The organism is Archangium sp., assembly GCF_036277355.1.
Classification (GTDB): Bacteria; Myxococcota; Myxococcia; order Myxococcales; family Myxococcaceae; genus Archangium.
Window position 1 is genome coordinate 1 of record NZ_DASUNC010000105.1, and the last position, 57487, is coordinate 57487.

47 protein-coding genes and 1 pseudogene (1 of these 48 cut by a window edge) are annotated in these 57487 nt (G+C 69.9%); 19 read left to right on the top strand and 29 right to left on the bottom strand.

Features of this window, described 5'->3' with window-relative positions:
• Positions 1 to 151 precede the first annotated feature (151 nt).
• The gene (locus VFZ09_RS27325; RefSeq protein ID WP_329730616.1) at positions 152 to 337 is read left to right on the top strand and encodes an ATP-binding protein; all 186 of its coding nucleotides are present in this window, start codon (positions 152 to 154) and stop codon (positions 335 to 337) included.
• Positions 338 to 793: 456 nt separating this feature from the next.
• On the opposite strand, the gene VFZ09_RS27330 is transcribed toward VFZ09_RS27325, so the two are convergent.
• Positions 794 to 1288, bottom strand: a complete 495-nt coding sequence (locus tag VFZ09_RS27330; RefSeq protein WP_329730617.1) for a nuclear transport factor 2 family protein — start codon at positions 1286 to 1288, stop codon at positions 794 to 796.
• A complete protein-coding gene (locus tag VFZ09_RS27335) occupies positions 1285 to 2247 on the bottom strand; it encodes an alpha/beta hydrolase (RefSeq protein WP_329730618.1) in 963 nt (320 codons plus the stop codon). The genes VFZ09_RS27330 and VFZ09_RS27335 overlap by 4 nt, the downstream gene beginning before the upstream one ends.
• 124 nt (positions 2248 to 2371) lie before the next feature.
• On the opposite strand from VFZ09_RS27335, the gene VFZ09_RS27340 reads away from it, so the two are divergent.
• Positions 2372 to 3352: a LysR family transcriptional regulator gene (locus tag VFZ09_RS27340; protein WP_329730619.1), complete on the top strand. Its 981-nt coding sequence runs from the start codon at positions 2372 to 2374 to the stop codon at positions 3350 to 3352.
• Between the two features lie 821 nt (positions 3353 to 4173).
• Positions 4174 to 5787 (top strand): VCBS repeat-containing protein, encoded by a 1614-nt coding sequence (locus tag VFZ09_RS27345; protein WP_329730620.1) that lies wholly within the window; start codon positions 4174 to 4176, stop codon positions 5785 to 5787.
• Between the two features lie 123 nt (positions 5788 to 5910).
• On the opposite strand, the pseudogene VFZ09_RS27350 reads toward VFZ09_RS27345, so the two are convergent.
• A pseudogene (locus VFZ09_RS27350) lies at positions 5911 to 6222 on the bottom strand (ribosome-binding factor A); the annotation flags it as partial.
• Between the two features lie 328 nt (positions 6223 to 6550).
• On the opposite strand from VFZ09_RS27350, the gene msrB reads away from it, so the two are divergent.
• Positions 6551 to 6973, top strand: a complete 423-nt coding sequence (gene msrB / locus VFZ09_RS27355; protein ID WP_047856455.1) for a peptide-methionine (R)-S-oxide reductase MsrB — start codon at positions 6551 to 6553, stop codon at positions 6971 to 6973.
• 12 nt (positions 6974 to 6985) lie between these two features.
• Here the strand turns inward: msrB and VFZ09_RS27360 are convergent, their stop codons facing one another.
• The 4 genes from VFZ09_RS27360 to VFZ09_RS27375 all read right to left on the bottom strand — a co-directional run bounded on the left by VFZ09_RS27360 (position 6986) and on the right by VFZ09_RS27375 (position 12122).
• Complete coding sequence (locus tag VFZ09_RS27360) at positions 6986 to 8023, bottom strand: polyprenyl synthetase family protein (RefSeq protein WP_329730621.1); 1038 nt, start codon at positions 8021 to 8023, stop codon at positions 6986 to 6988.
• An 11-nt stretch (positions 8024 to 8034) separates the two neighbouring features.
• Positions 8035 to 8814 carry a hypothetical protein gene (locus tag VFZ09_RS27365; protein WP_329730622.1) on the bottom strand — a complete coding sequence of 260 codons (780 nt, stop codon included), beginning with the start codon at positions 8812 to 8814 and terminating at the stop codon, positions 8035 to 8037.
• Positions 8811 to 10976 (bottom strand): FAD-dependent oxidoreductase, encoded by a 2166-nt coding sequence (locus VFZ09_RS27370; protein WP_329730623.1) that lies wholly within the window; start codon positions 10974 to 10976, stop codon positions 8811 to 8813. The genes VFZ09_RS27365 and VFZ09_RS27370 overlap by 4 nt, the downstream gene beginning before the upstream one ends.
• 93 nt (positions 10977 to 11069) lie before the next feature.
• Positions 11070 to 12122 carry a saccharopine dehydrogenase family protein gene (locus VFZ09_RS27375; protein WP_329730624.1) on the bottom strand — a complete coding sequence of 351 codons (1053 nt, stop codon included), beginning with the start codon at positions 12120 to 12122 and terminating at the stop codon, positions 11070 to 11072.
• A gap of 116 nt (positions 12123 to 12238) precedes the next feature.
• Here VFZ09_RS27375 and VFZ09_RS27380 point away from each other — a divergent pair, with 116 nt between their 5' ends.
• Genes VFZ09_RS27380 through VFZ09_RS27390 form a run of 3 tightly spaced genes read left to right on the top strand, consistent with a single transcriptional unit; the run spans position 12239 to position 18353 of the window.
• Entirely contained in the window at positions 12239 to 13504 is a 1266-nt protein-coding gene (locus tag VFZ09_RS27380) for a hypothetical protein (protein WP_329730625.1), read from the top strand.
• A gap of 15 nt (positions 13505 to 13519) precedes the next feature.
• On the top strand, positions 13520 to 14161 hold the full coding sequence (locus VFZ09_RS27385) for a hypothetical protein (protein WP_329730626.1): 642 nt from the start codon (positions 13520 to 13522) through the stop codon (positions 14159 to 14161).
• Positions 14162 to 14168: 7 nt separating this feature from the next.
• Positions 14169 to 18353, top strand: coding sequence for a protein kinase domain-containing protein (locus VFZ09_RS27390; protein WP_329730627.1), 4185 nt, complete (start codon positions 14169 to 14171; stop codon positions 18351 to 18353).
• Here VFZ09_RS27390 and VFZ09_RS27395 read toward each other — a convergent pair.
• The 17 genes from VFZ09_RS27395 to VFZ09_RS27475 all read right to left on the bottom strand — a co-directional run bounded on the left by VFZ09_RS27395 (position 18350) and on the right by VFZ09_RS27475 (position 42328).
• Complete coding sequence (locus tag VFZ09_RS27395) at positions 18350 to 19507, bottom strand: endonuclease (protein ID WP_329730628.1); 1158 nt, start codon at positions 19505 to 19507, stop codon at positions 18350 to 18352. The genes VFZ09_RS27390 and VFZ09_RS27395 overlap by 4 nt on opposite strands.
• The gene (locus tag VFZ09_RS27400) at positions 19504 to 20553 is read right to left on the bottom strand and encodes a lipase secretion chaperone (RefSeq protein ID WP_329730629.1); all 1050 of its coding nucleotides are present in this window, start codon (positions 20551 to 20553) and stop codon (positions 19504 to 19506) included. Before VFZ09_RS27400 ends, VFZ09_RS27395 begins: the two co-directional genes overlap by 4 nt.
• Before the next feature lie 75 nt (positions 20554 to 20628).
• On the bottom strand, positions 20629 to 21513 hold the full coding sequence (locus VFZ09_RS27405; protein ID WP_329730630.1) for a site-specific DNA-methyltransferase: 885 nt from the start codon (positions 21511 to 21513) through the stop codon (positions 20629 to 20631).
• Positions 21514 to 21711: 198 nt separating this feature from the next.
• Entirely contained in the window at positions 21712 to 22005 is a 294-nt protein-coding gene (gene rpmE / locus VFZ09_RS27410) for a 50S ribosomal protein L31 (RefSeq protein ID WP_329730631.1), read from the bottom strand.
• Between the two features lie 123 nt (positions 22006 to 22128).
• Positions 22129 to 23040 carry a 5'-nucleotidase gene (locus tag VFZ09_RS27415; protein ID WP_329730632.1) on the bottom strand — a complete coding sequence of 304 codons (912 nt, stop codon included), beginning with the start codon at positions 23038 to 23040 and terminating at the stop codon, positions 22129 to 22131.
• A 72-nt stretch (positions 23041 to 23112) separates the two neighbouring features.
• Positions 23113 to 23238, bottom strand: coding sequence for a hypothetical protein (locus VFZ09_RS27420; protein ID WP_329730633.1), 126 nt, complete (start codon positions 23236 to 23238; stop codon positions 23113 to 23115).
• A 2-nt stretch (positions 23239 to 23240) separates the two neighbouring features.
• On the bottom strand, positions 23241 to 24104 hold the full coding sequence (locus VFZ09_RS27425) for a tetratricopeptide repeat protein (RefSeq protein ID WP_329730634.1): 864 nt from the start codon (positions 24102 to 24104) through the stop codon (positions 23241 to 23243).
• A gap of 76 nt (positions 24105 to 24180) precedes the next feature.
• Positions 24181 to 25509, bottom strand: a complete 1329-nt coding sequence (locus VFZ09_RS27430) for a CheR family methyltransferase (RefSeq protein ID WP_329730635.1) — start codon at positions 25507 to 25509, stop codon at positions 24181 to 24183.
• Positions 25510 to 25515: 6 nt separating this feature from the next.
• Positions 25516 to 26589, bottom strand: coding sequence for a chemotaxis-specific protein-glutamate methyltransferase CheB (gene cheB, locus VFZ09_RS27435; RefSeq protein ID WP_329730636.1), 1074 nt, complete (start codon positions 26587 to 26589; stop codon positions 25516 to 25518).
• Positions 26590 to 26658: 69 nt separating this feature from the next.
• Positions 26659 to 29112 carry a hybrid sensor histidine kinase/response regulator gene (locus VFZ09_RS27440; RefSeq protein WP_329730637.1) on the bottom strand — a complete coding sequence of 818 codons (2454 nt, stop codon included), beginning with the start codon at positions 29110 to 29112 and terminating at the stop codon, positions 26659 to 26661.
• Positions 29109 to 30929 carry a methyl-accepting chemotaxis protein gene (locus VFZ09_RS27445; protein WP_329730735.1) on the bottom strand — a complete coding sequence of 607 codons (1821 nt, stop codon included), beginning with the start codon at positions 30927 to 30929 and terminating at the stop codon, positions 29109 to 29111. Before VFZ09_RS27445 ends, VFZ09_RS27440 begins: the two co-directional genes overlap by 4 nt.
• Positions 30929 to 32752, bottom strand: coding sequence for a methyl-accepting chemotaxis protein (locus tag VFZ09_RS27450; protein WP_329730638.1), 1824 nt, complete (start codon positions 32750 to 32752; stop codon positions 30929 to 30931). The genes VFZ09_RS27445 and VFZ09_RS27450 overlap by 1 nt, the downstream gene beginning before the upstream one ends.
• Complete coding sequence (locus VFZ09_RS27455) at positions 32749 to 33129, bottom strand: protein CrdC (RefSeq protein ID WP_329730639.1); 381 nt, start codon at positions 33127 to 33129, stop codon at positions 32749 to 32751. The genes VFZ09_RS27450 and VFZ09_RS27455 overlap by 4 nt, the downstream gene beginning before the upstream one ends.
• A 3-nt stretch (positions 33130 to 33132) precedes the next feature.
• A complete protein-coding gene (locus VFZ09_RS27460; RefSeq protein WP_329730640.1) occupies positions 33133 to 33567 on the bottom strand; it encodes a chemotaxis protein CheW in 435 nt (144 codons plus the stop codon).
• Between the two features lie 27 nt (positions 33568 to 33594).
• Complete coding sequence (locus tag VFZ09_RS27465; RefSeq protein WP_329730641.1) at positions 33595 to 34353, bottom strand: OmpA family protein; 759 nt, start codon at positions 34351 to 34353, stop codon at positions 33595 to 33597.
• A gap of 84 nt (positions 34354 to 34437) precedes the next feature.
• On the bottom strand, positions 34438 to 34980 hold the full coding sequence (locus tag VFZ09_RS27470) for a hypothetical protein (protein WP_329730642.1): 543 nt from the start codon (positions 34978 to 34980) through the stop codon (positions 34438 to 34440).
• Positions 34981 to 35137: 157 nt separating this feature from the next.
• A complete protein-coding gene (locus VFZ09_RS27475) occupies positions 35138 to 42328 on the bottom strand; it encodes a S8 family serine peptidase (protein ID WP_329730643.1) in 7191 nt (2396 codons plus the stop codon).
• 451 nt (positions 42329 to 42779) lie between these two features.
• Here VFZ09_RS27475 and VFZ09_RS27480 point away from each other — a divergent pair, with 451 nt between their 5' ends.
• Positions 42780 to 44240 carry a sigma-54 dependent transcriptional regulator gene (locus VFZ09_RS27480; protein ID WP_329730644.1) on the top strand — a complete coding sequence of 487 codons (1461 nt, stop codon included), beginning with the start codon at positions 42780 to 42782 and terminating at the stop codon, positions 44238 to 44240.
• Between the two features lie 7 nt (positions 44241 to 44247).
• Here the strand turns inward: VFZ09_RS27480 and VFZ09_RS27485 are convergent, their stop codons facing one another.
• The 3 genes from VFZ09_RS27485 to VFZ09_RS27495 all read right to left on the bottom strand — a co-directional run bounded on the left by VFZ09_RS27485 (position 44248) and on the right by VFZ09_RS27495 (position 47256).
• Positions 44248 to 45474 carry a site-specific integrase gene (locus VFZ09_RS27485; RefSeq protein ID WP_329730645.1) on the bottom strand — a complete coding sequence of 409 codons (1227 nt, stop codon included), beginning with the start codon at positions 45472 to 45474 and terminating at the stop codon, positions 44248 to 44250.
• Positions 45475 to 45477: 3 nt separating this feature from the next.
• Complete coding sequence (locus tag VFZ09_RS27490; RefSeq protein ID WP_329730646.1) at positions 45478 to 45720, bottom strand: helix-turn-helix domain-containing protein; 243 nt, start codon at positions 45718 to 45720, stop codon at positions 45478 to 45480.
• Positions 45721 to 46389: 669 nt separating this feature from the next.
• Positions 46390 to 47256, bottom strand: a complete 867-nt coding sequence (locus VFZ09_RS27495; protein WP_329730647.1) for a hypothetical protein — start codon at positions 47254 to 47256, stop codon at positions 46390 to 46392.
• Between the two features lie 96 nt (positions 47257 to 47352).
• Here VFZ09_RS27495 and VFZ09_RS27500 point away from each other — a divergent pair, with 96 nt between their 5' ends.
• From VFZ09_RS27500 to VFZ09_RS27510, 3 genes are all read left to right on the top strand, one after another.
• Positions 47353 to 47559, top strand: a complete 207-nt coding sequence (locus tag VFZ09_RS27500) for a hypothetical protein (protein WP_329730648.1) — start codon at positions 47353 to 47355, stop codon at positions 47557 to 47559.
• Positions 47560 to 47655: 96 nt separating this feature from the next.
• Positions 47656 to 48129, top strand: a complete 474-nt coding sequence (locus tag VFZ09_RS27505) for a hypothetical protein (RefSeq protein ID WP_329730649.1) — start codon at positions 47656 to 47658, stop codon at positions 48127 to 48129.
• 63 nt (positions 48130 to 48192) lie between these two features.
• Positions 48193 to 48732: a hypothetical protein gene (locus tag VFZ09_RS27510; protein ID WP_329730650.1), complete on the top strand. Its 540-nt coding sequence runs from the start codon at positions 48193 to 48195 to the stop codon at positions 48730 to 48732.
• Positions 48733 to 48839: 107 nt separating this feature from the next.
• On the opposite strand, the gene VFZ09_RS27515 is transcribed toward VFZ09_RS27510, so the two are convergent.
• Both VFZ09_RS27515 and VFZ09_RS27520 read right to left on the bottom strand, forming a co-directional pair.
• Positions 48840 to 49385: a hypothetical protein gene (locus VFZ09_RS27515; protein ID WP_329730651.1), complete on the bottom strand. Its 546-nt coding sequence runs from the start codon at positions 49383 to 49385 to the stop codon at positions 48840 to 48842.
• A 50-nt stretch (positions 49386 to 49435) separates the two neighbouring features.
• Entirely contained in the window at positions 49436 to 49735 is a 300-nt protein-coding gene (locus VFZ09_RS27520) for a hypothetical protein (protein WP_329730652.1), read from the bottom strand.
• Between the two features lie 361 nt (positions 49736 to 50096).
• Between VFZ09_RS27520 and VFZ09_RS27525 the strand changes: the two genes are divergently transcribed.
• From VFZ09_RS27525 to VFZ09_RS27560, 8 genes are all read left to right on the top strand, one after another.
• The gene (locus VFZ09_RS27525; RefSeq protein ID WP_329730653.1) at positions 50097 to 50636 is read left to right on the top strand and encodes a hypothetical protein; all 540 of its coding nucleotides are present in this window, start codon (positions 50097 to 50099) and stop codon (positions 50634 to 50636) included.
• Positions 50637 to 50669: 33 nt separating this feature from the next.
• Complete coding sequence (locus VFZ09_RS27530) at positions 50670 to 51314, top strand: hypothetical protein (RefSeq protein WP_329730654.1); 645 nt, start codon at positions 50670 to 50672, stop codon at positions 51312 to 51314.
• Positions 51314 to 52888: a terminase large subunit domain-containing protein gene (locus VFZ09_RS27535; RefSeq protein WP_329730655.1), complete on the top strand. Its 1575-nt coding sequence runs from the start codon at positions 51314 to 51316 to the stop codon at positions 52886 to 52888. Before VFZ09_RS27530 ends, VFZ09_RS27535 begins: the two co-directional genes overlap by 1 nt.
• A gap of 23 nt (positions 52889 to 52911) precedes the next feature.
• The gene (locus VFZ09_RS27540) at positions 52912 to 54288 is read left to right on the top strand and encodes a phage portal protein (RefSeq protein WP_329730656.1); all 1377 of its coding nucleotides are present in this window, start codon (positions 52912 to 52914) and stop codon (positions 54286 to 54288) included.
• 21 nt (positions 54289 to 54309) lie between these two features.
• Positions 54310 to 55116, top strand: a complete 807-nt coding sequence (locus tag VFZ09_RS27545) for an HK97 family phage prohead protease (RefSeq protein WP_329730657.1) — start codon at positions 54310 to 54312, stop codon at positions 55114 to 55116.
• A 61-nt stretch (positions 55117 to 55177) separates the two neighbouring features.
• The gene (locus VFZ09_RS27550) at positions 55178 to 56290 is read left to right on the top strand and encodes a phage major capsid protein (RefSeq protein ID WP_329730658.1); all 1113 of its coding nucleotides are present in this window, start codon (positions 55178 to 55180) and stop codon (positions 56288 to 56290) included.
• 72 nt (positions 56291 to 56362) lie between these two features.
• Positions 56363 to 56803: a hypothetical protein gene (locus tag VFZ09_RS27555; RefSeq protein ID WP_329730659.1), complete on the top strand. Its 441-nt coding sequence runs from the start codon at positions 56363 to 56365 to the stop codon at positions 56801 to 56803.
• A gap of 71 nt (positions 56804 to 56874) precedes the next feature.
• On the top strand, positions 56875 to 57487 hold the 5' portion of the coding sequence (locus VFZ09_RS27560) for a hypothetical protein (protein ID WP_329730660.1). The gene runs 68 nt beyond the window's last position; 613 of the gene's 681 nt are visible here — the first part of the coding sequence; its start codon is at positions 56875 to 56877; the stop codon falls past the right edge of the window.

Genomic DNA, 57487 nt, shown 5'->3' on the forward strand with positions numbered 1-57487 from the left:
GGGGCCGACGTGTGCCTCAAGGCGGCCGCACGCTGCGTGCACCGGCATGGCTCACTCCTCTTGGGCTCCCGTCAGCTGCCTTCCCCCGCCTCTCTGCCCCTACCCTCTGCCCTCAACCGTGCCCCTATTTCTCTTATGCGCCACCACCAATTTGTCATTCAAACAGTGGGGGACTGTCTTCCCGGGTGCGGCGTGCGTCGCGGCCCTGGTGGACCGCTTCGTCCAGCACTGCCACGTGCTGGACATCGACGCGGACTCCTGGAGGCAGAAGCACGCGGGCGTTGACCCGCAGCCGACTGCTCCGGCCCCCAAGCGCAAGAGCTCCAAATCCGCTTGAGTGCCTGAGCCCCTGAAGAACCTCGCCCCCGATCGCGCCAACGACCGGGGGTTTTCTCGTCTTGGGGGTGGATGCTCGGTTGACCCGACCGTCAAATTCCGTCGGATCTTCGCTGCCGTCTACACTCGTCCCCCAGCCAGTGCGCCAAGCCAGTGATGGAAACCCAGCGGTGGGCTCCACGGCGAGGATTCATAGGCGGCCAAGGGACCAGGCGGGAGACGCGGATTCGTGGACGCGGTGTTGCACGAGGCGCAACGCCCGCCTCCCTCGGGTGCGCCTGTCCATCCGAGGCCGCCCTGGGGCTCACCCGGGGGCGGTTGCGAGAGCTCACGCCGTCACCTTCTGGAACGGCAATCGCGAAGAGGAACACCAGGTTGCCGCGGATGGGCACGCCGAAGGCGAAGCGCATGGCCAGGAGGGCCGCGACTCGGCCTGTCGCCTACAGGCGTCCGGCCTCTAGCGCGCCCCGCAGAGGAGGGCCGGCTCAACGTCGCCGAAGAACTCCCGGAACGCGCTGATGCGGTCTCCCGTCACGTCGAACCCGATGATGTTGTGGCCGCGGTACGCGTGGTCTCCGAACTGGCCCCGGCTCTCGAACTCGAAGACGATGGTCTTGCCGTCCGACATCACGCGCAGCGGCTGCAGCAGCGTGAGCCGCTCGCCCCGGGTGGAGTGCCCGCGGACCTTGTTCACCATGCGCTGGTAGCCCTCGGCGCCGGTGTAGCGGCCCCGGTCCTCGCCGGTCGGGAACGAGAACTCGAAGTCCTGCGTCAGCATGGCGAGGTAGGGCTCGAAGTCACCCGTGGCCCAGCCCTGCGCGAAGGCCTCATAGGCCCTCTGGGCGGTCTGGCGTGCCTGCTCGCTCTCGGGCACTTCCTGGGTGGAGGCCATGCAGCCGCTCATGGCCAGGGTCAGCACGGCGGCGAAGATGGAAACGCGAAGCGTGCTCATTGGAGGAAGTCCTTGAGCCGCCGCACCAACTCCTCGGGCTGCTCCTGGGCGATCCAGTGGCCGCTCTGGGGGATGGCGCCGCCGGTAACGTTCTCCGCCACCTGCTGCACCATGGGCACCATGAAGGGCCCGGCGCTCGCCTCCCCCCCGAGCGCCAACACCGGCATCGTCAGCTTGCGCTGCGCGAAGAGCTGGTTGTCCTGCACATCCAGAGGGAAGGTCATGTACCACTTGAAGCCCGCGGCCAGGGCGCCCGGCTGGGAGTAGGCGCGGGTTGCTTCGCGCAACTCCTCCTCGGTGAAGGCTGTCTTGTTGAGCGCGAACTTCTGGTAGAAGGACTGCAGGTACTCGCGCTCCTGCCCCTTCACCATCGCCTCGGCGAGCTCCACCTCCGCATGGAAGTCGAAGTGCCACGAGCGTGGGTCCAGCAGGATGAAGTCCCAGAAGGGCTGGATGCCGGGCAGCGGCGCGTCCATCAGCACCAGCTTGCTCACGGCCTGGGGGTACTGGGCCGCGTACGCGTAAGCCACCATCATTCCAATATCGTGCCCCACCAGGTGGATGGGCTGGTCCACGAAGCCAATCTGCCGCACGAGCTGGTAGATGTCCTCCGCCATCTGCTTCTTGGTGTAGCCCTCCGCGGGCTTGGAGGACTCACCCGCGCCGCGCAGATCCGGGACGATGACGGTGTAGCGCTCGGCGAGCGAGGGCATGACCCGGTGCCACTCGTACCAGGTCTCAGGCCACCCATGCAGCAGCACGAGCGGGGCGCCTGCGCCGCCGCGCACGTAGTGGAGGGTGAGGCCGTTGACCTGCGCCGTCTCATGGCGGAAGCCGGCCGGCGCCGGGGCGGGTTGCGGCTGCTCCGGCTGTGTCACCTCCTCGCCGCAGCCCAGGCTGGACGCGGTGAGCAGGGCCAGCAGCGGCGCGAGCAGGTGTACCTTCGAGGGGAAGTTCATATCGTCATGTCTCCTTGAGCAGATCTCCCGCGCGTCCGGGCCTGCCCGGCTCCGCGCTCGAGACATGGAATACGCGCTCACGGGTGGGTAGACCAGGGAGCAACAATGAGACAGACTGTTCCATATGAGGAACGCCCTGGCGCTGGGACTGGATGACATGGCTGTGTTCGCGGCGGTGGTGGAGGCGCGAGGCATCACCCCGGCAGCGAGGCGGCTGGGGTTGCCCAAGTCCACGGTGAGCCGCCGCGTGAGCGGCCTCGAGGCGCGGCTGGGAGTCCCGCTCCTGCACCGCACCACGCGCCAGCTCCGCCTGACCGAGACCGGCGAGCGCTACTACGAGGGGTGCACCCGCGTGGTCGCCGAGGCCCGCGGCACCGAGGAGGCGCTGCGCGAGGCGCAGGCCGTGCCCCGCGGCCCCCTGCGCGTGAGCGCCACGCCCCACCTGGCCGAGCTCCTGGCGCCCGTGGTGGCCCCCTACGTGGCGCGCTACCCGGGCGTGGAGGTGGAGGTGCATGCCTCCTGGGGACGCGTGGACCTGCTCGCCCAGGGCTTCGACCTCGCCCTGCGGGTAGGGCCGCTCGCGGACTCCTCCCTCCTGTCTCGCACGCTGGGCGCCGCGCGCACCGTCTACTGCGCCAGCCCGACGTACCTGCGCGCCCGGGGGGCGCCTCGCGCCCCGCGAGAGCTGCGCGCGCACGCCTGCATCACCCTCTCCGACGGGGAGCCGAGCGTGAGCTGGCCTTTCGTTGGAGCGAAGGGGCGGGAGGTGGTGCCGGTGTCCGGCCCGCTGCGAGCCAACACCTTCCCGCTCGTCTTGCATGCCGTCCTCGCCGGGCTGGGCATCGGGCGCTTTCCCTCCCCCTCCGTCGCGCGGGAGCTGGAGGCCGGGCGGCTCGTCGAGGTGCTCTCCGCGTACAAGCCGCCCAGCGTCCCCATCCACGCCGTCTACCCTGGCAGCCGCCGCGGCTCGCCCAAGGTTCAGGCCTTCATCGAGGCGCTCATGGCCCACATGCAGTCGGAGTCCACCTGGGGCGGGGAGTTCCAACACGCGGGCCGGCGGCCCTCGCGCGCTGCCGGCGCTCCCACAGCCCAAGGCAGATCATGACACGGCTCTCGACGGGCGCCTGGGGGGGCAGGATGGCGTCGCCTTCAACCAACATCGCCGCCAGTGGGTGCCTGCGTCCCCGGTCTGACTTCGCCGGCCAGTTGAATGTCACGGTCAAACTTGTTCTATAAAACAACGTTCGCAGAATCTGCTTGCGGAGCAGGCCGCGTGCGCAGTGACAGGTGCTCCAGAATCGCGCGGACTGCGTTGGGGGCCGTCAGGGACGCCAACACCCGGCGCCTGCCTCCACACCAGCGACAGGTGGAGACATCCAACGCTTTCCGTCCTGCGCGGCAGCTTCGCGAAAGTCCACTCGCGGCGTCCGCTGCTTCTTCGGTTCCTTCCTGACCGCTCTCTCAGGTGCCACGCTCGCCCCCTCCTCTCCTGCTTGGGGGATGAACAGGAGCCCGGACACCTCCGAGACGCTCCCTGGCCGGTCCGGGGCCGGTGATGCGAACGACTGCGCGGTGGGCCGAGGCCATTGGCTCCATCCCTACCACGAGGCCGTTGGGTTATCGTAGTTCCCCGCTCCACCTCCACGGGCAACCTGCCGCTCGTATGGCGCGCGATGCTCTCCGAGCACTCCTCCGGGGCGCGCTTTCTCCGGCTGCCAGCCCGTGGGCTGATTCCTCGGCTCCTTCCGGCCCGGGGGATGAGGCTCACGCTCCTCCGTAAGCACCCAGCGAAGGAACGACAAAGCCTTGCATCCCTCGAGAGAAAACCCTCTGGGGATGGGGGGGGCATTGCACGGCAGGATCACCAACCCTAGTTCTAGTGCTGGAGTACAGAACGGCAGGTAAAGACAATCAAGCGAGCGCGCCATGCCCACTCATGCCAACGAGAACACGACCATCTCGTTCATGCCTTCTCCCAAGAAGGGTTACCCCCTCACGGCGGACGAGGAATCGAAACTGCGCACCATCGTGCGCGACCAGGTCCTGCTCAAGCGGAGCGAACCGTACAGGTCGGCGAAGATCCGCGTGAAGGCGGGCAGGTATGCGAACGAGAAGACCCTCGTCGTCTACCTGCAGCGCAGGGACTGCTACTCCCTGGAAGTCATCGCACTGACCCTCGACGCCAACGACAACGTCACGTCGGAGGAGAAGAACTACGTCGACAAGGAAGTGGACGAGGGCCCAGCACGCAAGGCCTTCGACTTCGAGGCGATCGACTTCGTGTGCGCGACGCCGGTGCCGGATATTCCAACGGCGAAGACAGCGGTCGAAACCGTTGCCGCCATCGCTGAGTCGTGTGGGCTCCGCACGCAGATCCTGCTGGGTCCGGACGCCTCCGTCGCCAATTACCAGGCCTTCCTTTCCTCCGGAAAGCTGAAAGGGTTCCTGAACGTCGGCCACGGCAACAACTACTGCATCGCCCTCGACGATGGGATGCTCACGTCCGACTGGTTCGAGTCGTTGACCTCGCGCCCGGTATTTCCGGCGGCCGTCTATTTCAATTCCTGCGAGGTGTTCAATCCACCCCTCCAGCCAGCCATCATGGACGCGGGCGCACGCACCTTCGTCGGGGGCAGGCTCGACCTGCTGATCGGTCCCTCGGAGGAGGTCGCCAAGGCCTTCTGGAGGATGGTGCTGACGGAGTCGCGTCCCATGGGCGACGCCATCATCCAGGCCGAGCGTGAGCACTACCCCGACCAGGGCGCCCACGGAATCTCCGGAGACACGGGCGAGTTCACGAGGGGATTGTTCGAGACCCCGGTCCTCGTCCTCTCGGACTTCGGGCACGAGGCCGGCGGGTGGCGGGTGGAGAAGCACCTCCGCATCCTCGCGGACATCACCGGCGACGGCCGCGCCGACATCGTCGGTTTCGGCGACACTGGCGTGCTCGTGGCGCTGAGCCGCGGCGACGGGACCTTCACCGCCTCGAAGCTCGTCCTCTCCGACTTCGGTTATGACGCCGGAGGGTGGCGGGTGGAGAAGCATCCCCGCTTCCTGGCGGACATCACCGGCGACGGCCGCGCCGACATCATCGGCTTCGGCAACGCTGGCGTGTACGTGGCGCGGAACCGGGGCGACGGGAGCTTCGAAGCGCCGCGGCTCGTCCTCTCCGACTTCGGTTATGACGCTGGCTGGCGGGTGGAGCAGCACCTGCGCTTCCTGGCGGACATCACCGGGGACGGCCGCGCCGACATCATCGGCTTCGGCGGCACCGGCGTGTACGTGGCGCTGAGCCGCGGCGACGGGACCTTCGAAGCGCCACAGCGCGTCACGGTCAGCTTCAGCACCGAGGCCGGCTGGCAGATGGCGAAGCACCCACGCCTCCTGGCGGACATCACCGGCGACGGCCGCGCCGACATCATCGGCTTCGGCGATGTCGGGGTGATCGTGGCGCTCGCCCGCCGCGAGCTGGGCATCCAGGCACCGGTCGAACGGCCGCAAGTGACGCGGGCCGCCCAGCCGGCCGGGGTGGACGTCTGACGGGTATGGGCGGGCAACGGGGCTGGTTCCGCTCTGGGAATGCCAGGCGGCGGGTTGGATTCCCGCCGCCTCCCTCACGGGCTCAGCCCTTGAGCACGGCGATGGGCGTGAGAGGTTCGGCACGCGCTTGAGGTTCAGGCCCAGCGCGAGCTGCGAGCGGATGAAACCCGTCGCGCGCTCGAGGGCCTCCTCCACCGGAGCGGGGCCGGACTCCTGGCGCTCGGGCGGAAGGGTGAAGCCGATACGGGCCTGGCGGCCGTCCGGCGACAGCTCGAGCGTCGTCACCGTGACGCCCTCGAGCAGCGGATCGGACAGCTCACCTCGGAAGAGGAGGGACACCTCCTCGAAAATGGAGGACTGCAGGCGCAGGTGACGCGCCGGAACAGACGCGTCGTGTGGCGACGCGCCGCGGGGACGGCGAGGCTTCGAGCTCATGGAGCGAACGGTTCCCTGGACGCCGCACCCGCACGGGGGCACGGCGCCATCCGTCAGGAAGAGACGAGGCTCCACACCGGTGCCCGAGCACCGGAGCCAGCGGTCCGTTCAGCGGTGAGACGGAACGCGCCCGGCTACGCGAGCGGCGGCGTGGAGAGACCCGAGACACCGTTTTCGACACGTCCCATGGCACACCTCCCGCCGCGACAGCGGCCTCCGCGCGAGCCAAAGTGCCCAGGATGGGCACCCACACTCCCTGTGTCAATCCCCGGGCGCCGCGCCGCAAGGAAGGATTGCTCCCGGACACGGCGGACAGCAGGATGAGGACATGGCTGACAAATTCATCCTCAGTGACGAGGAGTGGAGCAAGCGCCTGACGCCCGATGAGTACCGGGTGCTGCGGCACCATGGCACCGAGCGCCCCGGCAGCGGGTGCTTCCTCGGGACGAAGACGCCCGGCACGTACGTCTGCGCCGGCTGTGGCAACCCGCTGTTCAAGTCCGGCGAGAAGTTCGAGTCCGGGACCGGCTGGCCCTCCTTCACCCAGCCCCTCCAGGCGGACGCGGTGACGGAGTACCAGGATCGCTCGTACGGCATGCTGCGCACCGAGGTCCGCTGCGGCCGGTGCGATGGCCACCTGGGGCACGTCTTCCCGGATGGTCCCCCGCCCACCGGGCTGCGCTACTGCATGAACTCGGTGGCGATGAAGCACGTGCCGGAGGGGCAACCCATCCAGCTCGTGACGAAGTGAGCCGCCAGGCGCTCAGGCCCGCTCGATGACCCAGGTGGGCAGCGCCGCGAGGAAGTCCTTGTCCGGTGAATCCGGCACGTCCGCGAAGGCGAGCGCGAACTCGTGCAGGGCCGCCCCGGCCAGTCCGTGGGCGACCTGCCGCGCGTAGTCGATGGACCCGTACCGGTCCATCTGCTCCCGGACCCACCGGACCTCTTCCCGCGTCCGCTCCGCGCGGGGCCTCCCGAGCACCCCGGAGAGCCGGGCCCGTGCCTCGGGCTCCATCGCGTTGAGCAGGTGGATGAGCATCAGCGTGCGCTTGCCCTCCCAGATGTCGCCATCGCGCTCCTTGCCGTAGCTCGCCTCGTCCCCCACGAGGTTCAGGAGATCGTCCTGGATCTGGAAGGCCGCGCCGACGAAGAACCCGAAGTGGAGATAGCCATCCAACTCCACGCCATCCCGGGTGCCGATGAGGACCCCGACGCGCATCGGATAGATGGTGGTGTACCAGCAGGTCTTCTTCAGGACCATGCGCAGGTAGTCGGCCTCCCCCAGCTCGATGACGTGGTGCTGGCGCCACCACAGCTCGAGGGCCTGTCCCTCGACGGACTCGCGCGCCATCCGCTCCGCCTCCTCGAGAATCCTCAAGGCGAGCCGGGCGCCCAACGCGCCCACGTTGTCGATGAGCGGACGCAGGCTCAGCACGGCCAGGGCGTCCCCCGCGTTGATGGCCAGGGGAGCGCCGTGACGCAGGTGCAGGGTCGGACGGCCACGCCGCTCCTCGCTCTCGTCCTCCAGGTCGTCGTGGACCAGGAACGCATTGTGGAGCAGCTCGAGCGCCACGGCCGAGTTCAGGGCGTCCGTGGGCGGAGCCCCGAAGGCCCGCGCGGTGGCCAGACAGAGGCTGGCGCGAAGGGCCCGCCCTCCCCGCTCGGGATAGTCCGAGACGAGCTCATAGAACGCGTGGTGGGACTGTCTGTCCCGCAGGTACTCCCTCATGCGGGCCCGGGCCGCGGCGCCATACTCCTCGAGCGTCTCCCGGACTCGCGCCGATGCGGCCGTGGTGGACATGAGACCTCCGGTCACCGGGGAGGAATCCGCACGGTGAGCGTGCCGCGCGGAAGGCCCGTCCGCTCGTCGACGATGAGCCCGCTGTAGACCCCGGGAGGATGCGCCTCCGCGACCCGGAGATGGAGGACCACCCGTTCCTCTTCGGGCAGGCACTCGATTTCCACGCCCGTGATGCGTGGCTTGTCCGGCTCGGGAGCGCGCAGGTCGTGAACCACGAGCGGCAGGGCCGAGGAGCGCGGGCGAAGCTCGAGCGAGACCTCGACGCGCCGGGGCGAGTCGATGTCGAGGGTGAGTCCCAGGGGAGCCACGGCCTGGGGCTCGGGAACCACCGGGGGTGCCGGCGCCTCGGCCCTCGGGGGCTCGGAAGCGGCCGGGGCGGCTCCCGCCGGGAAGGGACCCGCCGTCCCCATCGGAGGCGCGACACTCGAAGCGGAGCCGGCGCCACCCGCGCCCATCCTGCCCATCAATTCCATCCACAGACTGGCGAAGTCCGTGAAGCTCCGGAGCATCGCCCCCATGCGGTTCTGGAGCCCATCATCGGCCGGAGCCCCTCCTCCGGACGAGGGACCCCCCATCGCGCGTGCCACGTTCTGTCCCTGGCGCAGGTACTCCTCGATGACCCGGTAGCCCATCTCCACGCCTCGGGAGACGGCCTCTCCTGACGGAGGAGCTGCTCCCGGCGGTGGCGTGCGCGGGGGCGTGCCCGGGAACAGCACGGTCCAGTTGCGGATGGGCTGCGTGCGCTCGGGCTCCGGCTTCTTCGCTCTCTCGCGAGGATCCATGGTGCTCACGGGTGATCGAACCCCACGATGTCCTCGAGCCGGGGTGCGCCCGAGAGGGAATGAGCCGCCAGCCGCCCCGACATCACCGCGGCCTCGACACACCCCTGGTTGAAGCCACAGTCCGTCCAGTCACCCGCGACGGTGAGGTTGTCGTAGGTGTTGTCCAGCGGCGAGAGGCGGTACTTCAAGCTTCCGGGCAGCGACAGGGTGTAGCGGTCCGTGGGGTTCACGTTGGCGGTCCAATACTGAGAGGAGAAGCGGGCCTCGCCCGTGGTGCTCGCACCGGCCTCCGGCGGCTCCCGCGCATCCAGGAGCAGGTCCCACCGGAACCCGCCAGAGGCCTCGTGAGCCCGGGGCCACAGGTGGACGACGTCCCGCTGGAGGAACTGGATGCAATTGCGCCGGACCCGCTCGTGCTGCTCCTGGGGAAAGGCGGGGCGCTGCCGCTCCTCCTCGGGGACATCCGGCAACACGTTGCAGAAATAGGCGATCGCCGCCGGTGGCCGGGGCCAGCTCTCCTCGGAGGCCAGATGGGACATGTCCGCCCAGGTGTCGAAGGGCTCGACGAAGCCCGAGAGGTTGATGGGCGGCGCGCTCCAGCCGAGCTCGCTCATGCCCGCGCTCATCCAGAGCTGACAGGCCTGGGTCGGGACGGTCTTGACGCGCTCGACCATGGCGCGCCACCGCGGATCCCTCTCCACCAATTGCTTGCAGACATGGGGGATGGCCCCGCCGCCCACGGCGAGGATGACGAAATCGAAGTCCTCCCCCACGCGCAGCGTCCGCGTCCCCACCTTGCGCCGGTCCCAGTGGGACTCGAACTGCCATCCCTCCCGTTCGAGCCGCTCCCCCTCCACGAGCTGCCGGTAGTCGGGAGCCGCGGGCCAGCAGGGCAGCCCGCGCACGTCGACGAGCGGCTGGTACTCCCCTCCACCCACGACCTCGGCCTGCACGTCGAACTCGAGCGCCTCCACATGGGGGCGCTCGCCCGGCGCGAGCCGCTCGGGCGCCACGAGCCGGACGTCCTCCAGGCGATGGAAGAACGCGAAGCGGACACCTCGCCGCTTCAGCACCTCGTAGAAGGGAGCGAACACCACGTCCCCCATCCCCGACTGCATCTTCCAGAAGAAGGCGCCCCGGTAGGTGAAGAACGCCCGGAACGCGCCTCGCAGCCCCTGTCCGGCAGCGACCCGGGGTTTGCGCACGTCCCCATCCTCGTAGGCGAAGGTGAGATCATAGAGCGCCCGGACGAAGGCGCCGTTGATCGTCCCCTCGGAGGCCCCGTTGAGGCGCAGCCACTCCCGGCAGTCGTAATCGTCGATGGCGTCGAAGCCCCGGGGATCCGTCAGCAGGCGGAAGCGCAGTCCCCCGCGGACGACCGCCAGCATCATGTCGATGATCTCCCAGAGGCGGCGGAGCTGATCGTCCGTGTCGATCAGCTTCGCGAAGCGCTCGCGCAGCGCGGCCGCCACCGCGTCATGGAAGCGAAGCAGCAGGTTCTCCGGGTAGCGGCGCAACGTGCCAAGGGCAACCTCCATCAAGCCCAGCGCCTCCATCACCGCGGCGAGCGTGGCGAACTGTCCGTACTTGAGGAGGCTCGACATCGACTCCAGCACCGCTTCCGGAGTCCCCACTCCCACCGGGGCCCGCCGTGCCTCGGGTGCCGTCCCGCTGGCGGGCTCCCACACCGTCATCACCAGGGCGCGCACCAGCTCCAGGCTCCTCGCCAGGTAGTCGGCGATGGTCCACCGGGGAACCTCGTTGCCAGGATCGCCGGGCAGCCCCTCGAATGGGGGCATCCGTGCCGTCCAGGGCGACCAGCCTCCCCGTGGGGACCAGTCCGCCAGGCCGTTGAAATGATCCGGAACGAAGGCATCGCTCCAGTCGGCGATGCGGCAGGTGGCCGGGTCCCGCTTCAGCTCCGCGTAGCACTCGCGAATCAACCGGAAGGCGTTCTCGTAGAACCCCATCCACAGGTGGAGCCCATGCTCCTGGATGCGGTCCGCCGGCCCCCTGCCCGACGCGCCCTTGCCCCCCAGCCTCCAGCCGAGCTGGTACACGGTGACGCGATAGCGGCCCTGGTGCTCGGGCCGCGTCAGCTCGAAGGCGGCGGCGATGCCCGCGCAACCCCCTCCGATGATGGCGATGTCGATGGGGCGCTCATGGCTCATCACCGCTCAGTGAAGAAGACAGACACGAAGCCCGTCAATCCAGCGCCTGGCAGGAGCGTCCATCCGCCAACGCCTCCCTGCACTCCAGGGCAATCAAAACTCCTCTCGCAAGACACCCGCGAACGAGAGCACGAAGTCCGGGCCATAGACTCGCGCGGGCGTCTGGGCTCCCGCCTCCACGTCTCCCGCGAGCACGCGCTCGACGAGGGCCAGCGCGGTGGTACAGCTGAACGTATAGGCCTCCGGGGTGCGCAGACGCCCACGGAGGCGGCGGCCCGCGGCGTCCTCCACTTCCGCGACGATGACGCCCTGGCGTCCGGCGCGCTGCTCCGGAGTCGGACCGGCAGGCAGTGCCCGCGCCTGGAGCTCGAGCCCGAGCCGCCCCACGTCCGAGGCGAGCAGCCCCCCGAACCAGCGGTTCGCCATCACCATCATCCACAGGGTGGGGATGGCGTCACAGTACACCTCGATGTCCGGGATGCCCGTCGAGTAATACGCGGTGCTGACGTCTCCCCAGCTCATGGCGAGGCTCGTCCGCGGGCCCGAGCCGAAATCGAGCTCGCGCTGGAGCGAGCCCGGGACGAGCTCGAGGATGCGCCCGCCCCGGCGAATGAGGATGGACTGCCCCGCGCCCTCGGCGAGCGTCCGGAACGAGCCACGGGAGATCATCTCCAGCCCGGAGATGCCCAGCACGAGCCGCCGGGCCCCCCGCACCTGGCGCGACAGGTGGAGCGCGAGGCAGTCCGATGGGACGACGTCGAACCCGGCCCCCGGCATGAGCATGACGCCGCGCCGGCGTGCCTCGGCCCCCCGCTGGAAGACGCCCTCGATGGCCGCCACCTCACCACTGAGATCGAGGTAGTGGACCCCCGCGCGCAGACAGGCGTCGACCATGGGACGGCACGTCGAGGAGAACGGCCCCGCGGCATGGAGGACGGCCTGGACTCCCCGCAGGGCCTCGTCCAGGCCGGCGTCCAGGCGGGCCACCCGGTACTCCAGACCCAGCTCCGAGGCCAGGGCCGCGAGCCGGGACTCGTCCCGGCCACACAGGATGGGGCGGAGCCCCCGCTCGTTCGCCGCTCGTGCCAGCAACCGGCCGGTGTAGCCCGTGGCCCCATAGAGAAGGAAGGGATGGGTGATCGGCATCGGGTTCCCCCGCCCCCAACCTACGACAAGACACACGCCCCGTCGCACGCCTAGCCCTTGAGATCACACCCACCTGACTCATTCTCTACTCAGTAGGCCTCGGGCAATGCCCGAGCGTGCCGCGACTGCGGGGATTGATGGCCATCACCAGACAATCCGACAGCTTCCTCCCGGAGCGGGACCCCGGCGTCCACGAATACCGGGCGAGCCTGCTCAGCGTGTTCCTTCACACGGATCCCCGGGGCGATGCGTCGTTGGCCCTTCCTCCGGAGATGCAACCGCTCCCCCTCTCGGAAGCCATTGAGCTCATCCATCAACTCCCCGGAGGACGGACCGAGGAAGCGCTGGCCACCGCCGAGTTCAAGCTGGCGTCCGCGGTGCTCGTCGAGCAGCGGGACGAGTTCATCCACCATCTGGCGAACCTCCTGGGCGTGGAGGTGGGGGACCCGGCGGCCTTCCGCAGGGCACTCACCGAGAGCATCCAGGAGACGGTTCCCGGCCAGATCCCGGGCCGGTTCCTGAGCTATGACGACATCAGGAACTTCGCCTATCGAGGGCTCGCCAACCCGGCCCCCACGGAACCTCCGCCTCCGACGGAGCAAACCCCCGTCCCCCCGCTGGTCTATCCGGTGTACCCCACCCGGGAGAGGGGCCTGCGCAAGGCCCTCCTCCAGGTCATGGGCCTGACGGCCAAGACGCCCACGCCACCCGAGGAGGCCCGGGTGCGCTCCGCCCCGCAAGCCGCGCGGTTTCTCACGTCGAGACCCGAGAGCACGGTGGACCTGGAGACGTTGGTCACGACCGTGGACATCCCCTCCGAGTCCAGATGCGACTTCGCGTTGCTCGCTCGCACCCTGGATCCACGGAGCTGGGGCCCCTCGCCCTTCTGGCCCGAATGCTTCCAGGTGGAGCCCACCCCGGACGGACGCGGGTTCGTGCCGGTCCCGGCCGCCAAAGCGACCCTGCGAGGAACGGATTGGCACGGAGCGCTCTTCGAGCACGTCGAGTGGAACTGGAACACGTTCCGCGCCGCCTCGTTCCGCAACTTCCTCAACATCGACTACACGGTGGACGAGCCCCACCAGACGATCGACATGCGGTTCTCGCTCTTCTCGTGCGAGGGCAGCGAGCTCTTCGTGGTCTCGTTCGACCGGGGCATCGACGTGGACGCCGGTTTCCAGACGGTCGCGCCCATCCCCAATCCCCGCGCCGGAGGACCCCGCTTCCAGCTCCGCACGGTGAAGAACATCCGCTACTCGGACCTCCTGGACAGACGGACCCGTCCCCCGGCCGCCCTGGGCTCCGGCCAAATCCTCTCTCATCTGGCGCCAGTCGTCGTGGGGCTCTGGATGAACGAGCTCGTCAAGAAACTCTATTGTTAGACAAAGGAGCCCGCCATGACGACGACGACCGGTGACACCAGTAGCGCCCCTTCGGGGACGGGCACCACCACCGCCGTTCATCGGTTGGACGAGTTCCTGAAGGCCTCCACCTCCTTCTGGCAGGACCAGCTCGGCCGCTGGACGGGCATCCTCCAGAAGGTGAGAGCGGGGACGTACGACTCCACCCAGTGGATGCAAGACACCCTGGGCATGGTGGACGCGTGGATCGACCTGGCGACCGTCCCGTTCCAGTTGGCCGCGGGGCGCGAGAACCCACTCCCCACCCTGCTCTTCGTCGTGGATGGAGACGCCGAGTTCAGCCCCCCAGGCGACGCGGCGACGAACATCTTCCTGCCCCCCGGCGTCACACCGGAGGTGAGCGATCTCTACCGGGTTGGAGATGACATCCTGGCGGGAGGCCCACCGGTCTCGGGAAGCCGCACGATCTCCTCCCGGGCACACGTCCGGGCCCGCCTGTCACCGGAAGGAGACCGGGTGGTGGTGACCCTGGTCGACATCGGCAGGGGCAGGAGCGTGCGCGAGCAGAAGGGCATCTTCCCGGGGCTCTATGCGGGAGCCGTGTTCGCCAGGGAAGGATCAGAACGCCGCCCCCTCGCGATCATCTGTGCCCTCTTCGAGGAACCCACGTTGCCGTAGGAGACCCGTGGCGGGCACGCCATCTCGCGAGCAGGCCTTCCTCGGATTGGGACACGAGATGGGACAGGTCATCGGTCATGAAGAGCGCAGCGCGTCGTTCCTCGTCGGGGAGTCCGCCTCGCACGTGGGTTCCGAATGGGAGGACTCGTTCCTCCGGGAGATCTCCCACCAGGCGCCACCGGTTCCCATGCCCGTCCTGGGCGAGCGGTTGGGGGGCCTGGATGGGAGCCGGTACGAGATCCTCGAGCTGATCGGCGAAGGAGGCATGGGGCGGGTCTTCCGGGCGCTGGACCATGAGCTGCAGCGGACGGTGGCCCTGAAGTTCCTCCTCTCCTTCCTGCAGTTTCCCCAGAAGGAGGTGGCACTGCTCGTCCGCGAGGAGGCCCAGGCGACGGCGCGGTTGGATCACGACAACATCGTCCGGATCCACGACGTGTCCCTGTGGAGCACCGGCTTCCGCCCGGCGCTCGGCCCCTCCCCCTTCAAGATTCCCTTCCTCGTGATGGAGCACCTGGAGGGCAGGAGCCTGCAGGCCCTCCTGCGCCAGGAGCGGCTCGGACTGCCACGCGTCCTCGGCATCATGATCGACGTGGCGGCGGGCCTGGCGCATGCCCATGAGCGCCACCTCGTCCACCTGGACCTCAAGCCGGGCAACATCTTCATCCACTCCACGGGCCGGGCCAAACTGCTCGACTTCGGCCTGTCACGGCTGCTGATCGGCGCCGGTGCCTCGCACGAACCAGGTGGCTCGGGAACGCCCCCCTACATGTCTCCGGAGCAGTGGATGCGGGCGAGGCCCCACGCGCGCGATGACATCTGGTCCTGCGGCGTCCTGCTCTTCGAGCTGCTCACCGGCGAGCTGCCGTTCCCGAGGCTGACGCGCCAGGAGCTCCGGGCGTACGTCCTCTCCGCCAGCCCCATGCCGCGGGTGCGCGAGCGCCGCCCCGAGCTCCCCCAGGAGGTGGAGCGGCTCGTCGCCTCGGCATTGGAGAAGGATCCCTCGCAGCGCCCGGCGGATGGCTCCGAGCTGCTCGAGGGGCTGTGCGAGCTGCAGGAGCGGCTCGCCCTGCGGCCCGAGCGCCCGAAGGCCCAGGCCGAGCGGCGGCCGGTGACGCTGGTGTCCTGCCGGCTCGCGCTGGCTCCCGCCCCGGGGGGATGGATGGATCCCGAGGACGCCAGCGAGCTGGAGGCGGCCTTCCACCGCGCCTGCACGCGCATCATCCACCAGCACGGCGGGGCCATCACCACGGCCGTCGGAGGCGAGGTGCTCGCGTGTTTCGGCTACCCCCGGGCCGGGGAAGATGACGCGGAGCACGCGGTCCGCGCGGCGCTACAGCAGACGGAGCAGCTCCCGCGAGAGATGCTGTGCATGTGGCGTCACGGCCTGTCCGTGCGCGTGGGCATCCATACCGATCTGGTGGCCCTGGCCAATGTCATGTCCGAGCTCCAGGGGATGCTCCCCGCCATGCAGGGCGAGGCGCCGAGGATCTCCTCCTGGCTGGCGACACAGGCCGAGCCGAACACGGTGCTCGTCAGCGAGCGGACCCAGGCGCTCGTGCGAGGCCGGTTCCAGACCCGGCCGCTGGGCCACTGGTGTTTCGAGGGGACCTCGGGAAGCCAGCTCCTCGGCGTCCACCGGGTGCTCCAGGAGCGCAGGAACGTGACGCGCTTCGATCGTGCGCTCGTCATGGGCCCCCTGACACCGTTGGTGGGGCGGGAACGGGAGCTGCGGCGCCTGAGCCAGCTGCGCGACGAGGCCGCGCGCGAGCACGGGGCCTTCATCCTGCTCCAGGGCGAGGCGGGTATCGGCAAGTCCCGCCTCATCCAGGAGTTGCATGATCAGGAGACTCCCGGCTCGAGCACCTGGGCGCGGTGCCAGTGCTGGCCTCAATTCAAGAGCAGTGCCTTCCATCCGCTCATCGACTGGCTCCAGCGCTTCCTGGAGCTCTCGCCCCACGACAGCGCCCAGCAGAAGCTGCGAATGCTGGAGGAACGTAGCGCCGCCCTCGGCCTGCCCCCGGAGCACGTGCCGCCACTCGCCTCGCTCCTGTCGCTGCCGCTCCCCCCGGGTGCGCCCTTCCTCCTGCTGCCTCCCGAGCGCCAGCGGGAGCGCGGTGTCCAGGCCCTCTCGGCCCTCCTCCAGCGGCTCACCGAGGACCGGCCCCTCGTCTTCGTGGTGGAGGACGTGCACTGGGCCGATCCCTCCACCCTCCAGTTCCTCGGCTACCTCCTGGAGCACCTCGCGCGCCTTCGCATCTGCGTGCTGCTCACCTCCCGGCCCGGGCTCACGCAGCGCTGGGCGGAGCATCCCGGCTACCACGAGTCGCGGCTCGCGCCCCTCTCGTCCGAGGACACCGCCACGCTGGCGCGGGAGACGGCCCGGGGCGGGACCCTGCCGGACGGGACGCTCGAGCAGCTCGTGGCCCGGGCGGATGGCATTCCCCTCTTCATCGAGGAGATGACCCGGATGGTGCTGGAGCAAGGGGGCTCGGCCGGAGGCATTCCGGCCACCCTGCACGAGCTGCTCCTGGCGCGGCTCGACCACCTCCCGCCCCGGACGAAGGCGCTGGCGCAGCTCGCCGCCCTGCTGGGCCGGGAGTTCGGCCAGGAGGTGCTCCGCGCCATCTCGCTCCTCCCGGAGGACGAGCTGCAGCGGGACATCGAGCAGCTCGAGCAGGCCGGGTTGCTCTTCCAACAGGGCTGGCCGCCCCACCTGACGTATGCCTTCAAACACGCGCTCGTCCAGGACGCGGCCTACCAATCGCTGCCACGGAGCACGCGCAAGCACTACCACACCCGGATCTTCCACGTGCTGAGCGAGCGGTTCCCCGAGATGGCGGAGGAACAGCCGGAGCAGCTCGCGAACCACGCCACCCGGGCGGGGCTGGCCGAGCAGGCCGTGACGTTGTGGCAGAGGGCGGGCCAGCGAGCCGCGGCGAAGTCCGCCCTCCCCGAGGCCATCAGCCACCTGACCCAGGCCCTGGAGCAATTGGAGCTCCTGCCGGCCTCGCGAGAGCGGGACGAGCGGGAGATCGGCCTGCGGGTCGAGCTCGGCCAGGCGCTCGTCGCGACGAAGGGCTATGCCGCCCGGGAGGTGGAGGAGGTCTACACCCGCGCCCACGCGCTCTGCGAGCGGTACGGGGACGTCCCCCTGTCGGTGGTCTGGGGAATCTGGGTCGTCGCGCTGGTGCGGGGCAACCGCGAGGACGCGGCGCGGGTGGAGGCGCGCTTCCAGCGCATCCTCGAGACCCACGATGATCCCACGACCCAGGTGGTCATCCATGCCGCGCTCGGCTCGCTGGAGTTCTGGCGGGGTGCGTACGCCGAGGCCCTGCGGCACTGCACGCTGGCGAAAGGGTTGATCCGCCAGGAGCACCCCCTGGAGACCCTGGCGCGCATCCGCGGCGGTGGCAGCGAGAGCTACTTCTCCGAGCAGGTGCTCTACACGCCCCTGTACGAGGCCTTCACCGAGTCGATGCTGGGAAACATCGCCCGGGCCCGTGCGGCGTACCAGGAGGCGCTCGCGCTGGCCGAGGCGATGCAGCACCCGTATGCGGTGGCGGTCACGCTCTCGTACTGTGCGTCGATCGAATACGAGGTGGAGGAGCCCGAGGCCGCGCGAGACATGGCGAACCGGTTGATCGCCGTCTCGGCCGGCAACGGGTTCCTGTCCACCCTGGCGATCGGCTACTGCGTGCTGGGTTGGGCCACCGCCCGGCTCGGAGAGGCCGAGAAGGGAATCCCCCTCATCCAGCAGGGCCTCGGGCTCATCCAGGCCATGGGCGCGCTCGTCATGTACCCCACGTGCCTGGTGTGTCTCATCAAGGCGTATCTCGTGAGCGGACGCATCGACGAGGGACTGGCCGCCGTGAAGGAGGGACTGAAGGTGCTCGAGCCCCTGCTGGCGCGCCGTGCACACCCGGACCTGCTGTGGCTCCAGGGAGAGTTCCAGCTCCGGAAGGGAGAGACGGAAGCGGCACGGGCCTCGTTCGAGCAGGCGCTCACCCTGGCCCGGCATTCCGGCGCGGCGCTCCATGCGTTGCGCTCGGCCGCGAGCCTGGCGCGGCTCCTGGCGCAATCCGGCGAGGAGCAGAAGGCCCGCGAGCTCCTGACGGAGGTGCTCGGCGGAGTCTCCGCGGACGCCAGCCTCCGGGACTACCGGGCCGCCCAGGAGTTGCTGGCCAGGCCCTAACAGCCGGGCTTCACCCGGATCCACCGGCCGTAGTGATCGGAGTGGGTATAGAAGGGCCACTTGCGCACGCCGGCCGTCGTCTTCCACGCGGGAGCCCAGCCGCTGTAGGACAGCTCGATGGGCGCGCATTGCCCGAAGGCACCGGGCTTGCCCACCAGCACGGCGTCGTAGTCCGCCTTCTCTCCCGTGGCCATGCCATTGGGGCCCGTGTCCACGGTGCCCCCCACCCAGTTGGACTGGAAGCCGGGAGTCTCGTAGCCGCCCATCACCGCATTCATCATGGAATAGGCATACGGCTCATAGAAATACGTCTGGGCGGCGGCCTGGACGAGGAGTTGATAGCCCCGCGAGTAGCTGTGGGTGCTGGTGAAGTCGGAGTTGAAGTCACCCCCGAAGAGAACGAGCGACGGCGGATAGCTCAGCTGGTTGGCGGTCACCTGGTTGCGGATATAGGCCAGCGACTGCTTCATGTTGGAGATACGCGAGGCGTCCGAGGCGGCATCGCCCTCCAGGTGCCCCTTGTTCCCGTAGGTGAAGTGCGTATCGAAGACATAGTAATACTTGCCCGCCTTGGCGAAGATGGCGCCCCAGACCCCCTTCTCCTTGTGGATGTCCGCCCCGTTCGAGTCGGTGAACGGCTGGAGGGTGAGCTCCTTCACCAGCGTGGTGCCGCTCTTGTAGAACATCATCAAGCCGCTGCAGTCGTTCTCGATGCCACCCCAGGTGTCATCACAGTAATAACCAGTGGGGGTGAGCAGGTTGAAGCCGCGCGCGGCCATGTTCTGCTTGGGTCCGTCCTGGATGATGTCGTCATAATCCCAGGCCTCCTGGTACAGGACGACGTCCGCGCACTTCGTCACCTTCCCCAGGCTCTGCTCCATCTCGTCTCCGAAGTCGTAGACGAAGGGCACGTTGTGGAAGATGTTGTAGGACGCCACCGAGAAGTAACCCGTGTCGTCGCACGTCTCGTTGAGCTGCCAGGCGGGCGTGAGGGAGGGATTGAAGTACTCGAGCTCGGCCACCGCGTCGTACCAGGCAGTGGGGCTGTTCGAATAATAGGCGTCATACCCGGAGGCCCACGCCGAGCCTCCGAGCGTCAACGCCACCACCGCGAACAACAGGCGGAAACTTCCCTGATTCTCGAGAGTCTTCATGGGCTGAGTTGGTATTTCTCGAAGAGCTGTTGATCGAGTCCGGGCATCCGCTCGCGCAGTTGCTCCGGCGTGAGACCCGCGCGGGTCAATTGACGCAGGAGCCTGTCACGCTCCTGGTTGAAGGCTCGCAGGCGCTCGCCCCGGTCCTGTTGCTCCAGCTGGTGCTCGAGGTGGAGCCGCGTGACCTCGGGGCCGGCGTACCGCTCCAGGATGGCCTGTTGTTGCGCGGGCCCGAGGGCCCCCGCCGGCCCGTGGAGCCGCAAGGCATTCTTCGCCAGCTCGAGCGGCTCCACCACCGAGGCGAGCTCGACGCCATGGTCCCGCGAGATGCTCTGGAGCAGGCCGTCATAGGCCGCCATCCGCTGCTCGGGAGACAGACGCGAATCATTGACGAGCTCGTCCACCAGGAAGGGCAGGCGCACCAGCTCATCCGAGAGCCCGAAGAGCCGCTGCTCGACGTCCGGGCCCACGATGTCCCGGCGCTCCTGCCGGAAGCGCTCGTAGGCCACGTGGAACGCCTCACCGCCCGAGACGGGGGACGCTCCGAGGCCATGCCGAGCCGCGGCCTCGTCCACCCGCGTCAGGGACTCCCAGAACCGCGCCTGGGAAGTCCCCTCGGGCAGGGAGAGCCGCTCCCGGAGCAGCGAGAAGAGCAGCTCCCGGCAGAATTCCCCGGCATTGGATCCGGTGAGACCGAGCCGCACGAGTCCGCAACGCCGCTCGAGGAGACTCTCGAGGATGTGGCCCGGAGCCAGCGCGAAGTCCCCCTGCGAGGACGCACGCTCATAGCTCCGGCCCAGCGAGGCCCGGACGTTCGCCACCCGCATCCGCAGCTCGAGCTCCCGCGCATCGAGGTTCTCGGATGGAGCCGGCGCATTCCTGGCGGGGGGTGCCGGACGTGGAGTGCCGGTCCGGGAGGGCACCTGGCCATCGGGCGTGGACGGGGCCCGAGCGACCGCCACGGAGTGGGTAGAGGACCACCCGGCCGCCAGGCCCAGGAGCACCGCCCCCGAGAGGACTCCCAGAACCCTGACGCCCACCCGCATGGGAGCACCTCTTGCTCGCGGCCGGACTCGCGCTTCGACAGCTGGCGAGCGACAACAGACGCGTATGGGATTGGACTACCGGCGAGCAGCGCGCTCGACCTCGGTCAGGCGCTTCTGCGACAGCTTCAGGTACTGCTCGTCCATGTCGATGCCCACGTAGCGCCGGCCCAGCTTCAGCGCCGCCACACCCGTGGTGCCACTGCCGTTGAAGGGATCCAACACCAGCGCGTCCTCGGGGGTGCTCGCCTCGATGACGCGCTCGAGCAGCGACACCGGCTTCTGCGTGGGGTGGCTGCCGTGCGCCTTCTCCTCGCGGCGCGGCGCCGTCATCGTCCACACGCGGCCGGACTCGTCGGCGGCCAGCTCCTCGTCACCCGTGCGCGGCAGCGCCCACACGTCGCGCATCTGCTTGCCACCGTTGTCCGCCTTCATCTTCGAATAGTTGAAGGTGTGCTGCAGCTTGGAGGCCGGCTTGGGCGAGGCCCAGATGAGCAGCTCGGAGGAGTGCGTGAAGTAGCGGCACGCCAGGTTGGGGCTGGCGTTGGGCTTGTACCAGGTGACGGTGTTCAGCAGCTTGTAGCCGAGCTTCTGCATCGCGAAGCCGACCGAGAAGATGACGTGCTGCGTGCCGCTCACCCAGATGGTGCCGGTGGGCTTGAGCACCCGCTGGCAGGCCTTGAGCCACGCGGTGGTGAAGGCGTGGTCCTCGTCCACCCCGCGCGACACGTCCCAGCCGCCCTTGTTCACCGCGGCGCGCTTGCCGTTCTTGCAGGTGAAACCGCCGTTGGACAGGAAGTAGGGCGGGTCGGCGAACACCATGTCGAAGGTGCCCGGCTCGAACTGCTCCATCAGCGCCAGGCTGTCGCCCTGGTACAGCCGGTACGCATCGCTCTTGGCGTAAAGGCTCTCGCGCAGAGAGGGCTGCTGAACGAGCTTCAGGGCAGTGGCTTCCGCGGACATCTCGCCTCCGTCAGGGGTCGTCGTGACGGGCGGGAATGTGCGGGCAACATGCTGCTACGTCCAATTTCTGATCTGTAGCACCCTGAAACTTGACAGGAATCAGGGGTGCCCGAAACGCCGCGAGCACGGCGGGAGTGCCTCTCGTCGAGGCCTTCCAGCGCCGTGCTCGGCGGGTGCTACGCGGTCGTGCGGAAGAGACTAGGCCTTGGCCTTCTTGGCGGTCTTCTTCGCGGCGGTGCCCTCGGCGGGAGCAGCGGCGGGGGCGGAGCCCTCGGCGGCGGCGCCCTCGGCCGGCTTGGCGGCGTACTTCTTGCGGAACTTCTCCACGCGGCCCGCGGTGTCGAGCAGCTTGTACTTGCCCGTGAAGAAGGGGTGGCAGTTCGAGCAGACTTCCACGGTGAACGAGCCGCGCGTGGACTTGGTCTCGACGGTGTTACCGCACGCACAGGTGATACGGGCGGCCGGGTAGACCGGGTGCAGATCGGGCTTCATTTGGACGACTCCCTGCGCCTTGCCCCCACGCGGAGGTGGGAGGTCTGGCGTTCTAGAGGTAGGCCGGCGCTTATAACGGCGGACCGGCCCTGGCACAAGGCCCGCGACCGGGCCCCGTCCAGACTAGTGAGATGCGGACCCCGGGGGTTCGATTCGCTCCACCCGCTTCTTCACCTCGGGATCATCCTGAACGTTGCCCCCCAGGGCGATGTACGACAGGCGCAGGGTGCGCTCACTCCCCTGCTTGCCGGGTTCCACCTGCAGTGCGAGCGCCTTCCGGCGCGCCTCGACGCTGGCGATGGTCTCCTCCCAGCTCTTCCGGGTCCGCTCGTCCTTCGCCGCCGCCAGGCTCCGCCTCGCCTGCTGGAGGTTGGCGTCGAGCATCTTCAGGTTCTGCTGGGCCCGCTCCGTCTCGGAGAGGTCCACGAAGGGACCCTTGCCGTCCACGGAGAGGGTCAGGTGGCCGATCTCCCGCCCCCGCTCGCCCGTGGGGACGAGGGTGGCGAAGTCGTTGCGCTGGGGCGTGCCCTGTCCCCGGTTGTCGTTGGACTGGAGGATGAGGTCCACGGCGTTGCCCGCCTCCTGGGAGAGCTTGACGGCCTCCAGGTAGGGCACGGCGGCGAGCACCACCACCACGTCCACCTTGTCCTGGGTGCGCAGGCGGCGGGACTCGGTGATGGCGGCGGGCACGGGAGGCTTGCCCACCGCGCCCTTCTGCGTGGACACCGGCCCCTCCGGCGAGAGGCCCACCAGGCCGAACTTCACGCCGCCCACCGTCACCACCGTGGAGGCCGGGAAGAGCGGCTTGCCCGCCGCGTCCACCAGGTTGGCGGACAGGAGCTTCATCTTCCGGCCCTTCGAGGACCGGGTGAGGAAGTCCGTCCCGAGCGTCAGGTCGCGCGTGCCCACGGCCATGGCCGTGGTGCCCAGCCCGTCCATCAACTCGAGCAGCAGCGCGGCCCGCTCCTTCTCCTTCGGATCACCCCCCGCCGCGGCGGATTTGAAGAGCGCATTGCCCGCGTCCAGCACCAGCACCGGCTTGTCCCCCGCGCGCTCCCGCGAGAAAGCCGTCTTTCGTCTGGCCAGACCGCCAGACGGGTTGTGGCGTCAACCACAGGGGGCGATCTCGCCCCCGTTGTCTCCGGTGAAGAGGAGGACCACCTGCCTGGGCGCCGCGTTTGACACCATGGGCGTCAGCAGCAGCGCGAACACGGCCAGCAACGTCAGACGCATGCTCACTTCTTGCCACCCTTCTTCGGCTCGGCCTTCTTGGCCTTGTCCAGCTCGGCCAGGCGCGCCTTGGCCGTCTTGGCCGCATCGGACTTCGGGTAGCCCTTCACGAGCTCCTCGAGCGCCAGCCGCGACTCCTCCTGCATCTTCAGCTTCTTGAAGCACTCCGACGAGCGCAGGTACGCGTCCGGCGTGGAGTCCGCCTTGGGGTGCTCCTGCAGCAGCTTGCCGTACTCGTAGAGGGCCTCGCGGCACTTGTCCTCGGAGAAGTACGTCTCCCCCAGGCCGAAGTGGGCCTCGGCGGCCAGCGCGTCCTTGGGCCACTTCTTGAGGAACTCCGAGTAGAGCTGCCGCGCCAGGGCCATGTCGCCGCCCTTCGCCTTCTCCTGGGCCAGCGCGAGGAACTCCTTCTTGTCCGTGGGCCGCTTCAGCTCCTCGGCCTTCTTCCGGGCCTCGGCCTCCTTCAGGGCCTCGTCGCCCTTGAGCGCCTGCAGCCGCTTCTCCGTCTCCTCGCTCGTCTTGGAGAGCGCGCCTTCCAGCTCGCCAATCTTGTAGAGGTACGTCTCCACCTGGCCGCGCAGCTGCGCCAGATCCTCCACCGTCTTCTGCAGTTGGATGCCGATGTCCGCGCCCGAGCGGCGCGAGGCCGTGTCCAGGCTCTGCAGGGCCTTGGAGACCTCGGCGATCTTCGCGTCGATCTTCGGCAGCGTGGCGTCGAGCTGCTCCCGGGTCTGCTTCAGCTCCGCCTGGAGCTGGGCCTGGGAGGCATCGAGCTTCTCGAGACGGGTCTCCAGGGCGCGGCCGCGGTCGGCGGGGTAGAAGCAGCCGGAGAGCGCGAGCGGGAGGGCTATCAGGGCAAGCCTTCTCATAGGGGGGCGCATCTTACGGTCAAACCCCCTGGCCCGCGCGGGCTTCTTCGGCCCTCGGGGCCCGCCTGCCCGCCTGTCAACGCGCCGGAGGCGGACCGGCGCCCCGCTCCACCCGCTCGATGGCTCGCGCACAGGCCACCTGCAGCCGGGCGTTGTTGAGGAAGAAGGGGGTGTTGCGCGCCCTCCCCTCCTCCAGCGAGCGCAGGGCCCGCCGGTACTCCACAGCGGCCTCGGCCGGTACGCCCCGCTGCTCGAGCAACATCCCCAGCAGGTAGCGCGCCGCGGCCAGGTCCGGGTCCAACGCGAGGCAGCGCCGCAGCGCCTCCGCCGTCTGGGGGCTCGCCTCGCCTCCCGAGGAGGCCCACTCCAGCACCTTCGCGAAGAGGGCATCCGCCTCCGTGTGCGCGCCGGCATCCCCGGGCCGCACCTCGGCGGGGGCCTCCGGTGGCGGCGGCGGGGCGGGGATCGCCGGGAAGCGGCCCGACATCGCGGTCCTCGGCAGGGGCTGGCGGGTGCCCACCGCGGGCAGCCCACTGGAGCTCGGCGTCCTCGGGGCCCCGGGCGGCGTCGCGTCGGTGAAGCCCATGGCCTCCTGCGCCCGCGCGTAGAAGAAGGCCTGCTCGAAGCGCACGGTGCGCAGGCTCGGCGGCGCGCGCAGCAACGGCTCGGCCGCCGAGAGCACCAACATCCCCTCCGGAGCCAGCCGCCCCGCCAGCGACGCCACCACCCGCTCGAAGGAGTCGGGGGCGAAGTAGATGAGGACGTTGCGGCAGACGATGATGTCGAAGCCCTGCCCCTCCGCCGCCACCGGGTACGGCAAGTCCATCAGGTTGTGGCACTCGAAGCTGGCCCGCTCCTTGAGGTGCCCCACCAGCGTGAAGCGGCCCCCGGGGGCGGGCAGGAACCAGCGCTCGCGCATGCCCGAGGGCACCCGCTGGAGCTGCTCCGAGCTGAAGCACAGCTCCCGCGCCCGAGTAATCGCCGACTCCGAGATGTCCGTGCCCAGCACCGTGCTGTCCGGATCCGCCCCCACCTCGGCGAGCAGCACCAGCAGCGTGGCCACCTCCTCGCCCGTGGCGCAGCCCGCGCTCCACACCCGCAGCGGCCGGCGCATCCTCGCCACCATCGGCTCCAGCACGTGCGCACGCAACGCCGCCAGCTGCGACTCGTCCCGGAAGAGCTCCGTCTTCTGCACGGAGATGGCGTCGATGAGCTCGGCCAGGTCCGCCGCGCCCGCGGGCGTCTGCAGGTGCAGCAGGTACTGCGGCGTCAACCCGCCCGGCCGTGCCGTCAGCTTCTCGTCGAGCCGGCGGCACTGCAACTCACTCAAGGCCATGCCCGTCCGCCGCGCCACGAAGGCGTGGAAGGGACTGGAGGCCGGCGGAAAGGCGGAAGAAGGAGCCACCTGCGATCAGCGCCCCGCGGTGAGCATCTCACCCCGGGCGAGCCGTACCAGCGCTCCCGCGATGTCGTCACCGTGGACGAGGTGATCCACCGCCTTGCGCGCCACCGACGCGCCCGGCATGCCGAACACCACGCACGACTCCTCGTTCTGCGCCAGCGTCAGTCCGCCAGCCTGCTTGATGGCGAGCATGCCATCCGCGCCGTCCTCGCCCATGCCGGTGAGGATGAGCCCCAGGGTGCGCCGTCCGTAGGCCTTGGCCGCGCTCTCCAGCAGCACCGTGCCCGAGGGCATGTGGCCGTCCCGCTCCACGCCCGGCCGCAGCGCCACCCGCCCCCGGAAGGGGATGGACATGTGCTGCCCCGGCGGGGCGATCAGCACGTTGCCCGGCAGCAGCTGCTCGCCGTCCGTGGCCAGCCGCACCTTCAGCTTCGAGGAGTTGGCCAGCCAGCCCGCCAGCGACTCGGAGAAGGCGGCGTTGATGTGCTGGACGATGACGATGGGCGTGGGGAAGTCCGCCGGCAGCTCCGAGAGCATCCGGAAGAGGACCTGCGGACCACCGGTGGAGCTGGCCACCGCGAGCACCCCGTACGGCATGCCCACCGGTTGCGCGGGCGTCACCGCCGCCCCACCCGTGCCCGGCAACGGCGGCCGGCGCTGCTTGCTGTTGTGGATGTGCCGGATGACGCGCACCGAGGACAGCAGCTTCACCTCGCGCGACAGGTTCCACGCCTCGGTGCCCGCGTCGATGGCGGGTTTGATCTGCAGCGCCAGCGCGCCCAGCTCCAGCGCCCGGCACGTGAGCTCCGGGGCCTGCTGCCGGGGATCCGCCGTCAGCATGAGGATGGGCGTGGGCACCTCGGCCATGATGTGCTCCACGGCCGTGAGCCCATCCATCACCGGCATCTCCACGTCCATGGTGATGACCTGCGGACGCAGCTCCCGCGCGGCCTCCAGCGCCTCCTTGCCGTTGGCGCAAGTCCCGACAACCTCCAGGTCCGGATCCCGGCCCAGAGCTTCGCAGATCAGCTGTCGGCAGATGTGCGAGTCGTCGACGACCAGCACTGACACTTTCTTGCCCATGTGGCTTCCATACTCCGTGCGCGACGCCCCGAGTATACCCAATTGGGCCCACAGTCCCGCAGGCGCACGTCAGCCCAGGAGCCGGCCCACCACGTCCACCAGATCCTGACGCACCAGGTCACCCTTGGTGATGTAGCCGTCCGCCCCCGCCGCCAACCCGCGCTGCCGGTCCTCCTCTCCTCCACGCGTGGTGAGGATGACCACGGGGAGGACCTTGTGGGTCGCATGCGCCTTGAGGCGGCGGGTCAGCTCCAACCCGTCCACCCGGGGCATCTCCAGGTCCGTGCAGACCAGGTCCACCCTGGGGCCATTGGGGGCCGCGTTGAGCATGTCCAGGGCCTCCATGCCGTCGGTGGCCATGACCACATCGTACCCCACGGCCTCCAGCAGGGAGCCGATCAGCTCCCGGGTGAGGGGGGAGTCGTCCACCACGAGGATGCGGCGGCGGGGAGCGGGAGGTGGACGGGAGGGAGCGGGCGCGCGGGGTACCCGCGGGCCCATGGCTCCCTGGGCGCTGGCGATGAGGTGGGCCGCCGACAGCACCATGGCGAGCCGGCCATCCGCCAGGGTGGTGGCGCCCGTGAGGTGCGGGAAGCGCGCCAGCAGTCCCTTCAACGGCAGGATGGCCTGGACGCTCTCCTCCAGGACGCGGTCCACCGCCAGCGCGGCCGTGGCCCCCTGGCTGCGCACCACCAGCACCAGGGCCCCCTCGCCCGCCACCTCCTCCGGCCCCAGCCCGAGCAGCGCCCCCAACGAGGCGAAGGGCATGGGCTGCTCATCCACCTCCAGCACCGCGCGCCCGGCCACCTCGCGGATCTGCGAGGCCTCCACCTTCACCGCCCGCGAGACGTGGACGGCGCTCAGGCAGAGCGTCTCCTCGCCCACCTTCACGAAGAGCAGCGGGGCCACGGTGAGGGACACCGGCACCCGCAGCTCGAAGCGCGTGCCCCCGCCCGGCGAGGAAGCCACCAGCACGTCTCCCCCCAGCGCCCGGAGCGAGCTGCGCACCGCGTCCAGCCCCACGCCGCGTCCGGAGATGTCCGTGGCCACCTCGCGCGAGGTGAAGCCCGAGAGGAAGATGAGCTCGCGCGCCGCTTGATCCGTCAGCGCCGACGCCGAGGCCTCGTCCAGGAAGCCCTTGCGCACCGCCGCCCGGCGCAGCAGCGCGGGCTCCAGGCCCACGCCGTCGTCCTCCACGCGCAGCACCAGCCGGTTGCCGTCCCGCGCGGCCCCCAGCGTCAGCCGTCCGCGCGGGTGCTTGCCCGTGGCCACCCGGTCCACCCGGGACTCCAGACCATGGTCCAGCGCGTTGCGCACCAGGTGCAGCAGGGGATCCCTCAGCGCCTCCACCACCGCCCGGTCGGCGCGGGTGTCCTCGCCGTCCACCACCAGCTCCACTTCCTTGCCCAGTTCGCGCGCCAGATCGCGCACCATGCGCGGGTAGGGCTCGAAGAGCACGGAGAGCGGCAGCATGCGCAGGCGCTGCACCTCTTCGGCCACGTAGCCCAGGTCGCGCAGCTCCTCGTTGGCCAGCAGCTTCGCCTCGCGGTGGAGGGCGGCGGCCAGCTCCTTCGCCTTGCCCAGCCGCTCCGAGAGCGCGGCGGCCGCCGGCCCCAGGTCCTCCGCGGCCCGCGCCAGCAGGCTCAGCTCCCGCGCCAGCTCCAGCCGCCGGGTGGTGGCCAGCTCGCGGCGGCGCGACACCTGGGTGAGGTTCGTCACCGCGCTCGTGAGCAGATCCAGGCTGGCCACGCCGATGCGCACCGAGCCGTCCGCCCGGTCTCCCGCGCGCACACCGGACGCCGAGCCCGTCCGCACCGGCACCTCGGGCGTGGCCGGCGGCATCCGGCTGATGGTGGTGGCGGCGGTGGCCGTCACGGACCCCTGCGCGCGCGGAGGCTCCACCGGCACTGAGCGACCCACCAGGGGAGGCCGCGCCGGGGGAGCCGGCACGGGAGGAGCCGACGGGGGCGGCGCCTGCCGGGACACCAGCGAGGACACCATGACGTTCAGCGGGGCCGAGCCCCACGCGGGGGTGACCTCGTCCCGCTCGTCCCGCTCCTTCTCCGGGGCCTCCTTGCGCGCGGGCGGCACCGGAGGGGGCGCCGGGCTCGGGGTGGGGGCGGGCGCCACCTGACCGGAGACCTCGGCGCGGGTGCACTCCTGCAGCCAGCGCACCAGCTTGTCCACCTCGGGAGGCGTCTGGGCCGGCTCGGGCGACGCCCCGGCCAGCACCAGCACCGCGTCTCCCGCCTGGAGCAGCGCGTCGATGGAGCCGGCGGACATCGCATGCTCGGCGCGCTCGGTGGAGCGCACCAGCTCCTCCATCTCGTGCACCACGGAGTTGATGGCGTCGAAGCCCATCATCCGGGCCTCGCCCTTCAGCCCGTGCAGCTCGCGCAGCACCGTGCGGCCGGCCTCCAGGCTCGCGCCCGCCTCCAGTTCCACGATGCGCCGGTTGATGCGCTCCAGGCGCACCCCCACCAGCTCCCGGAACTGTTTGAGCAACTTCTCCCGCGCGCTCACACCTTGCCCCCTGGCGCGGGTGGATCGATCTGGAAGCGCTCCACCACCCCTCTCAAATCACGCGCCAGCGTGGACAGGTCGCCATTGGCACTGATGACCTGCTTGGTGGCGTTGTGGCTCTGCTGGGTGATGCGCAGGATGTCCGCCATGGCCTCGGCGAGCAGATCCGTGCCGCCCTGCTGCTGCTGCGTGGCCAGCGAGATGGCCCGCACCGCGTCCGACGTGCGCCCGGCCAACTCGACGATCTGCCGCAGCGACTCGGAGACCTGCTGCGCCAGCGCGGTGCCCGTCTCGGTGGCGCGCACGCCGCCCTCGGTGGCCATCACCGCGCCGCCCGAGGCGTCCTGCACCTCCTCGATGAGCCCCTCTATCTCCTTGGTGGACTCGATGACGTTCTCCGCCAGCCGGCGCATCTCCGCGGCCACCAGCGAGAAGCCCTGCCCCACCTCGCCCGCCTTGGTGCCCTCCAGCTCGGCGTTGAGCGCGAGCAGGTCCGACTTGTCGGCCACGCCGTTGATGAACTCGACGATCTTGCCGATCTGCTGCACGCGCTTGTTCAACCGGGCCACCGCGGTGGCGATGGCCTGGTTGTCGTGGCGCATGCGGTTCATCGTCTCCAGGAAGGCCTCGGCGCTGGCCTGTCCCTGGCGGGCCGCCGCGAGCGTCTTGTGGGCGATCTCCGCCACCGAGCCGGCGTTCTCGGCGATCTGCCGGGCCGAGCGCGCCAGCTCCTCGGTGGTGGCGCTCGTCTCATCCAGCGAGCTGGCCTGCTCGGCGGCACCGGCCTCGTAGCGCGAGGAGGTGGAGAGAATCTCCTCGGTGGTGGTGCCGATGCGGTAGCCGGCGCGCTGCAGCTGCGCCAGCACGTCCGCCAGGTGGGCGCGCATGGTGGAGAAGGCGGCCGAGACGGACCACACCTCGTCCTCGGCGGGGATGATGCGCGAGCGGCTCAGGTCCCCCTCGGCGATGCGGTGGGCGTCCTCGCCCAGCTGGCGCATGGGACGGCCCAGCAGGGTGCCGCCCAGGTAGGCCGCGGCCAGGGCCACCCCGAAGACGAGCAGGCACAGCGCGCCGCCGGACCACAGCGCCTCGGTGCGCAGCAGCTCGGCCAGCTCCGCCTGGCGCTTCGGGTCGGCCTCCGTCAGCACCTGATCGAAGGCCCGGTTGGCCAGCACCGTGCTCACGTCCCAGATGAGCATGGCCGGCGTCACCACGACGATGGCGGTGAAGAGGCTCAGCCGCAGGCGGATCTGCGAGCGCCGGGGCGCCACGGAGATGGCCAGCTCGGGCGTCAGGCCCAGGGGGCCCATGTCCAGCACCACGCGCCGGGCCCGCAGCGTGACGATGCAGTACGTCAGCAGCGAGGAGAGCGGACCGAAGATCAACCCCGGCAGGCCGGTGCGCAGGGACTCCAGGAGGCCCATGGGCGCGCCGCTCACCCACAGCCCCACGTTGACGAGGACGGAGGTGAGCATCCACATGGCCAGCGTGGAGGTGAAGGTGAAGTCCGCCAGCCCGTGGACCTCCCGCAGCGCCTGCCCGAGCAGCTCCGGCTGGCTCGGTCCTTGCGCGGCCTCCACGACGAGCAGCCCGCGCAGCCGGCGCAGGCACAGCACCGCCTGCACCACGATGGCGATGAAGGAGAACGCCCCCATCAGCCTGAGGAACAGCGGCATGCTGTCATCCAGCCGCTCCCCGATGGTGAGCTGGGCGTAGCGGCTGCTGAGGATGAAGGTGGTGACGTTGGCGTAGACGACCGCCATCACCAGGCGGCGGCTGAAGGGACGCCGGTAGCGCAGGAAGCGGGGGGTCCGCATCACCCTTCCCTCTCCGCCACGCGGAAGCGCTGCACCGTGGCCTTCAAATCCCTCGCCAGCGCGGACAGGTCCGTGTTGGCCGCCACCATCTGCTGGGTGGCCTCGGCGTTCTCCTCGGTGACGCGCAGGATGTCGCCCATGGCGGCGGCGAGCTGATCCGTGCCCGTCTGCTGCTGCTGGGTGGCCAGGGAGATGGAGCGCACGGCGTGGGACGTCTGCCGCGCCAGCTCGAGGATGAGGCCCAGGCTCTGGTCCACCTGCGCCGCCAGCGAGGCGCCGCGCTCCGTCGTCTTCAGGCCCGCCTCGGTGGCCATCACCGCCGCCTGGGTGGCGTCGCGGATTTCGTCGATCAGCCGCTCGATGGCCAGCGTGGAGGACAGCACGTTCTCCGCCAGCCGCCGCATCTCCGCGGCCACCAGCGAGAAGCCCCGGCCGGGCTCACCCGCCTTGGTGCCCTCCAGCTCGGCGTTGAGCGCCAGCAGGTCCGACTTGTCGGCGATCTCGTTGATGAACTCCACCACCTTGCCGATCTGCTGCACCCGCTTGTTGAGCCGCACCACGGCATCCGCGATGCCCTGGTTGTCCGCCTTCATGCGGTGCATGGCCGCGAGGAAGGCCGCCGCGCTGCGCTGCCCGCTCTGCGCCGCCCCGAAGGTCGTCTCCGCCATGGTGGACACCGACTCGGCGTTGACGGCGATCTGCTGCGCCGAGCGCGCCAGTTCCTCGGTGGTGGCCCGCGTCTCGTTGAGCGAGATGGCCTGCTCCCCCGCGCCGGACTCCTGGTCCGCCGAGGTGGCCACCAGCTGCTCGGTGGTGGAGGAGATTTGAAGCCCCGCGCGCTGCAACTGCACGAGCGCCTGGGCCAGCTGCGCCTGCATGCGGGTGAAGGCGCCGGACACCGCCCACACCTCGTCCTCGGCGGGGATGAAGCGCGGGGTGCGCACCTCGCCCTGGGCGATGCGGGTGGCGTCCTCGGACAGGGCGCGCAGGGGCTCGGCCAGCGCCGTGCCCGCCACGTACGCCGTGCCCACCACCAGCAGCACCACCATGCCGGAGAGCACCACCAGCGCCATCCCGGTGGAGTGGCGGGCCTTGTGCACCACCTGCTTCTGCACCGCGGGCTCGCCCCGGTTCTCCAGGATCCGATCGAAGGTGCTCAACGTGCGGCTCACCGACACGTCGAGGATGAAGATGGACGGGCTGAGCACCGCCACCGCGGTGAACATCACCAGCCGGCGCCGCAGCCGCAGCCGCTCGGTGGGGAGCGCGGCGATGACCTCCTGCGGGGACAGGCCCTGCGCGGCGATGCGCTCGGAGGCCCGGCGGCCCCGGCGCACCACCATGAGGTAGACGAGCATGGAGGACAGCGGGCCGAGCGACACGCCCACCAGCATGAGGCGCATCCCCGTGCTCCACGGCGCCTGCGCCAGGGGCGGGAACGTCACCGCCAGCATCAGCGCGCCCCCCACCCAGGCCTGCAGGGTGAACCAGAAGCAGCGCCCGGGGATGCGGCGGACCTCCTGGAGCGCGCGGCGCAGGTTGTCCGGATTGGACGGCAGCCGCCCCTGCTCCACCGCCCGCAGCACGCGCAGCGCGTGACGCTCCTGGGCGCCGGACAGCACGGCGTTCATCACCAGCACCGCCAGCAGCAACCCCAGGAAGAGCCAGCCATGGCCCGCGGGCACCGAGTGCGTGAGCCTGCCGTAGAACAGCGCCAGCCCCAGCCCCACCACCCCGCCCAGCCAGGACGGCTGCGTGGTCCACGCCGACAGGCCCTTCAGCCCCTCCGGGACGCTCCCCTTCAATCCCTCCAGCGCACTCACGCGGCCTCCCGGGCGGAGGGCGCCAGGAAACGCCCGAAGTCCACCAACGACATCAACGGCCACAGCGCGCCCCGCACCTGCACGAAGCCGCGCAGACTGCCCCCCGCCACCCGGGCCAGCAGCGCCGGCGCCGGCAACAGGGAGAGCGGCTCGGAGTCGATCTCCAGCGCGTCCACGCCCACCGCCTCACCCGAGGCGGCCACGAGGATGCGCTCGGGCCCGGTGCACGAGCCGAAGGCCTGGCACGCCGAACCGGCCCGGCCCCCGAAGGTGCCCGGCGACTCGATGGTGGCCACCTCGTGCGCGGAGAAGGCCACCCGGTGGTGGCCCGCCCGGCACAGGAGCATGCCGGTGATGCTGCGGCTGCCCGTGGCCATGGCTCAGCTTCCCTGGCTGAGGTGATCGAACAGGCCCTCGGGATCGATGACCGCCACGTCCCGTTGGGCGCTGCGGGCGGGCCCGCGCAGGTGGAGGTGCACCCCGTTGACCCCCAGGGGCTCCAGGCGTCCGTCCACCTGGGACACGCCGGCCACCCGGCTGGCGGTGAGGGCCAGGGTGCCTCGCGTCAGCCGCACCAGCACGGCGCGGCGGGTGGGCTCGCTCTCGCCGGACACCAGCGTGCTCATGTCCACCACGGGGATGACCTCCCCACGGTGAGCGAAGACACCCAACAGGTGCCCGGGGGCGCCGGGCACCCGCGTCAGCTCCGGAAAGCTGACGACTTCCGCCGCGACCTCAGCTGGTACGGCGTACCAGCTGCTGCCACAGGCGAATACGAGGTAGGACTGCCGCGTCTCGGTCTCGGTCGAGGCCATTTCGCGCGCAGCCTACCTCAAGGACGGCTAGCGCACGAACTCGACGCGACGGTTGGCCGCCCAGGACTCCTCCGTGGCGCCCTGCTCGGCCGGCTTGTTCTCGCCGTAACCCACCGTCTTCAGCTGGCTGGCCGGCACGCCCAGGTCCACCAGGTACTTCTTGACCGAGGCGGCGCGCTTCTGGGACAGCTGGAGGTTGTACTCCTCGGTGCCACGCTCGTCCGCATGCCCGGCGAGCTCGATGCGGCCGGCGCCCGAGTCCTTGATGCACTGGGCCAGCTCGCCCAGGCGGCTCTGGGCCTCGGGGGTGAGGGAGGACTCGTTGAAGCCGAAGCGCAGCGGCTCATAGTTGCACTCGGTCTTCTGGGCGGCGGCGGCCACGCACTTGTTCTCCTTGCACTCCTGGTCCCCACCGCAGTCGGTGTTGGAGTTGCAGGCGCCCGGCGGCAGCGCGCAGCGGCCCTTCTGGCACTCCTGGGCGCCCTGGCACTGGGCCTTGGAGGTGCACTGCGGCTCGGCGCACTTGCCGGCCTCGCAGATCTTCCCGCCCGTGCACTGCTCGTCACGCGAGCACTCCGGGCCCTTGGGAACGCACTTGTTCTCCTGGCACGCGAAGCCCTCCTTGCAGTTGGCGTCGGCGGCGCACTCCTGGCAGGAGCCGTTCACACAGACCTCGCCCTTCTCCTGGCAGGTCTCGTCGCTGTTGCACTTGGGGTAGGTCGGCGGGCAGCCGGCCAGCACCGTCACAGCGAGGGCAAGCCCCGCGACCATCGAAATCCGACGCATTTCTCCTCCAAAAAAAGGACGTCCCGAGGACGAGTCACACCCAATTACGAGCCGTCCGCGTCTAGCCCGCCCTTGAACGTGGAGTCAAAGGCTTTTGTCCCTTTTGGAAGGTTCCACCCTGCCTTCGAAGCCCTTGATAGGACAAAAGAAAATCGAGAAACCGAGCCCGGCCGCCCGCCCCGCGGCCCACCGGGCGGCCTGGTTGCTTTCAACTCCCTGTGACAGGGCCGGACCATCCGTACCTTCCTGGGCGAGACACACCCCGTCCTCCCACCGGAGCCGCGGCCTGCGCGTCAGGCCACAGCGGGACTTGAGCCCCGCCTCCTCCTGCCACGCCTTCTCGGCCTTCTCGAGCGCCTCGAGCCGGGCCCGCAGCGTCTTCACGTCCGTGGTCCGCGAGCAGTACGCGATGAACTCACGCGGTCCGCCGCAGGGCTTGTGGCCGAATCCCGCCAGCTCGCATTCCTCCACCTTCTCGCAGCCGCGCGGGTTGGCCAGCGCCCGCGCCTCGCTCGCGAGCCTCTCCGCCCGCTGCTTCGATTTCGAGCCGCCCTCCCCCTCCGCCCCGCCCGCGCCCAGCAGCAACATCACCGCCCACGCCCCCACCTGCGCCGTCAGCAACACCATGCCGCACCTCCTGGCCTCCACCCGCGGGCCTTCCCAAAAGCGGAACGCGCGGGGGGAGTGCCCCACACCGCGCGTTCCGGTCAACCGGCTCGTCTCCAGGGCAACCGGTCCGTCCCGGCGCGCCCAGTCAGCGCGCGCACGGGACGGGCCCCACCGCTCAGGCGGCCTTGCGCGTCTCCTTGCGCGACTCCTTGCGCGTCTGGCGCCGCCGCAGGGACACGTACCGCGCCAGGGCGAACAGCCCCAGGTACAGGCTCGCGTCCGCGCCCGAGGTGGCGCCGCAGCCGCAACGCTCGGCCTTCACGGTGATGCCCACCGGAGCGGAGCCCACCACGTTGCCCGCGCTGTCGGAGAACACGGCCGTCACCGTGTGCGCCGTGCCGCCCGCCACCCTGGAGCTGTCCCAGGTAGCCGTCAGCGTCGCCTCCGTGCCGGTGGCGATCACCTGCCCATCCACCAGGAGGGAGAGCCGGGCCGGCGTGGTGCCCGCGGCCACCGCACCCGCGGCGGTGATGCGGACCTCACCGGACACCTCCGTGCCGCCCGCGGGCTCCGTCACCGCCACGGTGGGCTGTGCGAAGGGCGTGACGTTGGTCTGCGCGACGCCGCTCAGGCTGGCCTGCTCGGCGTCCGTCAGGGTGAGCGTCCTCAGCCCCGAGGACATGAACGTCACCTTCAGGCCGGAGAGCACCCCGTCCACGAAGGCCGCGTTGGCCGGGAGGTGTCCCGAGCCGTCCGAGCTCGCCACCCGGACCGCCCCCGCGTAGGAGGTGGCCACGTTGCCGTACGCGTCATACGCCGTGGCGGAGAGCGTCACCTCCTGGCCCGCGGTGACGCTCGCGGGGAGCGACAGCGCGTAGCTGGCCACCGGGCCCGGCGTCACCTCGAGCGCCGTGCTCGTCGCACCCGCGAAGCCCTGGGCGCTCGCCACCAGCGTGTAGCCGGTGCCGGCCTTGCGCAGGGACACGCCGTCGAACTTCGCCACGCCATTCACCGCGGACACCGGCGCCGCGCCGAGCAGCATGCCGGCCGCCGGGTTCGCGCCGAGGCTCAGCGTCACCTGGGCGCTGCCGCCGGAGAGCACGTTGCCCTGGGCGTCCTGCAGCTCCACCTCGATGGGCGCCAGCGTGACACCCGCCGCGACCCGGGCCTGCGTGCCGCGGAAGACCAGGCGCGCCGGAGCCCCCGTGGAGACCTCGAACGCCGAGCTCGTCGCCGAGGACAGCGCGGCCGCGCTCGCCTGGAGCGTGTAACCGCGGCCAGGACGGTTGAGCGACAGGTCCTCGAAGGTGGCCACGCCGTTGACGGCCGCCACCGTGGTGGTGCCCGTCAGCACCGCACCGCCCGGGTTGGAGCCCAGGGAGAGCGTGATGGCATCCGACGCCCCCGTGACGAGGTTGCCGAAGGCATCCCGGATGGACACGCGCACCGCCGGGCCCATCGCCGCACCCGCCTGCGCGGCACCGGGCTGGACCGTGAAGGCCAGCGCCGCCGCCGCACCGGGCGAGACATCGAACGTGCCGCTGGTGACGTCCACCAGCCCGTCCGCCTTCGCCAGCAGCCGGTAGCCCGCCGCCGCCTGGGTGATGGCCAGGTCGCCGAAGGCCGCCACGCCGCCGCTCGCCGTCACCGTGGTGGTGCCGCCCAGCGTGGCACCCGTGCCGCCCTGGAGCGTCAGGGTGATGCTGTTGGCCGCCGCCACCGGGTTGCCGAAGGCATCGCGGATCTCCACCTCGACCGGGGCGAGCACCGCGCCCGCCGTCGTGTGGGCCGGACCCGTCCGGAACACCAGCCGCGAGGACTTGCCGGCCTCCACGTCGAACGCCGCGCTCGTCGCGCCCTCGAGCGAGCCCGAGGCCGCGACCAGCGTGTAACCCGCGCCCACCCGGTTGACGGTCAGGTCGCTGAAGGAGGCCACGCCGTTGACGGCCGCCGCCTTCATCGTGCCCACCAGCGAGGCCCCTTCCGGGTTGCTCGCCAGGGACAGGGTGACCTCGTCATTCGCGCTCGCCACGAGGTTGCCGTACTCGTCCTGGACGGCGACCTTCACCCCCGGGGCGAAGGCCGTGCCCGCCGCCACGTTGGCCGGCTGGACGGAGAAGGCCAGTGCCGCCACCGCGCCCGGAGCGATGTCGAAGGCGCGGCTGGTGGCCTCCGTCAGGCCCGTGGCGTTCGCGCTCAGCGTGTAGCCCACGGCCGCCCGGCGGATGAAGAGCGACGGGAAGGTGGCCACGCCGTTGACGGCCGCCACCGTGGTGGTGCCACCGAGCGAGCCGCCCGCCGGCCCCCCCAGCGAGAGCGTCACTTCCGCCGTCGCGCTGGTGTTGAGGTTGCCCTCCACGTCCTGGATCTCCACCGTCACGGGGGCGAGCGTCGCGCCCGCCACCGCGCTGGCCGGAGGCGTGCGGAACGCCAGCCGGGCCGGAGCACCCGCGCGGACGTTGAAGCCCACGCTGCTGTCCAGGAAGAGTCCACTGCCGCCCGCCTGCAGCGTGTAGTTGACGCCGGGGCGCGTCACCGTCAGGGCGTCGAAGGTGGCCACACCCCTCGCCGCGTTCACGGTGGTGGTGCCCGCCAGGGCGCCGCCGCTCGCGTTGTAGGCCAGCGACACGGACACGGGCGAGTTGACCTGCGTCGCCAGGTTGCCGAGCCGGTCATACAGGGAGACCTCCACGGCCGGGGAGATGGGCGCACCCACCGCCACGTCGGAAGGCTGCCGGGTGATGAGGGCACGGTACGGCTCGCCGGGCGTCACCTCGAACAGCTCGCTGCCCGCGCTGGTCAGCGTGCCCGAGGTGGCCGTCAGCTTGTTCCCGGTGCCCACCTTGTTGAGCGACAGGTTGGAGAAGGTGGCCACACCGCTCACCGCCGCCACCGTGGTGGTGCCGGAGAGCGTGGCGCCTCCAGGACTGGCGCTCAGCGCGAGGACGACGTTGGCCGTGGACGTGCTCACGTTGCCGAACCTGTCCAGGATGGCCACCTGCACCGGAGGAGCGATGGGCACTCCCGCCGCCACGGTGGAAGGCTGGGTCACGATGGCCAGCTTGTTGGCCGCGGCCGGGGTGATGTTGAAGCCGGAGCTGGTGGTACCGGTGAGGCCGGTGGCGCTGGCCGCCAGCGTATAGCCCGTCCCCACCTTGTCGATGGACAGGCCGCTGAAGGTGGCAACGCCGCTGCTCATGGCCACCTTCGCGGTGCCGGACAGCGAGCCACCGCCCACGTTGTCACCGATCACCAGGGTGACGAGGTACGAGCCCGTGGACACCGTGTTGCCATACACATCCGTCAGGCCCACCTTCACGGCGGGCGAGAGGGAGGCACCGGCCACCGCGTTGGTGGGCTGCACGGTGAAGCCCAGGCGGGCCGCGGGGCCGGGGGTGACGGTGGTGCTGGCACCGGCGGTGATGCCCGGGTTCGCCGTGTCCGTCGCGGTGACGGACTGCGCGCCCACGGTACCGAAGGTGACGGGCAGGCCGCTCGCCACGCCCGCGGTGAAGAGCGCGGTGGAGAGCACCACCGCGCGGGGATCCGAGCTGGTGAGCGCCGCGCTGCCATTGTAGCCGGTGGCCACCTGGCCCACGGCGTCATACGCCGTCACGCTCACGGCCGACTCCGTGCCCGCGGCCACCGAGGCCGGGAGCCCGGTCACCTTGTAGGCCACGGCCGGTCCCGGAGGCGGAACGTTCGTGGTGCAGCGGACCACCGAGTCCGCCGTGACGCGCACATCGTCCACGTAGAAGCCCTCGTAGCTGTTGGAGCCGTCACTGTGGAAGCGGAACCCGAACCACACCTTCTGCCCGGCGAGCGCGCCCAGGTTGACGGTCACTGGCTTGAGCGAGCCGTTGGCGTTGATGCTCTGGTAGGTCCAGATGCGGGTCGACGTGCCGCTGAGCAGGTTGTCGTAGAGGCCCGCCGAGAGGTACGGCTGCGTCGAGGACACCGTGTCGGACACCTCGGTCCAGGGACCGCTCGCGCCCGTGGTGCTGTAGACGAGGTAGACGCCGTCGAACCTGGACTCCAGGTTGTACCAGACGTTGAACGTCATCTGGGGGCTGAGGGGGCTGGACGGAATGGCGAAGCCGTTGATGTCGGACGACACCGAGCCGTTGCCTCCCAGCACCAGCAGGTGATCCTGGGTGTTGGAGTAGGTGCCGCCACACGTGGTGCCCGTCGAGGCCATCCGGTACGCGTTCGTGGCCGACTGGTAGTGGCAGCCGGAGAAGATCTTCATGGTGGACGCGCTGCCGGTGATGACCGTGGGGAGCCAGTACGCGGACGCGCTGGCCGGGCGGTTGGCGTCGAAGTCATCGAAGTAGCGCACGCCCGGCGTCACGGTGCCGGTCACCGTGGTCCCCTGCTGCACCGAGTTGGTCTCCTCGAACGTGGCCGTGCTCGTCTCGGTGGCGCGCACCACGTAGTAGTACGGGGTGCCTTGCGCCAGGTTCAAATCATCCGAGAACGAAGTGCCCGTCACCCCGGTGGCGATCCGGTTGGCCGCCGAGGGGGTGAAGCCCGGCGTGGTGCTCCGGTACACCGAGTAGCTGAGGGTGCCACCGCACAGCGGCGTGGCCGCGGACCAGGCCAGGGTGTTGGTGCAGGTGCTGGAGACGCCGCTGTTGACGGAGGTGAGCCCCGCGAACGTGGGCGGCAGCGTGCACACGCCCGTGCTCACCACCGAGGCCTCGTTGGAGTCCGGTGACTCGACACAGTCCACCGCACGCACCACGTAGTAATACGTCGTCCCGCCCGACAGGCCGGCGTCCGTGAACGGCGGCGCCGCCACGGAGCCCACGCGCGTATACGGCCCGCCCCGCGTCGTGGCCCGGTAGACGTTGTACGAGGTCGCGCCATTGGGCGCCCAATCCACGTCGACGCGGCTGGTGCCACTCGGGGTGGCCGTCACCCCGGAGAGCGTGCCACCCGGAGTACCGCAGACGTTGTAGACGACGAGCGCGAAGTCCTGATCCACCGCCACGCCGTTGTTGGGCACACCGTCCGAGTTGAGGTTGGTGGCCGTCACCGTCACGGTGAAGGGACCCGTGATGCCCGCCGGCAGGAAGACGCTCTCCACGTTGTTCTGGGTGTCCGCGCTGCCGCCCGTCACGGACGTGCCACCGCTGAAGACGTTGCCCTTGTACGTGTTGCCCCCCACCGTCACGGTGAGGTCCAGGTTGTTCTTCCAGGCGCTGCCGGTGGTGGAGCCCGGAGCGTCCGTCCAGGCCAGCGTCACACGGAAGGGCCGGGTCGCATCCACCACCCGGTTGGTGAAGGTGCGCGTCTCGCCCGTGGTGCGCAGCAGGTTGTCCGGCCGCTGGTCCTCCAGCAGGCGTTGGACCCCGTCGAACGCCATGCCCAGGTCCATCAGACCGGTGCCCTGGCTGTTGGAGTAGAGCGAGTCGTTGGCCCCCGTCCCCGTCATGTAACGGGTGGAGCCCATCAGGAAGGCCTTCATCATCGCCGGGCTGGGCGGAGTGCGGCCCTGGTTGATGAAGTATTGGCGGACGAGCGCCGCCGCACCCGCCACCGCGGGCGTGGAGTGGCTGGTGCCGGAGGAGGCCGAGTACCACTGCTGGCCCGACGACGGGTAGAAGAGGCTGCCGCCGGTGCCGCCACAGACGCCATCGCCAAGACTGGTGAAGCAGGAGAGCGCCGCGCCAGTGGGGTTGGCCGGCGTGGAGGAGCGCTGGCCCGCGGCCTGGGCCACGCCGCCTCCCACGTGCGTGCCCGGAGCCTGGATGTCCGGCTTCTTGCGGCCATCGGCGGTGGGACCGCGGCTGGAGAACGACGCCACGTCGTAGAGGCTGTTGGCCTCGCTGTCGGGGGTCGCGCAGCCGTCATCGCCCCCGAAGGGCCGGACGTTCTCCGAGGCTCCCACGGCGATGACGTTCTTCGCCGTGGCCGGAGAGCCGATGGAGCCCGCGGTCGGCCCGTCGTTACCCGCCGCGACGGCGATGAACATCTCCTGGTTGCCCGGGTTCGGCACCGCCGCGTCCGCGGGCTGCGCGTCGCGCACCAGCGCGTCGAACCGCTGCGCGTCCGCGTCGTACAGGTCGGTGGAGGCGCCCCAGCTGTTGGAGCTGATGCGCATGCCGTCCCGGTACGCGCGCGACTGCAGATCCTCGTAGTCCGGATCCGTGAAGTTGCTCGGGTCGAACACCACCGAGGAGCCCACCTTCACGAAGGGCGCCACGCCCAGGCCATGGAGGAAGCCCGCCGTGTCCGCGTGGGGAGCGCCGCTCAGGTTGACGTAACCCGCCACGATGTGGGTGTTCAGGTTGCCGTGGCCATCGCAGCCCTGGAGGGTGCTGCCCGTGTTCGCCGTGCCCTCCAGCCGGTTGTAGACGACGCGGCTGGCGGCCCCGACATCTCCCTTGACGTACAAGCCGAAGTGGTTGGGCACCGGAGTGCCGTTGTCCAGGCCGCTGTCACTCACGTCCACGCCGAAGCCGGACGCGGTGAACTGCTCCTGGGTGAAGCCCTTGGACGCCAGCCACGCCAGGTAGCCCGGCCCCGTCGGACCGGTGCCGGTGAGCTGCCCGGCGAGGATCATGTCCTGCCGCTCGTCGAACTTCTTGCGCTGCGGGCGCGGCTGGATGGACAGCACATCCGGGCGCTGGACGATCTGATCCAACGCCTTCCGGTCCACCCACGCCACCACGTTCACGTAGTCCATCGCCTCCTGGACCACGCCCTCGCGCGCCTGCAGCCCGCGGATGAGCGCCAGCGTCTCCGCGTTCGCCTCGTCATCCTTGATGAGCTGGATGGAGTAGGTGGGCGTGTCGATCGTCTGGATCGAGGGATCCAGCTTGTAGTCCTCCAGGTACTCGCCATCCCACTGGATGGCCGGGGAGGCGGTGATGTGCCGCTGCAGGCTGTTCAGCGCGGCCCCATCTCCATAGACGAGGTAGGCGTTGTTGGGGACGTACGTCACCACCTTGACGCCCGTGGCCTCCAGCTCCGCGAGCCACTCGGCACGCACCGGGCCGGAGAAGTGCACCAGGTGGAAGCGCTTGCCCACGAACGCCGTCTTCCGCATGCCGCGCAGGGACGTCGCGCTCGCGGTCGTGGTGTCGATCTTCCCCGCGTTCAGCAGGATGTGATCATAGTCGTCACGCAGCTCCACGCCCGGCGCGGCCGGCAACGACTCCAGCGTGGCGGTGTCCACCTGCACCAGCTTGAAGGAGCCATAGTCCCCGAGGACCCTGGCGCCCTGCTTCTCCAGCTCCGCCGCCTTCTGCGCACTGAGCTGGACCTTGTGGAACGGCGCATCTGAACGATAGCCCTCGAGCCGCTGTCCGGACTCGTTGCCCGAGCCTCCGCACGCCAGCGCCGTCGTGAGCCATGCCACTCCCAGCACTCTCGTGGACACACCACGAGCGCGCATACCGGCAGTCCGGTACGCCGATTCCTTCATGGGTCTTGCCCCTTGAACGACGAGCGGGCCACGCCTGCTTCCATGGCTCCGCCCGGTGAAGTCCGGTGGCTGCTCCGCTGTCGGCAACGTCCCCTGCGAACGCCGGAGTTACCCGCCCGCTACCCACCACCGGAGTCTGATGAAATATCACACTCCTGCAAAGACTGACAAGAAGCGGACAATGCAAGCCATTGATTGAAGGTCAATCCTTTTGACACGCAAAGAAAAGGCTTGAGCAGAGCAGCCTGGCAGCCAGGCGTCGCGAGAAGTGCCGCGCTCTCAGAAGTCAGGAAACTCCACGGCGCTTGGAGCTTGAACGAACGGAGGATTTCCGGGACGGTGCGGCCCGGCGGCCACAGTGGCCCCTGCCCCCAGGTGCTTCGACATGCCTTCCACCGTGCTCATCGTCGATGACGAGAAGAACATCCTCCTGACGCTCCAGACGTCGCTGCAGCTGGCGGGCTACCGCACGGAGCTGGCGGCCAGCGGGCAGGTGGCCCTGGACGTGGTGTCCGCGCGCCCGGTGGACGCGGTGCTGATGGACGTGAAGATGCCGGACATGGACGGGCTGACGGCCCTGGCCCGGTTGATGGAGCTCAAACCAGAGCTGCCCGTCATCATGATGTCCGGGCACGGCACCATCGACACGGCGGTGAAGGCCACGCAGCTGGGGGCACGCGACTTCCTGGAGAAGCCCATCGCCCGGGACAGGCTGCTGGTGGCGCTGCGCAACGCGCTCAAGCAGCAGGCGATGCTCGAGGAGCTGCAGGCCCTGCGCGCGGAGGTGGGCCGCTACGACATGGTGGGCAGCGGCCCGGCCATGCAGCGCATCTTCTCGCTCATCCAGCGCACGGCGCCCTCCGAGGGCCGGGTGCTCATCACCGGCGAGAACGGCACCGGCAAGGAGCTCATCGCCCGGGCGCTGCACCAGAACTCCAAGCGCAAGAGCGGGCCCTTCGTGAAGCTCAACTGCGCGGCGGTGCCGCACGAGCTCATCGAGAGCGAGCTGTTCGGCCACGAGAAGGGCGCCTTCACCGGCGCGGTGAGCGTGCGGCGCGGCAAGTTCGAGCTGGCCCACGAGGGCACGCTCTTCCTGGATGAGATTGGCGACATGCCCCAGGCCATGCAGACCAAGCTGCTGCGCGTGCTGCAGGAGGGCGAGCTGGAGCGGGTGGGCGGCGCGGAGACCCTCAAGGTGAACGTGCGCGTCATCGCCGCGACGAACAAGAACCTGGAGAAGGAGATCGAGGCCGGGCGCTTCCGCGAGGATCTCTACTACCGCATCAACGTGGTGCAGATTCACTCGCCCCCCCTGCGCGAGCGGCGGGAGGACCTGCCGGCGTTGATCGACGCCTTCCTGAAGGAGGCGTGCACGAAGAACGGGCGCCGGCCGCTGTCCCTGTCCCCCGAGGCGCTGGCGGTGATGTCCGCCTATGACTACCCGGGCAACGTGCGCGAGCTGCGCAACCTGGTGGAGCGGCTGGCCATCCTCTGCGAGGGCCCCGTCGTCACCGGCCAGGAGGCCGCCGAGCTGCTGCCCCGGGGCAAGGGGGCCGTGCCGCCGTCCGTGGCTCCGTTCGCCGAGGCCTCCGCGCCGCGTACCCCCGCCGTGCCCGTTCCCACGGCGCCTCCCGCGGCCCCGGCGCCCGGCGGCGGATTCCGTCCTCGCGTGGATCGGACCTTCCGCGAGCAGGTGGAGGACGCCGAGCGGGAGATCATCCTGTTCACACTCGCGCACACGCAGGACAACGTCACCGAGGCGGCGCGGCTGCTCGATCTGGAGCGCGGTCACTTCTACAAGAAGATGAAGGCCCTCGGACTCCGCCGGGGAGGCGGCGAACCGTAAGTACGCATTATTGCTGCCCCTTTCTGGTGCTTCCTGCTGCGTTGCTGACGAGCTTCAGGCGCCGTGTGCTCGCCTTGTGCTCGGGTGCTGAAGCTGGTTCCACCAGCCTCAGGGACTCGACGGCCTGGGAGAGGAAGTCGATGTTCCGGCCCAGGTAGTAGGTGGACGTGACGGCGGGCGTGGAGTGCCCAGCGAGCTGCTGGCCGGCACCGAGGTTTCCCAACGTGTCCGCCAACAGGTGGGTGAGGAACGTCTTCCTCAAGTCATGGAAGGTGAAGCCCCGGGGCAGCTCCACCCCTGCGCGAGCGGCAATCCGGCGCACCAGCTTCGCGGTGTGCCACCCCTCGTTGCGCAACCCGCCCTCGGGCGAGGCGAACACCAGCGGCTCCACGAGCGCCCCCTGCCCGTCCCGGGGCAGCGCCCTGAAGGCGGCCTCGAGCTCCGCCCGGAGCGCGGGGTGCAGGGGGATGATCCGCTCCTTGCCGCCCTTGGTGGTGTCGCGCTTCCAGCTGCGGCGCACGTGGATGAGGCCCAGGGGGCCCTCGTCCCAGTGGATGTCCCCCCAGGCCAGCGCCGCCAGCTCGCCCCGGCGCATGCCGGTGAGCACCGCGGTGAGCAGCAGTAGGCGGTACTGCCCGGCGGCCTGCAGCAGCGCGGCCACCTGCTCGCGCGAGAGGAAGCGGGGCGTCTTCACCGACACCTTCGGCCTGGGGACGCGATCCCAGGGGTTCTCCCGGATGGCGCCGAGCTGCACGGCGTACTTGAAGACGAGACGCGCGCGGATGTGCAACTGGCGCACCGTGGCCGGCTCCTGACCCGCGTCCCTGGACTTCATGAGAAGCGCGTCGCAGTCCGCCGGGGTGACGGCCGCCACGGGCTTCCTCTTGAAGTGCGGCACCAGCCACACCTTCACCTGCGAGCGCATGGGGGCCTGGGAGCCCAGGTGCTTGTTGGCATCCAGGTACCGGGTGAAGAGCTCCTCGCACGTCATCGGCACCGGCGCGGGCGCCGCCAGGCCCGAGGCCACCCGCTCGGCGTGGAGCGCCTTCTCCTGGGCCATCCGCTCGGCCTCGGCCTCCATCCTCGCGGACGTACGCTCGCGCACCAACCGCCCCGCGGCATCCCGGTAGCGGATCCACCAGGTGCCGAAGTCGGGGGCGCGCCGCTGCAGGCGCTTGCCGGCGGCCAGCACCGCCTTCCCCTTCTTGTTGGGCCGGAAGTACGCGCTCGTCACGGCTCAGCCCACCTGCCCGTGCTGCCCGCTCTGGGACGCCAGCCAGGCCTTCACCGCCTCGGGGTTGAAGCGGTAGTTGCGCTCGCCGAGCTCGATGAAGGGCAGCCCCAGGCGCTCGCGGCACTGCTTCCACACCCAGGACTTCGACACCTTCAGGTACTGCGCCACCTGGGCGGTGTCCCAGAGCCCGGCCTCGGGCACCTGCACCAGCTTCGGCCTTCTCTCGTTCTTGTTGCAGTTCGTCATCGTCGTCGGGCGCTCCACGGCAACACGCGGAGCGCGAGCTCCTGTGTCGGCCGTCACGTCTGCGTTGGTGTTTCCCCCGCTCCCCCCCCCGCCTCCCCCAGGTTACGTGCCGTTCACTTGCTAACAACTATTGTGCCAGCGCCCTTGCGCCACTCTGGCACGGGGCATCGCTCCGTTCTGGCGCACCCCGTCCATGGGCTGGCCGCGCTGTCTCGGAAGACGGACTACCGAAAGGGCCGCTCCATAGAGCGCGGTGACAAAACGCGTCAGGCGGCCTGTGAGCTCGGTCACAGGGGACCCTGACGGCGGGCGAACCGGCACATACAAGCCGCGCGTGCCGGTGACGTCTGAGAAAGGATTGAGCACCAATCGAGCCACAACCGGGACGCGTCCACCTCGGACGTGCCACGCGGGCGCTGCGCGCCGGTGCTGTCGGGTGCTACTGCGGACATCCCCCATCGCACACCCCAAAAACAGACGCCTCAGCACCGTCTGCAAGGCCGGTGCGAGGCGTCCGAGGCCGACCCCCAGGGCAGTCCATAGGGGCGGGCTTTCCTGAGGCCGACCAGCACAGAAAAAGGTCGGCGATGTCTTCGGGGTGTTGCTGGTACCTGCTTGCAGTCAGGTGGTCCGGCAACAGGGAACTGCAACTAACGGCAATAGATACGCCTACGGCCGGTCAAACGCAAGCGACTGGCGCGAGAGGGCCCGCGGCGACGACTCCGGCTTGGCAGCCGGCAGGTAGCACTTGCCCCCAAACTCATACAGGCGGTCCGGACAGGGAGCGCGCACCTCGTGGGGCACCCAGCATCCGTTGTTGATCTCCACCTCGAGCAGCTTCTCGCACGGCGGGCGCTTCTGGTTGGAGAACGGCTTCTTGGGCAGTGCGCGGGCCAGGACGATGGGGAGGTCATCGGCGCTGTTGGTGAGCACCATGCCCGTGGCGACCGAGGCGTCATCCCAGCCCCACCCGGCGTCCACGTCGCCCTGGGCCAGTTCGGCGCCGGGCTCGTAGTGGGGGGGCGGCTCGGCTCCGCCCAGGTGGAGGAGCACGGCGGCAGCTGCGGCCACGAGCCCCGCGGCGAGGAAGGGACGGCGCCAGCTCGGGGCGGGGCGAGTTTCGAAATTACGAAATTTCGTAATTTGTTGATCGGGGGTGGTCCGCGCGGCGGGATGCCGGGGTGCGGCGCGCAGGTGCGGCAGGGTCTCGGGGCGGTCCACGACGGCGTTGGCGAGCTGCTCAGCGTCTCCCATCATGACCACGAACTCCTCGGCGACATCGGCGGGGAGGCCAGCTGCGGGCGCGCACTCCACCTCGAGGGCGAGGAAGGCCGGGGACACGGAGGAGGTGACGCGCACCTGCCAGTTGGCCAGGGGCTGCTCGTCCACCTGTCGCTCGGTGCGCTGCAGCACCAGCGCGGGCGCGCCCGTCTCCACGTTGTGGGCCCGGTAGATGCGACCCATGTCCTGCGTGTCCCTGTACCTCGGTCCGAGCTGGTACTGCCCGAGCTGGTTCCCCCGCTGCGTGTCGGCCATGGCGCGTGAATCCCTCCCGCGCCGGGTTGTACCTCACCCGCACCGACGCTGTCTCCCAGTGGATATTCACGTCCACCCCTTCTCCTCGGTATGCCGATGCACCTCACCGAGCGCCACCGCAAGCTGATGGGCCTGCCGGAGCCCGAGGAGCCCGCGATCGTTTACGGCCCGGGCAACCTCGCCCACGTCGTTCGGTGCTGCGCCGAGGCGACCCTCTTTCAGTGCACCTGCGACTGGTACAAGTGGAAGTGCCGGGCGCACGGAGTGGCCGGTGAGTGCCACCCCACCAACAACCACGACTAGAGGCCGACTAGCCCCGGCCTCCGCGAGCCTCGGACGGCCCTCCCCCCGCCGTCCGGGGCTCGTGTCTTTCCACACCCACCCACAAGGAGGACTGCCATGCCCTGCCCCGTTCCGTCGCACCTGCCCACCCCCCCCTCCCTCTCCACCCTCCTCGAGGAGCTCGCGACCGTCGACCTGGCCCGGGCCGAGGCCTTCCGCGCCAACGTCGTGGACGTCGAGACGCGCCAGCTGCAGGCCCGAGAGCAGCTCGCCAAGGCCGAGTCGGCCCTGTCCCTCGTGAAGGCGGACGGCACGCTCTCGGCCCAGGCGGACTGGAACCTGCGTTACATGGAGGTCTCCGGCCGCCGGAAGAACCTCCGGCTCCTGGGGGTGGACGCGGACAGCCTCCGTGGGGAGCTCGAGCGCCAGCTGTTCCTCGCCCGGCAGAGTCAGGCCATCGGCCGCGCCGTCTGCTCGGCGTGCGGTGGCACCGGGGATGACGAGGGCAGCGACGGCGGAACCTCGGTGGTGGTGACGAGCTGCGATCCCTGCCGGGGCACCGGCTACGTGCCGGCTCGCCCCTCGGCATGAGGCGGCACCCCTTCTGGTTCGCACACCAGCCGCATCCCGCGCGCCGGTGCCATCGGAGGTCTCATGCGGTTCATCAGCATGTCGTTCGGAGTCCGGGCCATCGCCATCCTCTCGCTCCTCGGTGCCACCATCGCCTACGCCGAGACGCCCGCGCCCGCGCCGTACAGCATCAACACGAAAACGGGCCTGACGCGCACCGCCGAGCGCAATCTCTACGAGGCCGTCCGGCGGATGGTGGAGCCGGTGGCCAGGTCCCTGGGCTTCAACCAGGCCGAGGAGGAGTGCGCCAACGCCACGGCTGCCGAGAAGCTGATCAAGGCCACCCAGGAGGCCATGTCCGGGAAGCTGTTCGGCCTCACCGGTGCGGACGATGCGCTGGAGCACTTCCGCAACAGCCATGACGACTGGTGCAACAGGCAGGGTGGCCAGCGCGGTGCCGAGGCCATCGCCCCCTATGCCAGCAAGGCCGAGTCGTTCATGCGCCCGTTCCTCAAGGAACTGCTCGAGGAGTTGAAGGCGAAGCAGGTGGAGATCACCCCGGCGGCTGCGGCGGCGGCCATCGCGGCGGCGTTGGTCGCGCTTCCGGTTCTCGCCCCGCTGTAGGCGTTCGGGGTCAAGCGCAGTGGACGCATAGACACAGCTACAGAACAAGGAAGGGCCCGGCTCCGAGGTGGAGACCGGGCCCTTCGTGCTTCAGGGGTTGGTGCAGGTCAGCGCAATCGGATGTCGGCAGGCACGGGCCTCGTGGTCGCCGCCTTCAGCTTGGCTCCCCAGCTGAACAGGCCCGAGGCTCCCGCGGCGGTGGTGAGGATGCCCAGCACCAGCGAGAGCGTCACCGGCCTGCCGGCGCCCAGAGCGGCGGAGAGTTGCAGTCCGGCCGCCGTCACGAGCGCCAGGGCGATGCCGGCCGCGTCCGTCCGCAGCCAGGGCAGCTTGGACACCCCGAAGCGCCGCACCACGTACACGAGCCCGAGCACCACCGCGCAGGCAAGCAGGCCCCAGTTCCGGGAGCTCACGGCCTGGGCCACCAACTTCACCACCTCGCCCAACTGCACCTCGCCGGACGTGGAGGTGTCGGGGGGAGGCGCCTCGGGCAGGGCCACCTTGGGCGCGGTGCTCTGGGTCTGGGCCTGGGAGACCAGGTGCGCGGTGACGAGGCCCGCGCCCGTGGACTCGGCCTGGGGCTCGGCCAGCGCGGGGGCGGACAGGGACAGCAGGGTGATGACGGCGAGGGACGACAGGGACAGGCGACGCATGGGTGCTCCTGGGTGATGGGCGCCGGCACGCCGGGCCCGGGGTGAAAGGGTCAGCGGCTCGCCTGCGGCTTCTCGGTCAGCTTCTCGACGGCGCGCGAGAGGCGGGCGATCTCGCTGTTGAGGGCTCGGAGCTGCTCTTCGAGGCGTCCAGCCTGGATGGCGGCGTTGCTCTGGGTGGCAGCGACGCGGGACAGGTCCGTCTCGACGGTGGTGGTGCGGCGCTCGAGGTGGCGCACGTCGGCGCCCAGCGTGCCCCACTGCACGGCGAGCCCGAGCAGCGTGACGACGATGGGCACCGCCATGGTGAGCCAGGGCGAGGGCTTGGACTCGGGGGTGGTGGGGGTGCTCATGCCCAGCGAGAAGGGGCGAGCGCCTGTCCTACATGCACAGCGTTACCGTGAGAGTGAAACGCAATACATGTCCTACATGTGCGACATGTAGTCACCCCCACCCCAAAAAACCGTACAGTGGGGTCAAACTTTGGATTGCTCGGCGGGTACAATCCTGCGCACCCGGTTACCCCACGGATTTCCCGCCGGAAACTGTCGGACGACCCCCTGAATTTTGGGGTGTAGGGCCGCTACCTGGGCCGTAAACGCGCGGAACCACGTCCGACTGAGCGCCGGGAGGGGGTGTGGATCGGCACGAAAACGGACGAGCCAGCACCCCTTTTCGTGGGTGTCACCTCGCAGTCAGCCCAGGAGGGCATCCATGCCGACCCAGTCCAGCAGCACCGCCACCCCCTACACGCCGCCGCTCGAGATGCTGCAGGCGGCCGAGACGATGCTGGCCCAGGCCACGCCCGAGGACCTCGCCATCGCCGACAAGCTCTACATGGCGTACGGCGGCGTGACGGGGGGGCGCTCCGCCGTCACCGGCGCCGAGCTCCCCGAGTTCGAGATCTGCCGCCCCCTCGTCAAAGCGGGGTGGCTCGCGAGCGTCCGTGAGGCCCGGGCGCTGCTGGGCCAGAGCGCGACGCTCCGCATCGACACCACCGACCTGGACACCCGGCTGGCCGAGTTCAAGGCCGAGGTGGAGGAAGTGGTGAACGGTCCGGAGGGCCGGACCGACCCCTTCCTCATGGGCATCTCGGAGATCGCCTCGGCGACCCGCGACCTGGCCGAGGCCACGAAGTCGGTGGGCGGCGATGAGGAACCGGTGGCCAACCTCATCGAGAGCGTGACGAAGGCGCTGAACGAGCGTGTTCGCGCCCTGGCGACGCCGCCGGCCGAGTCCACCGCGACAGCGTAGCCCGGCGAGGGCAGGCCACCCCTTCTTCAGGGCATGGCCCGCCCTCGGAACCTGCCGCCGGAGCTGCTCGATGGCCCGGATGGGGGCGAGGGCGGGGATGTGCCCCTCGCCCCGGACCCGCTGGAGGGCTACGAGCCCACCGGGCTGCGTGGCCCCCGGACGTCCCTCACCCCGGACATGGTGCTCGTCATCGCCCGGGAGATCGCCCGGACGGGCGTGCTCCGGTCCGCAGCTGCGCGAGCGGGCACCACCGAGGACTGTGTTGGGCAGTGGCTGCGCCGGGGGAAGGACGCGGCGGCTCGCAAGAAGCGCAGCCTCTACACCCAGCTCTACATGGAGGTGGAGTACGCCCGGGCCCACCGGCGCGCGTACCTCATCAACCTGGGCGAGCGCAGCGTCACCGATCGCCACATGAACCCGCGCTTTGTCACCTGGCTGATGTCGGTGACGGAGCCCAAGGAATTCACCGTCCCGCGGGAGGCGGCTCCGACGCAGCAGGCCAATGGGCTTGGAGCCGCCTTCGACCTGGTCACACCCGAGGACGCGGTGAAAGCGATTGAGACGAAGCTCCGGCGGTTCCTCGAACTGGAGGACACGCGCGATGCGCTCTTCGCCAAGGTGCGCGCCGAGGCCGAACAGGGAGAGCAGGCCGATGGCGCCAGCTCCGAGGGGGCGTGATGGCCACCCCTGCTGTCAGCCCCCCGAGTCGCAACCCCTTCGCCGGCATCCCCATCCTCTCCTCGGACAACCTCGGCCGGTTCTCGCTCTCTGACCTCGCGGCGATGAAGTTCCGCGAGCAGTTGCGCAAGGCGGAGAAGGTGGCGGAGGGACTGGCCTCTCACCCCGGCATCGCCGAGCAGCTGCGGTTGAACCAGGCGGAGGTGCTGGCCTGGTACTACGAGCCGCGCTTCTGGCTCCGGCCGGTCCAGCAGCCCCCGCCGGACTCCACGAAGTGGCGCACGTGGTTCTTCCTCGGGGGCCGTGGCACGGGGAAGACGTACGCGGGTTCTGTTGCCGTGCTCGAGGAGGCGCGGAAGGACCCCAACGCGCGCATCCTCATCGTCGGCCCCACCGACTCGGAGATCCGCAAGAACCAGCTCGAGGGCCTGAGCGGCATCCTCACCCTGGCGCCACCCTGGTTCAAGCCGGTGCACCAGCGCAGCAAGCGCACGCTGGTGTTCCCCAACGGAGCGCTTGCCTTCTACGTCCCCGCCCAGGCCGGGCCCGACAAGTTCCGCGGCTACAACGTCACCTTCGTCTGGTTGGACGAGATCGTCGCGTGGAAGAAGAAGCCGGAGGACGTGTACGAGGAGTGCCGGAAGGTGGCTCGCGTGCGCACCCCGCGCATGGAGCAGCTGGACCTGCCGGCCCGGCTCGTCATCACCACCACCCCGGCACCCACCCCGCTCTTCGAGCAGATTCTGGCGGAGAAAGAGGGACTCTACCTCGCGCGCTCCACCACCCTCGACAACGCGGCCAACCTGGACCCGGCGACGGTGCGCCGCGCGCTGCGCCTCATCAACACTACGGATGGCCGGCGCGAGTACGGCGGCGAGCTCTTCTGGGGGATGAGCGCCTGCATCTACCAGTGCGTCAACTGGAACGCCTCGCGGGTGAAGAGCCTCGCCGCCATTCCGGAGCGCCGGGACGCGAAAGGCGAGCTGCGGCCGCTCTTCGACAAGATCGTCGTAGGCGTGGACCCGGCGACGGGCGAAAAGGTGAACAGCGACCAGCACGGCATTGTGGTGGAGGGCATCCGCGAGGAGGCGGACGGGCTCGTCCACACCTACGTGCTCGAGGACCTGTCCATGCGCAGTCCGGAGTCCTCTGCGTGGGCGAAGGTAGCAGTGGACGCGGTGCACCGGTGGAAGCACCTGGCGCCCAGGAGGAAGACGTTCATCTTCGCGGAGACGAACACCGGCGGCAGCCTCGTGAAGGACTGCGTCCGCAACGTGGATGCCACCGTGAAGGTGAAGGGCGAGCGGGCCCGGCAGAGCAAGGCGGAGCGCGCGGCCCCTGTGTCCCAGCTCGCCGAGGCGGGGCTGGTGCACATGGTGGGCAAGCACCACGAGCTCGAGAAGCAACTGGCCAAGTTCACCGGCCAGGAGGGCGGGCACGCGCGGGACGACCGCGCGGACGCCTTCGCGTGGCCCATTTTCAAGTACGTGTGCCCGAAGCGGGAGAACAAGGGCGCCCTCAAGAAGGTGGCCGAGGCGGGCCAGCAGCAGGAGGACGAGGACAACGAGGAGTAGCGGCGCGCCCCTTCTTACCGGGCATGGCTTCCAGGTACAGGCCGTCCCTCTTCGAGCGCTTCAAGGCCGCGTACACCGGCCTCCTGCTGGGCCCGGGCGCCGGGCGCCCCGCGGTGCATGGCATCCCCATGTTCCCCATGTCGCCCCGGCGGGGCTCGCGTGCGGTGCTGGCCTCCTACCGATCCAACGCGTGGCTGCAGGCGGTGGTGGACACCGTGGCCGAGGCCGTGGCCACGCCCCGTTGGCGAGTGCTGGTGCCGGTGAGCCAGGAGGGCAAGGCGCTCGCGCGCGCCTGTAAGGGGATGCCGAGCTCCGAGCGGGACAAGCTCGGCGGGCTGGAGCGTCACAAGGCGCTGGCCCGGGGCCTCGCACGCGGGCACCTGGTGGAGTTGGCGGAGCACGAGTTGCTCAACGTGCTTGAGGCGCCGCACCCCATGTTCACCGGGCGCGAGCTGCGCAAAGTGCAGCAGATTCACCTCGACCTGGCGGGCGAATCCTTCCTCTGGCTGCGCCGAACCCTGGACGGACAGCGCCGCGTGGCTGGCTTCGAGATACTGCCGCCCCAGTGCGTGACGCACATGCCCGGCGCCGCGGGCGAGCCGAGCCGCTTTCTCGTCACCTACAACCGCCTCTCTAGTTCGGTGGAGGAGTCGGAGATCCTCTGGCTGCGCCACCTGGATCCCGAGGACCTGTACGGCCGGGGCGTCGGCCGCGGGCACGCCCTGGGCAACGAGCTCGACACCGCTGAGTCCATTCAGGAGGCGCGCCAGGCGACGTTCGCCCGGGGTGGCCTGCCGGCGGCCACCGTGGGCATCGAGGGCGAGGAGAGTGAGGACGTCGCCGAGGACATGGAGAAGAAGTACACCGAGCGCAGCAACAAACCGAGCAGCGCCGGGTGGGTGTGGTTCGTCCCAGGCAAGGTGACGCTCTCCCAAATCCAGCAGGACTTCCGCGCCCTCCAGATGGACGAGGCGGAGAAGGGCCTGAGGGACTACATCCGCCAGTGCTTCAATATCCCCCCGGAGCTCCTGGGCGATCTCACCAGTTCCAACCGCTCCACCGCCGAGGCAGCGAAGTACACCCTGGCGGAGTACGCCGTGCTCCCTCGCCTGGAGTTCCTTCGCACCGAGTACCAGCTGCGCCTGGTGCCACTCATCGACGCGGACGCGCTCCTAGAGTACCACGATCCGCGTCCCCATTCCTGGGAGCGCACGCACCAGGCCATGACGGCGAGCTACGGGCCGCACGTGCTCCTCAACGAGGCACGCGCCCACGGCGGCCTGCCGCCCCTCAAGCGCTTCGAGGGCGTGCCCTTCATGCCGCTGCCGGGCGCCCAGCCGGTGCAGGACGACGACAAGACACCGAAGAACCCGCCGCCCCCTCGCGGCCCGGAGAAGTAGTCCCGCCCCTTCTCCACGAGCATGAAGCTCAAGCCCACCCCGCCCGCTGATGGCGTCATCAAGGCCCTCGGCCAGCTCGTGCAGAAAGCCGAGGGCGCTGCCGACGCGAAGCCCGTCTTCCGTATCACCTCCGAGGTGTTGGATCGGCACCGCGACCGGGTGAAGACGGGCGCGCTGAAGACGGAGAACTTCGACCAGAACCCCGTCCTGCTCTGGAACCACAACGACTGGGAGCCCGCCATCGGCACCTGTCGCGTGTTTCAGGAGAGCGGCGAGTGGTTCATGGAGCCCGCCTTCGATGGCATCGGCGAACTCTCCAAGGACGTGGCCGCGAAGGTGGCGGCCGGAACGCTTCGCACCTGCAGCATCCGCTTCCGCTTCCTCAAGTACGCGTACAACGAGGAAGGGGGCCTCGACTACGAGGAGGTGGAGTTGCTGGAGGTCTCAATCACTAACATCCCCGCCAACCCGGAGGCACTCCGCGTGAAGAACCAGGCCCAGCAGCAGAAGCAGAAGACCGAGACCCCACCCCCTGCCGAGGGCGATCAGTCCAAGGCGCTCGAGCAGGCGGATCTCGATGCCATACGCGCCGCCGTGGACGAGGCGATGAAGCCCTGCATGGAGGCGATTGCCCGAATCGAGGCGGCCCTGACGAAGCTCCTGGGCGAGGAGACCGCGGAGCAGACGCCCGGCGAGGAGGAGGCCAGCACCGACGCCGAAACGCCGGAGGAGGCCGCCAGCGCGGGTGACGGCGAGGAGATGACGTCCGAGGAGGAGGAGGAGCTGAAGTCCTTCCTCGACGCACTCGTCAAGCCGAAGGCGAAGTGAGCCGCCCGTTCTTCCCACCAACCGAGGCGCGAAGGGCGCCCCTCCACCGGAGACACATACCATGAAGTTTCCCAAGGTCATTCAGCGCGCCATTGCCGCCGAGACCGCCAAGGCGATGGCGGCGGAGTTGGCGCGCCGCACCTCCGCCGCCCCGGCCGACACTGCGGGCAAGGGCGCCAAGGGTCCGAGCCGCGACGAGCTGCGCGTGGCGATGGGCCTGCGCATCAAGTCGCTCTGGGCCAATCACCCCATGCACGCATCCAAGTCCTCGGCGTCGCTGCGCGACTGGGTGAAGAAGAGCGCGAGCGCCTACGAGTCCCTGTTCTCCCAGGGCGGCTCCCTGCTCGCGCAGGAGTACAGCTCGGAGATCATCGAGCTCCTCCGTCCGAAGACGGTGCTGCTGCGCGCCGGTGCCCGGAAGGAGGTCTTCACCGGCAAGCTCAACATCGGCCGGCTCAACGGCGGAGCGACGGCGGAGTTCGTCGCGGAGGGCAAGGCTCCCACCATCAACAAGATCGACACGGGCGCCGTCATCCTGGAGGGCCACAAGCTCATGGCCATCTACGAGCCCTCCAACGACATGCTGCGCAACCCCAGCATCGACTCCGCGGGGATGCTCTCTGATGATCTCCTGGCGGCGATGGCACTGGCGGCCGACAAGGCGGGGTTCATCGGTGACGGTACCGGCGCCAACCCGCGGGGCATCGTCCTGCAGGTGAAGGACTCCAACAAGGTGCCCGGCGTGGCCATCACCCAGGCCAACCTCAACAACGTCATCCGCTTCATCGACACGATGGAGCAGAAGGTGAAGGCCAGCAACCTGGAGTTGGAGGGCAACTCGCCGTTCTGGACCTTCTCCAGCGCGGTGGAGTCGGCGCTGAAGGCGCTGCGCTTCGAGAACGGCGGGTTCATTTACCGGGATCAGCTCGAGTCCGGGAAGCTCAACGGCAAGCCCGTCCACATCACCGAGAGCCTGGGGGACAACTACTTCTTCTTCGGGCTCGCCTCCCAGCTCTACTTCGGCCTCGACAACTCGACGGGTGACATCATCCTCGACATGAGCCAGCCGCACTTCGCCGAGGACCTGACGATGGTCAAGGCCATCTCCAAGCCGGACTGGAAGCTGCGCCACAATACGGCGTTCGCCTACTCGGACAACGTCGCGCTGTCCTGATGCCTGCTGGGCTGGGTGCTGCGCGGGCCCGGTCCGATCCCCCTCTCTCGTCTCACCCCTGGAGAACGAATCATGCACCCCACGTCCACGAATATTGGTGCGTACCTGCGCACCGCGGGCCCCTCGGGGGCCGTGCAGGGCTACCCGCCGTCCACCCTCTCCGCCTCCACCGATTACGGCGACGCCTTCAGCGTGGTGGGCTTCAAGTCGGCCGTGCTCACCGCGAGCACGGGCAGCGCCACGGGCGGGCCCACCACGCAGAGCACCACGGTGTCGCTCCAGTCCTCCACCGCCAGCGCGGCGGATGGCACCTGGGCGGACGTCGCCGGCACCACGGTGACGCTCACCGCCGACGAGAAGAGCGGCGAGGTGGACATCAACCTCGTGGAGTTGCCGTCCGGCCACGGGTACGTGCGCACCAAGGTGGTGGTGGCCTTCACCGGAGGTACCGCGCCCGAGCAGGCCGTGGCCGCCAACCTCACCCTGGCGGGCTCGAGCAACCTGCCCGTCTAACACTGCCGCAACCCTCCGCCGGGGAGCGCCCCTTCTTCTGGGTGTCTCCCCGGTTTCGTTTGGAGGTGCCCGTGCCGACGCCCTACGACTTCACCACGCTGGCCCGCGCCGCCACCCGGATAAGGGTGTCCACCTCGGACGCCGAACTGCCCGCCCTCATCACCGCAGCGAGCCGGGCACTGGCCAACTTCCTGGGCTACGAGGCCCACCTGCGCGAGGAGGTGGACGAGACGGTGGTGGGCCAGGGCGGCGTGTACGTGTGGTTGCGCGCGGGGCAGGTGCGGCAGCTGCATTCGGTGAAGGTGCACGGCGCCGAGCTCGCCGAGGGCGAGGTGGCGATCGACTGCCCCCGGGCCGGGCGCCTGGTGCGCCGCCGCGGGCGCTGGCCCTTCACCGGCAGCAGCACCGCCGGCATCGTCCCCATTCCCCTCCAGGCGCACGACAGCGGGGACATCGTGGTGTCCTTCGACTCGGGGTGGAGGACACCCGGACAGGTGGCCCTGGCGCTGGAGGCGGAGCCCTCCAGCACCCTCACGAGCGAGCTTCCGCCGGAGTTGGAGGAGGCCGCGCTGCTGGTGCTCACTGCGTGGTACCGCCGGCTTGGGCAGGACCCAGACGTCACGACGAAGAGCCTCGGCGACGCCTCTATCTCCTGGGGCGCGGACTCGATGCGTGGCGGCAAGG

Coding starts and splice junctions, on each gene's coding strand:
- VFZ09_RS27510 (WP_329730650.1), top strand. CDS start 48,193: ATGCGGTTCATCAGCATGTCGTTCGGAGTCCGGGCCATCGCCATCCTC.
- VFZ09_RS27360 (WP_329730621.1), bottom strand. CDS start 8,023: ATGTCCACCACGGCCGCATCGGCGCGAGTCCGGGAGACGCTCGAGGAG.
- VFZ09_RS27540 (WP_329730656.1), top strand. CDS start 52,912: ATGGCTTCCAGGTACAGGCCGTCCCTCTTCGAGCGCTTCAAGGCCGCG.
- VFZ09_RS27460 (WP_329730640.1), bottom strand. CDS start 33,567: ATGGCCTCGACCGAGACCGAGACGCGGCAGTCCTACCTCGTATTCGCC.
- VFZ09_RS27330 (WP_329730617.1), bottom strand. CDS start 1,288: ATGAGCACGCTTCGCGTTTCCATCTTCGCCGCCGTGCTGACCCTGGCC.
- rpmE (WP_329730631.1), bottom strand. CDS start 22,005: ATGAAGCCCGATCTGCACCCGGTCTACCCGGCCGCCCGTATCACCTGT.
- VFZ09_RS27455 (WP_329730639.1), bottom strand. CDS start 33,129: ATGGCCACGGGCAGCCGCAGCATCACCGGCATGCTCCTGTGCCGGGCG.
- VFZ09_RS27500 (WP_329730648.1), top strand. CDS start 47,353: ATGCACCTCACCGAGCGCCACCGCAAGCTGATGGGCCTGCCGGAGCCC.
- VFZ09_RS27375 (WP_329730624.1), bottom strand. CDS start 12,122: ATGCCGATCACCCATCCCTTCCTTCTCTATGGGGCCACGGGCTACACC.
- VFZ09_RS27405 (WP_329730630.1), bottom strand. CDS start 21,513: ATGTCCGCGGAAGCCACTGCCCTGAAGCTCGTTCAGCAGCCCTCTCTG.
- VFZ09_RS27515 (WP_329730651.1), bottom strand. CDS start 49,385: ATGCGTCGCCTGTCCCTGTCGTCCCTCGCCGTCATCACCCTGCTGTCC.
- VFZ09_RS27525 (WP_329730653.1), top strand. CDS start 50,097: ATGCCGACCCAGTCCAGCAGCACCGCCACCCCCTACACGCCGCCGCTC.
- msrB (WP_047856455.1), top strand. CDS start 6,551: ATGGCTGACAAATTCATCCTCAGTGACGAGGAGTGGAGCAAGCGCCTG.
- VFZ09_RS27480 (WP_329730644.1), top strand. CDS start 42,780: ATGCCTTCCACCGTGCTCATCGTCGATGACGAGAAGAACATCCTCCTG.
- VFZ09_RS27490 (WP_329730646.1), bottom strand. CDS start 45,720: ATGACGAACTGCAACAAGAACGAGAGAAGGCCGAAGCTGGTGCAGGTG.
- VFZ09_RS27555 (WP_329730659.1), top strand. CDS start 56,363: ATGCACCCCACGTCCACGAATATTGGTGCGTACCTGCGCACCGCGGGC.
- VFZ09_RS27345 (WP_329730620.1), top strand. CDS start 4,174: ATGCCCACTCATGCCAACGAGAACACGACCATCTCGTTCATGCCTTCT.
- VFZ09_RS27535 (WP_329730655.1), top strand. CDS start 51,314: ATGGCCACCCCTGCTGTCAGCCCCCCGAGTCGCAACCCCTTCGCCGGC.
- VFZ09_RS27335 (WP_329730618.1), bottom strand. CDS start 2,247: ATGAACTTCCCCTCGAAGGTACACCTGCTCGCGCCGCTGCTGGCCCTG.
- VFZ09_RS27530 (WP_329730654.1), top strand. CDS start 50,670: ATGGCCCGCCCTCGGAACCTGCCGCCGGAGCTGCTCGATGGCCCGGAT.
- VFZ09_RS27495 (WP_329730647.1), bottom strand. CDS start 47,256: ATGGCCGACACGCAGCGGGGGAACCAGCTCGGGCAGTACCAGCTCGGA.
- VFZ09_RS27425 (WP_329730634.1), bottom strand. CDS start 24,104: ATGAGAAGGCTTGCCCTGATAGCCCTCCCGCTCGCGCTCTCCGGCTGC.
- VFZ09_RS27400 (WP_329730629.1), bottom strand. CDS start 20,553: ATGCGGGTGGGCGTCAGGGTTCTGGGAGTCCTCTCGGGGGCGGTGCTC.
- VFZ09_RS27465 (WP_329730641.1), bottom strand. CDS start 34,353: ATGCGTCGGATTTCGATGGTCGCGGGGCTTGCCCTCGCTGTGACGGTG.
- VFZ09_RS27445 (WP_329730735.1), bottom strand. CDS start 30,929: ATGCGGACCCCCCGCTTCCTGCGCTACCGGCGTCCCTTCAGCCGCCGC.
- VFZ09_RS27550 (WP_329730658.1), top strand. CDS start 55,178: ATGAAGTTTCCCAAGGTCATTCAGCGCGCCATTGCCGCCGAGACCGCC.
- VFZ09_RS27545 (WP_329730657.1), top strand. CDS start 54,310: ATGAAGCTCAAGCCCACCCCGCCCGCTGATGGCGTCATCAAGGCCCTC.
- cheB (WP_329730636.1), bottom strand. CDS start 26,589: ATGGGCAAGAAAGTGTCAGTGCTGGTCGTCGACGACTCGCACATCTGC.
- VFZ09_RS27370 (WP_329730623.1), bottom strand. CDS start 10,976: ATGAGCCATGAGCGCCCCATCGACATCGCCATCATCGGAGGGGGTTGC.
- VFZ09_RS27505 (WP_329730649.1), top strand. CDS start 47,656: ATGCCCTGCCCCGTTCCGTCGCACCTGCCCACCCCCCCCTCCCTCTCC.
- VFZ09_RS27420 (WP_329730633.1), bottom strand. CDS start 23,238: ATGCGTCTGACGTTGCTGGCCGTGTTCGCGCTGCTGCTGACGCCCATG.
- VFZ09_RS27395 (WP_329730628.1), bottom strand. CDS start 19,507: ATGAAGACTCTCGAGAATCAGGGAAGTTTCCGCCTGTTGTTCGCGGTG.
- VFZ09_RS27340 (WP_329730619.1), top strand. CDS start 2,372: ATGAGGAACGCCCTGGCGCTGGGACTGGATGACATGGCTGTGTTCGCG.
- VFZ09_RS27470 (WP_329730642.1), bottom strand. CDS start 34,980: ATGGTGTTGCTGACGGCGCAGGTGGGGGCGTGGGCGGTGATGTTGCTG.
- VFZ09_RS27520 (WP_329730652.1), bottom strand. CDS start 49,735: ATGAGCACCCCCACCACCCCCGAGTCCAAGCCCTCGCCCTGGCTCACC.
- VFZ09_RS27385 (WP_329730626.1), top strand. CDS start 13,520: ATGACGACGACGACCGGTGACACCAGTAGCGCCCCTTCGGGGACGGGC.